The sequence below is a fragment of the Nonomuraea sp. NPDC049129 genome (assembly GCF_040648495.1).
Classification (GTDB): domain Bacteria; phylum Actinomycetota; class Actinomycetes; order Streptosporangiales; family Streptosporangiaceae; genus Nonomuraea.
This window is the reverse complement of record NZ_JBEZDU010000033.1, coordinates 54,604-109,687: the sequence shown is the minus strand read 5'-3', so window position 1 is coordinate 109,687 and position 55,084 is coordinate 54,604. Positions and strand designations below refer to the sequence as shown.

57 protein-coding genes (2 of these 57 running past the window's edge) are annotated in these 55,084 nt (G+C 69.7%); 25 read left to right on the top strand and 32 right to left on the bottom strand.

Features of this window, described 5'->3' with window-relative positions; translation table 11 throughout:
• The 4 genes from AB0B64_RS53330 to AB0B64_RS53315 form a co-directional block, all read left to right on the top strand.
• On the top strand, positions 1-24 hold the 3' end of the coding sequence (locus tag AB0B64_RS53330) for an ABC transporter substrate-binding protein (RefSeq protein ID WP_358200979.1). The gene continues 1,515 nt to the left of window position 1, outside the view; 24 of the gene's 1,539 nt are visible here — the last part of the coding sequence; the start codon falls outside the window, past its left edge; its stop codon occupies positions 22-24.
• A gap of 29 nt (positions 25-53) precedes the next feature.
• Entirely contained in the window at positions 54-1,043 is a 990-nt protein-coding gene (locus AB0B64_RS53325; protein ID WP_358200969.1) for an ABC transporter ATP-binding protein, read from the top strand.
• A complete protein-coding gene (locus AB0B64_RS53320) occupies positions 1,040-1,918 on the top strand; it encodes an ABC transporter ATP-binding protein (RefSeq protein ID WP_358200961.1) in 879 nt (292 codons plus the stop codon). Before AB0B64_RS53325 ends, AB0B64_RS53320 begins: the two co-directional genes overlap by 4 nt.
• A gap of 117 nt (positions 1,919-2,035) precedes the next feature.
• Complete coding sequence (locus AB0B64_RS53315; RefSeq protein WP_358200951.1) at positions 2,036-2,989, top strand: dihydrodipicolinate synthase family protein; 954 nt, start codon at positions 2,036-2,038, stop codon at positions 2,987-2,989.
• 4 nt (positions 2,990-2,993) lie between these two features.
• Here AB0B64_RS53315 and AB0B64_RS53310 read toward each other — a convergent pair whose 3' ends face one another.
• The gene (locus AB0B64_RS53310; RefSeq protein WP_357939304.1) at positions 2,994-3,878 is read right to left on the bottom strand and encodes an AraC family transcriptional regulator; all 885 of its coding nucleotides are present in this window, start codon (positions 3,876-3,878) and stop codon (positions 2,994-2,996) included.
• Between the two features lie 148 nt (positions 3,879-4,026).
• On the opposite strand from AB0B64_RS53310, the gene AB0B64_RS53305 reads away from it, so the two are divergent.
• The 3 genes from AB0B64_RS53305 (at position 4,027) to AB0B64_RS53295 (ending at position 7,258) form a co-directional block, all read left to right on the top strand.
• Entirely contained in the window at positions 4,027-5,346 is a 1,320-nt protein-coding gene (locus AB0B64_RS53305) for a hypothetical protein (RefSeq protein WP_357939302.1), read from the top strand.
• A 75-nt stretch (positions 5,347-5,421) separates the two neighbouring features.
• Positions 5,422-5,985 (top strand): TetR family transcriptional regulator, encoded by a 564-nt coding sequence (locus AB0B64_RS53300; protein ID WP_358200936.1) that lies wholly within the window; start codon positions 5,422-5,424, stop codon positions 5,983-5,985.
• 88 nt (positions 5,986-6,073) lie between these two features.
• Entirely contained in the window at positions 6,074-7,258 is a 1,185-nt protein-coding gene (locus AB0B64_RS53295; RefSeq protein ID WP_357939298.1) for a cytochrome P450, read from the top strand.
• 55 nt (positions 7,259-7,313) lie between these two features.
• Here AB0B64_RS53295 and AB0B64_RS53290 read toward each other — a convergent pair whose 3' ends face one another.
• Complete coding sequence (locus AB0B64_RS53290) at positions 7,314-8,096, bottom strand: DeoR/GlpR family DNA-binding transcription regulator (RefSeq protein WP_357939296.1); 783 nt, start codon at positions 8,094-8,096, stop codon at positions 7,314-7,316.
• 150 nt (positions 8,097-8,246) lie between these two features.
• On the opposite strand from AB0B64_RS53290, the gene AB0B64_RS53285 reads away from it, so the two are divergent.
• The 3 genes from AB0B64_RS53285 to AB0B64_RS53275 all read left to right on the top strand — a co-directional run bounded on the left by AB0B64_RS53285 (position 8,247) and on the right by AB0B64_RS53275 (position 11,284).
• Positions 8,247-9,161 (top strand): patatin-like phospholipase family protein, encoded by a 915-nt coding sequence (locus tag AB0B64_RS53285; protein ID WP_357939294.1) that lies wholly within the window; start codon positions 8,247-8,249, stop codon positions 9,159-9,161.
• A gap of 85 nt (positions 9,162-9,246) precedes the next feature.
• A complete protein-coding gene (locus AB0B64_RS53280; RefSeq protein ID WP_358200919.1) occupies positions 9,247-10,371 on the top strand; it encodes a serine hydrolase domain-containing protein in 1,125 nt (374 codons plus the stop codon).
• Positions 10,372-10,513: 142 nt separating this feature from the next.
• Positions 10,514-11,284 carry a sulfite exporter TauE/SafE family protein gene (locus tag AB0B64_RS53275; RefSeq protein WP_357939290.1) on the top strand — a complete coding sequence of 257 codons (771 nt, stop codon included), beginning with the start codon at positions 10,514-10,516 and terminating at the stop codon, positions 11,282-11,284.
• A 4-nt stretch (positions 11,285-11,288) separates the two neighbouring features.
• On the opposite strand, the gene AB0B64_RS53270 is transcribed toward AB0B64_RS53275, so the two are convergent.
• The 7 genes from AB0B64_RS53270 to AB0B64_RS53240 form a co-directional block, all read right to left on the bottom strand.
• Positions 11,289-12,677 (bottom strand): lanthionine synthetase LanC family protein, encoded by a 1,389-nt coding sequence (locus tag AB0B64_RS53270; RefSeq protein ID WP_358200908.1) that lies wholly within the window; start codon positions 12,675-12,677, stop codon positions 11,289-11,291.
• Positions 12,674-13,666, bottom strand: coding sequence for a T3SS effector HopA1 family protein (locus tag AB0B64_RS53265; RefSeq protein ID WP_357939286.1), 993 nt, complete (start codon positions 13,664-13,666; stop codon positions 12,674-12,676). The genes AB0B64_RS53270 and AB0B64_RS53265 overlap by 4 nt, the downstream gene beginning before the upstream one ends.
• Positions 13,659-14,870, bottom strand: a complete 1,212-nt coding sequence (locus tag AB0B64_RS53260) for a phosphotransferase (protein WP_358200894.1) — start codon at positions 14,868-14,870, stop codon at positions 13,659-13,661. Before AB0B64_RS53260 ends, AB0B64_RS53265 begins: the two co-directional genes overlap by 8 nt.
• Positions 14,871-14,873: 3 nt before the next feature.
• On the bottom strand, positions 14,874-15,140 hold the full coding sequence (locus AB0B64_RS53255; protein ID WP_357939282.1) for a hypothetical protein: 267 nt from the start codon (positions 15,138-15,140) through the stop codon (positions 14,874-14,876).
• Positions 15,141-15,271: 131 nt separating this feature from the next.
• Positions 15,272-16,153, bottom strand: a complete 882-nt coding sequence (locus AB0B64_RS53250) for an alpha/beta hydrolase (RefSeq protein ID WP_358200884.1) — start codon at positions 16,151-16,153, stop codon at positions 15,272-15,274.
• Positions 16,154-16,231: 78 nt separating this feature from the next.
• Entirely contained in the window at positions 16,232-16,861 is a 630-nt protein-coding gene (locus tag AB0B64_RS53245; protein ID WP_357939278.1) for a GNAT family N-acetyltransferase, read from the bottom strand.
• 142 nt (positions 16,862-17,003) lie between these two features.
• Positions 17,004-17,519, bottom strand: a complete 516-nt coding sequence (locus AB0B64_RS53240; RefSeq protein ID WP_357939276.1) for a hypothetical protein — start codon at positions 17,517-17,519, stop codon at positions 17,004-17,006.
• Between the two features lie 281 nt (positions 17,520-17,800).
• Here AB0B64_RS53240 and AB0B64_RS53235 point away from each other — a divergent pair, with 281 nt between their 5' ends.
• The 3 genes from AB0B64_RS53235 (at position 17,801) to AB0B64_RS53225 (ending at position 19,600) form a co-directional block, all read left to right on the top strand.
• The gene (locus AB0B64_RS53235; RefSeq protein ID WP_358200864.1) at positions 17,801-18,142 is read left to right on the top strand and encodes a hypothetical protein; all 342 of its coding nucleotides are present in this window, start codon (positions 17,801-17,803) and stop codon (positions 18,140-18,142) included.
• A 595-nt stretch (positions 18,143-18,737) separates the two neighbouring features.
• A complete protein-coding gene (locus tag AB0B64_RS53230) occupies positions 18,738-19,325 on the top strand; it encodes a hypothetical protein (protein ID WP_358200859.1) in 588 nt (195 codons plus the stop codon).
• Between the two features lie 149 nt (positions 19,326-19,474).
• Entirely contained in the window at positions 19,475-19,600 is a 126-nt protein-coding gene (locus AB0B64_RS53225; protein ID WP_357939266.1) for a hypothetical protein, read from the top strand.
• Between the two features lie 478 nt (positions 19,601-20,078).
• Here AB0B64_RS53225 and AB0B64_RS53220 read toward each other — a convergent pair whose 3' ends face one another.
• A complete protein-coding gene (locus AB0B64_RS53220; protein WP_357939264.1) occupies positions 20,079-20,456 on the bottom strand; it encodes a hypothetical protein in 378 nt (125 codons plus the stop codon).
• 410 nt (positions 20,457-20,866) lie between these two features.
• A complete protein-coding gene (locus tag AB0B64_RS53215; RefSeq protein WP_357939262.1) occupies positions 20,867-21,472 on the bottom strand; it encodes a TetR/AcrR family transcriptional regulator in 606 nt (201 codons plus the stop codon).
• A gap of 157 nt (positions 21,473-21,629) precedes the next feature.
• Here AB0B64_RS53215 and rph point away from each other — a divergent pair, with 157 nt between their 5' ends.
• The gene (gene rph / locus AB0B64_RS53210) at positions 21,630-24,290 is read left to right on the top strand and encodes a rifamycin-inactivating phosphotransferase (RefSeq protein ID WP_358200837.1); all 2,661 of its coding nucleotides are present in this window, start codon (positions 21,630-21,632) and stop codon (positions 24,288-24,290) included.
• Here the strand turns inward: rph and AB0B64_RS53205 are convergent.
• Positions 24,269-25,243, bottom strand: a complete 975-nt coding sequence (locus AB0B64_RS53205) for a YihY/virulence factor BrkB family protein (RefSeq protein ID WP_357939258.1) — start codon at positions 25,241-25,243, stop codon at positions 24,269-24,271. The two genes, rph and AB0B64_RS53205, sit on opposite strands and share 22 nt — an antisense overlap.
• Positions 25,244-25,371: 128 nt before the next feature.
• Between AB0B64_RS53205 and AB0B64_RS53200 the strand changes: the two genes are divergently transcribed.
• Positions 25,372-26,001: a helix-turn-helix domain-containing protein gene (locus tag AB0B64_RS53200; protein ID WP_357939255.1), complete on the top strand. Its 630-nt coding sequence runs from the start codon at positions 25,372-25,374 to the stop codon at positions 25,999-26,001.
• Here the strand turns inward: AB0B64_RS53200 and AB0B64_RS53195 are convergent.
• Complete coding sequence (locus tag AB0B64_RS53195) at positions 25,989-27,305, bottom strand: M28 family peptidase (protein ID WP_357939253.1); 1,317 nt, start codon at positions 27,303-27,305, stop codon at positions 25,989-25,991. The two genes, AB0B64_RS53200 and AB0B64_RS53195, sit on opposite strands and share 13 nt — an antisense overlap.
• Positions 27,306-27,380: 75 nt before the next feature.
• Here AB0B64_RS53195 and AB0B64_RS53190 point away from each other — a divergent pair, with 75 nt between their 5' ends.
• Positions 27,381-28,208 carry an alpha/beta hydrolase gene (locus AB0B64_RS53190; RefSeq protein WP_357939251.1) on the top strand — a complete coding sequence of 276 codons (828 nt, stop codon included), beginning with the start codon at positions 27,381-27,383 and terminating at the stop codon, positions 28,206-28,208.
• On the opposite strand, the gene AB0B64_RS53185 is transcribed toward AB0B64_RS53190, so the two are convergent.
• From AB0B64_RS53185 to AB0B64_RS53140, 10 genes are read right to left on the bottom strand one after another with little or no spacing between them, the layout of a single operon-like run.
• Positions 28,205-29,149, bottom strand: a complete 945-nt coding sequence (locus tag AB0B64_RS53185; protein ID WP_358200814.1) for a hypothetical protein — start codon at positions 29,147-29,149, stop codon at positions 28,205-28,207. The two genes, AB0B64_RS53190 and AB0B64_RS53185, sit on opposite strands and share 4 nt — an antisense overlap.
• Positions 29,146-30,363 carry an FAD-dependent oxidoreductase gene (locus AB0B64_RS53180; protein WP_358200809.1) on the bottom strand — a complete coding sequence of 406 codons (1,218 nt, stop codon included), beginning with the start codon at positions 30,361-30,363 and terminating at the stop codon, positions 29,146-29,148. Before AB0B64_RS53180 ends, AB0B64_RS53185 begins: the two co-directional genes overlap by 4 nt.
• Positions 30,360-31,052 (bottom strand): SDR family oxidoreductase, encoded by a 693-nt coding sequence (locus tag AB0B64_RS53175; RefSeq protein ID WP_358200800.1) that lies wholly within the window; start codon positions 31,050-31,052, stop codon positions 30,360-30,362. Before AB0B64_RS53175 ends, AB0B64_RS53180 begins: the two co-directional genes overlap by 4 nt.
• Positions 31,049-31,813: a sugar isomerase domain-containing protein gene (locus tag AB0B64_RS53170; protein ID WP_358200791.1), complete on the bottom strand. Its 765-nt coding sequence runs from the start codon at positions 31,811-31,813 to the stop codon at positions 31,049-31,051. The genes AB0B64_RS53175 and AB0B64_RS53170 overlap by 4 nt, the downstream gene beginning before the upstream one ends.
• Positions 31,810-32,664, bottom strand: a complete 855-nt coding sequence (locus tag AB0B64_RS53165) for an ROK family protein (protein WP_358200782.1) — start codon at positions 32,662-32,664, stop codon at positions 31,810-31,812. Before AB0B64_RS53165 ends, AB0B64_RS53170 begins: the two co-directional genes overlap by 4 nt.
• Positions 32,661-34,661 (bottom strand): hypothetical protein, encoded by a 2,001-nt coding sequence (locus tag AB0B64_RS53160; protein WP_358200769.1) that lies wholly within the window; start codon positions 34,659-34,661, stop codon positions 32,661-32,663. The genes AB0B64_RS53165 and AB0B64_RS53160 overlap by 4 nt, the downstream gene beginning before the upstream one ends.
• The gene (locus AB0B64_RS53155; RefSeq protein WP_357939237.1) at positions 34,658-35,458 is read right to left on the bottom strand and encodes a carbohydrate ABC transporter permease; all 801 of its coding nucleotides are present in this window, start codon (positions 35,456-35,458) and stop codon (positions 34,658-34,660) included. Before AB0B64_RS53155 ends, AB0B64_RS53160 begins: the two co-directional genes overlap by 4 nt.
• Entirely contained in the window at positions 35,455-36,372 is a 918-nt protein-coding gene (locus AB0B64_RS53150) for a sugar ABC transporter permease (protein ID WP_357939235.1), read from the bottom strand. The genes AB0B64_RS53155 and AB0B64_RS53150 overlap by 4 nt, the downstream gene beginning before the upstream one ends.
• Positions 36,369-37,655 (bottom strand): extracellular solute-binding protein, encoded by a 1,287-nt coding sequence (locus tag AB0B64_RS53145; protein ID WP_357939232.1) that lies wholly within the window; start codon positions 37,653-37,655, stop codon positions 36,369-36,371. The genes AB0B64_RS53150 and AB0B64_RS53145 overlap by 4 nt, the downstream gene beginning before the upstream one ends.
• A gap of 51 nt (positions 37,656-37,706) precedes the next feature.
• Complete coding sequence (locus AB0B64_RS53140; protein WP_357939230.1) at positions 37,707-38,474, bottom strand: GntR family transcriptional regulator; 768 nt, start codon at positions 38,472-38,474, stop codon at positions 37,707-37,709.
• Between the two features lie 108 nt (positions 38,475-38,582).
• Between AB0B64_RS53140 and AB0B64_RS53135 the strand changes: the two genes are divergently transcribed.
• From AB0B64_RS53135 to AB0B64_RS53125, 3 genes are all read left to right on the top strand, one after another.
• Complete coding sequence (locus AB0B64_RS53135) at positions 38,583-40,007, top strand: FG-GAP-like repeat-containing protein (RefSeq protein ID WP_358200739.1); 1,425 nt, start codon at positions 38,583-38,585, stop codon at positions 40,005-40,007.
• Positions 40,008-40,122: 115 nt separating this feature from the next.
• Positions 40,123-41,286 (top strand): histidinol-phosphate transaminase, encoded by a 1,164-nt coding sequence (locus AB0B64_RS53130; RefSeq protein WP_357939226.1) that lies wholly within the window; start codon positions 40,123-40,125, stop codon positions 41,284-41,286.
• Between the two features lie 111 nt (positions 41,287-41,397).
• Positions 41,398-41,991, top strand: coding sequence for a DUF305 domain-containing protein (locus tag AB0B64_RS53125; RefSeq protein ID WP_357939224.1), 594 nt, complete (start codon positions 41,398-41,400; stop codon positions 41,989-41,991).
• Between the two features lie 9 nt (positions 41,992-42,000).
• On the opposite strand, the gene AB0B64_RS53120 is transcribed toward AB0B64_RS53125, so the two are convergent.
• Together AB0B64_RS53120 and AB0B64_RS53115 are read right to left on the bottom strand one after the other, a co-directional pair.
• A complete protein-coding gene (locus AB0B64_RS53120; protein ID WP_358200725.1) occupies positions 42,001-42,444 on the bottom strand; it encodes a protein-tyrosine phosphatase family protein in 444 nt (147 codons plus the stop codon).
• Between the two features lie 19 nt (positions 42,445-42,463).
• Entirely contained in the window at positions 42,464-42,778 is a 315-nt protein-coding gene (locus AB0B64_RS53115; RefSeq protein WP_358200717.1) for a cupin domain-containing protein, read from the bottom strand.
• Positions 42,779-42,849: 71 nt separating this feature from the next.
• Here AB0B64_RS53115 and AB0B64_RS53110 point away from each other — a divergent pair, with 71 nt between their 5' ends.
• Positions 42,850-43,842 (top strand): helix-turn-helix domain-containing protein, encoded by a 993-nt coding sequence (locus tag AB0B64_RS53110; RefSeq protein ID WP_357939218.1) that lies wholly within the window; start codon positions 42,850-42,852, stop codon positions 43,840-43,842.
• On the opposite strand, the gene AB0B64_RS53105 is transcribed toward AB0B64_RS53110, so the two are convergent.
• Positions 43,739-44,581 carry an AfsR/SARP family transcriptional regulator gene (locus AB0B64_RS53105; RefSeq protein ID WP_357939217.1) on the bottom strand — a complete coding sequence of 281 codons (843 nt, stop codon included), beginning with the start codon at positions 44,579-44,581 and terminating at the stop codon, positions 43,739-43,741. The genes AB0B64_RS53110 and AB0B64_RS53105 overlap by 104 nt on opposite strands.
• 117 nt (positions 44,582-44,698) lie before the next feature.
• Here AB0B64_RS53105 and AB0B64_RS53100 point away from each other — a divergent pair, with 117 nt between their 5' ends.
• Positions 44,699-45,604: a hypothetical protein gene (locus AB0B64_RS53100; protein ID WP_358200702.1), complete on the top strand. Its 906-nt coding sequence runs from the start codon at positions 44,699-44,701 to the stop codon at positions 45,602-45,604.
• Between the two features lie 59 nt (positions 45,605-45,663).
• Here AB0B64_RS53100 and AB0B64_RS53095 read toward each other — a convergent pair whose 3' ends face one another.
• Both AB0B64_RS53095 and AB0B64_RS53090 read right to left on the bottom strand, forming a co-directional pair.
• Positions 45,664-45,966 (bottom strand): metalloregulator ArsR/SmtB family transcription factor, encoded by a 303-nt coding sequence (locus AB0B64_RS53095; RefSeq protein WP_357939213.1) that lies wholly within the window; start codon positions 45,964-45,966, stop codon positions 45,664-45,666.
• Between the two features lie 24 nt (positions 45,967-45,990).
• On the bottom strand, positions 45,991-47,475 hold the full coding sequence (locus AB0B64_RS53090) for a long-chain fatty acid--CoA ligase (protein WP_358200689.1): 1,485 nt from the start codon (positions 47,473-47,475) through the stop codon (positions 45,991-45,993).
• Positions 47,476-47,621: 146 nt separating this feature from the next.
• On the opposite strand from AB0B64_RS53090, the gene AB0B64_RS53085 reads away from it, so the two are divergent.
• The gene (locus AB0B64_RS53085) at positions 47,622-48,461 is read left to right on the top strand and encodes a PaaX family transcriptional regulator C-terminal domain-containing protein (protein WP_357939756.1); all 840 of its coding nucleotides are present in this window, start codon (positions 47,622-47,624) and stop codon (positions 48,459-48,461) included.
• A 5-nt stretch (positions 48,462-48,466) separates the two neighbouring features.
• Here AB0B64_RS53085 and mmsB read toward each other — a convergent pair whose 3' ends face one another.
• The 3 genes from mmsB to chvE are packed head-to-tail and all read right to left on the bottom strand — an operon-like array spanning position 48,467 to position 52,405.
• Positions 48,467-49,729, bottom strand: coding sequence for a multiple monosaccharide ABC transporter permease (mmsB, locus tag AB0B64_RS53080; protein WP_357939209.1), 1,263 nt, complete (start codon positions 49,727-49,729; stop codon positions 48,467-48,469).
• The gene (mmsA, locus tag AB0B64_RS53075; protein WP_357939207.1) at positions 49,726-51,264 is read right to left on the bottom strand and encodes a multiple monosaccharide ABC transporter ATP-binding protein; all 1,539 of its coding nucleotides are present in this window, start codon (positions 51,262-51,264) and stop codon (positions 49,726-49,728) included. The genes mmsB and mmsA overlap by 4 nt, the downstream gene beginning before the upstream one ends.
• A gap of 4 nt (positions 51,265-51,268) precedes the next feature.
• On the bottom strand, positions 51,269-52,405 hold the full coding sequence (gene chvE / locus AB0B64_RS53070) for a multiple monosaccharide ABC transporter substrate-binding protein (protein ID WP_357939205.1): 1,137 nt from the start codon (positions 52,403-52,405) through the stop codon (positions 51,269-51,271).
• Positions 52,406-52,743: 338 nt separating this feature from the next.
• Here chvE and AB0B64_RS53065 point away from each other — a divergent pair, with 338 nt between their 5' ends.
• Genes AB0B64_RS53065 through AB0B64_RS53055 form a run of 3 tightly spaced genes read left to right on the top strand, consistent with a single transcriptional unit; the run spans position 52,744 to position 54,652 of the window.
• The gene (locus AB0B64_RS53065; RefSeq protein ID WP_357939203.1) at positions 52,744-53,214 is read left to right on the top strand and encodes a VOC family protein; all 471 of its coding nucleotides are present in this window, start codon (positions 52,744-52,746) and stop codon (positions 53,212-53,214) included.
• A 38-nt stretch (positions 53,215-53,252) separates the two neighbouring features.
• A complete protein-coding gene (locus AB0B64_RS53060; protein ID WP_358200653.1) occupies positions 53,253-53,873 on the top strand; it encodes a YciI family protein in 621 nt (206 codons plus the stop codon).
• Positions 53,870-54,652 (top strand): CPBP family intramembrane glutamic endopeptidase, encoded by a 783-nt coding sequence (locus AB0B64_RS53055; protein WP_357939199.1) that lies wholly within the window; start codon positions 53,870-53,872, stop codon positions 54,650-54,652. The genes AB0B64_RS53060 and AB0B64_RS53055 overlap by 4 nt, the downstream gene beginning before the upstream one ends.
• A 44-nt stretch (positions 54,653-54,696) precedes the next feature.
• Here the strand turns inward: AB0B64_RS53055 and AB0B64_RS53050 are convergent, their stop codons facing one another.
• Positions 54,697-55,084: the 3' portion of a substrate-binding domain-containing protein gene (locus AB0B64_RS53050; RefSeq protein ID WP_357939197.1), read on the bottom strand. Its footprint extends 227 nt past the window's final position; the window shows 388 of its 615 coding nt (coding positions 228-615); its start codon lies off the right edge, out of view — the gene reads right to left on this strand; it ends in the stop codon at positions 54,697-54,699.

The window sequence follows — 55,084 nt, the reverse complement described above, 5'->3', positions numbered from 1 at the left end:
GGCATGCAGGTCAGCGGTTCATGAGCCGAACGCGGACGTCACACCCTCGGCCGGTGTCCGACGCCACGACGGGCGACCCGTTGCTCGAGGTGGACGGGCTGGTCATCGACCTGCCCGTCGCCGGAGGTGCCATCCGCGTCGTCGACCGGGTGACGTTCGACATCCCGCCGGCGACTACGGTCGGGCTCATCGGCGAGTCGGGCAGCGGCAAGACGATGACCGCGAACGCCATGATCGGTCTGCTCCCGAACGGCGCGGCGACCGGCGGGGAGTTGCGCTGGCGGGGCGAGGATCTCCTCCGGGCGAGCCCCGCCCGGCGGCGCCGGCTGCGCGGCCACGAGATCGCGATGATCTTTCAGGACCCGCTGGCCGCACTCAATCCGACGCAGGCGATCGGCCGCCAGGTGGGCGAGATCCTCCGCCGGGCCGGCCGCCCGCGCGCCGAGGTGCGCCGGCGGGTGCTCGAACTGCTCGAACTGGCGGGCGTACCGGAACCGGCCACGAGGATGCGCAGCTATCCGCACGAGTTCTCCGGCGGGATGCGACAGCGGGCCATGATCGCCCTCGCCCTGGCGGGCAGCCCGGCGCTGCTGCTCGCCGACGAGCCCACCACCGCGCTCGACGTCACCGTGCAGGCGCGCATCCTGCGCCTGCTGCGCTCCATCCAGCAGGACCAGGGACTGGCGATGCTCCTGGTCAGCCATGATCTGCGGGTCGTGGCGCACGTCGCGCACCAGGTCGTCGTCATGTACGCCGGCCGGGTCGCCGAGCGCGGCCCCACCACGGCGGTGCTGGCTCGCCCGGCCCACCCGTACACCCGTGCGCTGGTCGAGAGCGTGCCCGCGGTGCGGACCCGTACCGCGCTGGCGCACCCGTTGCCGGGCACGCCGGCCACACCGGCGAACCGGCCGCCGGGGTGCGCGTTCCACCCTCGGTGCCCGTTGGCACGTGATCGGTGCCGTACCGAGGAGCCGGAGCCGAGATCCGTCGCGCCCGGCCGATGGGCCGCGTGCCACTTCGCCGAGGAGCTGCTGTCGCGATGAGTGAAGACGTTGACGCGGGCGGGACCCTGCTGGAGGTGCGCGACCTGCGGGTCACTTTCGGCCGCCGTGGCGCTTGGCTCGGGTCGCGCACTGACCGCCCTGGCTCGTGGTTCAGCTCGCGCGCTGAGCGGCGGTCTGGGCAGTTCGTCGCGGTCGACGGCGTGAGCCTCGCGGTGGCTCCGGACGAGATCGTGGGACTGGTCGGAGAGTCCGGGTCGGGCAAGACCACGGTGGCCCGCGCGGTGGTCGGCCTGGTCCGGCCCGAGTCCGGCTCCGTCATGCTCGACGGCGTGCCCGTGGGACCGGTCGGGCGCCGGACCACGGCGCAGCAACGTGCCGCGCAGATGGTCTTCCAGGACCCGCGGTCCTCGCTCAGCCCGCGCATGACCGTCGCCGCCATCATCGACGAGGCTTGGCGCACCCATCCGAGCTCGGCCCCGCCCGGCGACCGTACCGCCGCGCTGCACCGCCTGCTCGACGACGTCGGGCTCGACGCGAGCGTCGCCCGGCACCGGGCGGACGAGCTGTCCGGCGGACAGTGCCAACGGGTCAGCATCGCCCGCGCGCTCGCCGTCAGGCCGCGGCTGCTGGTGTGCGACGAAGCGGTGTCCGCCCTGGATGTGTCGGTCCAGGCGCAGATCCTGCGGCTGCTGGTCGACCTACGTGAGCGGCACCATCTGGCGATGCTCTTCATCTCCCACGACCTCGGGGTGGTGCACCAGATCGCGGACCGGATCGCCGTCATGCGCCGTGGTGTGGTGGTGGAAGAAGGGATGACGGCGGACGTTCTCGGGTCGCCGCGGCACGAGTACACCCGCGGCCTGCTCGATGCCGCTCTTGAGCTGTCCACCGCAGGCGTTCAGGACAGCACCTGAGGTCAGCACCTCGGGTCAGCACCTGGGGTCAGCACTTGGGGTCGGCGTCGCACGACGACCGACCCCTGTCCGCATGGAGAAAGGCGCTTCGTGACCGACCGTCAAGGGACACTGATCATGAACGACGGCCGAACCCTGCTGCGCGGCGTGACCGCGCCCGTCGTCACGCCGATGGCGGCTCCCGGCCGCCCCGACCACCTTGCCGCCCCCGACCTGCTTCCCCGCCTGGCCGCCGCGGGCGTGCGCGGGCTGCTGCTGCTCGGCAGCAACGGAGAAGGTTCGCTGCTGCCCGCCTCGTCCATCGGCGCGTACGCCACGGCCGCCGCCCGCGCCTGGCGCTCCCTCGTCGCCGACGGCCCCGTGCTGGTCAACGTATCGGCGCAGGGCACGCTCGACGCGCGCGCCAAAGCCGAAGCGGCGCTGGCCGCCGAGCCGGACGCCTTCCTGCTCAGCCCGCCGGGCTACTTCAGGCACCGGGACGACGAGATCGTCGCGCATTTCGCCGCCCTGGCCGAGTACGGCGTGCCCGTCGTCGCCTACAACGCGCCCCGCTACGCCAACCCGCTCACCCCCACCCTGGTGGCGCGGGTCCTGCGGCTCGGCCACGTCATCGGGATCAAGGACAGCTCCGGGGACGCGGAGCTGTTCGCGAGCATCGTCGCCATCGCCCGCGAAGTGGGCGGCGTGGGCGTCACCCAAGGGGCGGAGGGCCGACTTGCCAGCGGGCTGCGTGCCGGAGCGGACGGGATCGCGCCGGGTCTGGCCAACTTCGCGCCGGGGCCGATGGCCGGGCTCGTCACGGCGTACGAGACGGGCAACGACGCCGCGCTCGACCATCTGCAGACGGTCGCCGACGGGCTCGCCGCTCTGCACGCCATCCGGCCGGGCGTACCGTCGGTGAAGGAGCTGCTGCGCCAGCGCGGGCTGTGCACCGAGCACGTGGCCCCGCCGCTGCTGCCATGCGACGCGGCCGAACGGGCCGCCATCCAGGTTTTCGCCGCCGACCAGGCCGAACATCTCATAGAAGCGGGGAGCGGCCGCGTACCTCCCGGGCACGGGCCGGAATACTAGGTCTTCAGGTGCGGAACCGGTTGCGGTAGGTGGTCGCGCTGAGTCCGAAGTACGCCTTGAAGCGGCGCGCGAAGTGGCTCTGGTCCGGCCAGCCCACCGCCCGGGCGATCGACGTCACCGGCTCCTCGGTGCGCAGCAGCATGTCGGCCGCGGTCTCGACGCGCAGCCGGCCCAGGTAGGCCATCGGCGGCAATCCGGTGACCGACTTGAACAGCCGCACGAGGTAGGCGGGGCTGAGCGCGACGGCCCCGGCCAGCTCGTTCAGCGTCCAGTCGTGGGCGAGATCCCCCTCCACCATGCCCACCACGCGCATGACGGTCGGATGGGTCGCCGCGCCGTCGGCCGCCGCCTCGTCCTGGCCGGTGTCGACGGTGCGGGACAGGTGCCCGAGGAACAGTGAGAGCCAGCCGATGACGTCGGCCCGGTGCCGCTGGATGCTGCGGTCGCGCAGCCCGTCGAGCGCCTCCAGGTAGCCGAGGCACGTACGCAGATCAAGATCCGCCAAATGGGTGGTCAGCAGGCCGCGCCGCTGTAACGAGTGCGGACCGGTCCAGAGCAGGTAGCCCAGCCGGGGGTCTTCGCGCGTCCACGACAGCTCGTTGCGGAGCAGGTCGGTGCCGATGCAGCAGTTGTACAGGACGAGCCGCGCGCAGTCCTCGTACCCGTGCCACACGCCTGGACGCAACAGGACGACGTCCCCGGCCTGCAGTTCCTGCCGCCCAGAGGAGGAAAGGTGTACGGCCGTGCCGGCGACCACGACGGCGATCTCCACGAAGCTGTGCGCGTGCACGGGCTCCTCACCGTCGTGCGTGTAGCGCCGCGCGTAGGCGGGAGAGCCGTCGGCGATGAAGAGCAGACCTCGGGACAACTTCAGGGGGGTGGCCGTCACAGCCGCCACCCTAGTCGTCGCATTGATGTCAATTTCATCCGACTAAGACGTGTTTAGTGCTATCTGAGGGCCTGCTCCGGATTCCATGATTTCTGCTGTCCCCTTCTCGAAATATGGGGGACATGTGCCGGTAAGAGAGGACACCCCCTTGTCCAGACTCGTGGCCATCCTTCTGCTACTCATCATCCCCCTCGCCGTCGCCACTCCGGCGCACGCCGACCCCGTCGACGACTCCGCCTACGGAACCCCGCTCGTCGCCGTCTCCGGAGCCGGTGTCATCTGGCACCCGACGACCGGCCTGAGCACGCTCAAGGCGCAGCCGGGCCTCACCGAGGTCGACTTCGCCGACGTCATGACCAGCGCCAACCACCCCATGCGTACCTGCGACAGCACCGAGGCCGCAGGACTGCCGATCAAGCCGGCCGCCACGGTCAGCTGGTGCTGGGACGGCGGTGACGCGAGCACCGAGACGTGGATCCCGCAGAGCCTCACCACCTCCGGCGACGCCGACGACGACGGCACCTGGGGGGCGTACAAGGCCATCCTCAGCGGCTGGAACTACTGCAACTCCAGCGAATGCGGCGCGAACCTCCGCAACAACGACGCCAGGGTCGCCTTCATCGACTACACCAACCCGTCGGCGCCGAAGTACCGCTGGGTCTACCTGGTCGCGCCGACGGACGGCACCACCGACCCGAACGTCACCAGCTACGCCAACAACACCTTCGGCCCCGCCAAGACGCACATGGGCGGCATGGCCTGGTACGGCGACAAGCTGTACGTCAGCGCGACGGGCGCCAACTCCACCGGCATCAGGGTGTTCAGCATGTCGGAGATCCTTCAGGTCAACGACGCGAGCTCGGCGATCGGCAAGACGAGCAGCGGGTACGCCGCGTACGGCTACCAGTACGTCATGCCGGAGGTCGGCTTCTACAGCTACGCCAGCGGCACGTGCACCATGAGCAGCGACACGGGCGTGCCGTGCTTCGCCTCCATCTCCCTGGACCGCAGCACCACCCCCGACTCCCTGACCGCCGTCGAGTACTTCAGCAACCCCGCCCTGCACGGCAGGGTCTACCGATACAACCTCGGCGGCGCGAACTTCCTGCTCAGCGCCAACGCCAGCGGCTACACCCCGGCGGCCCAGGCGTACCGCACCCAGGTCGGCAACATGCAGGGGGTGCTGTCCTGGAACGGCACCTGGTATGTGGCGCACAGCTGGCCGGACGAGGCAGGCGAGCTATGGGCCCTGAACACCTCCACCGGCAGATCCCACACCTGCGCCAACCCCTACAGCTCGGCCTATGAGTGCTGGGGGATGCATCCCGAGTCCCTCACCTACGACTACGCCACCGGCCTGGTCTGGTCGATGACCGAATGGACGAAGAACCAGTGCGCCACTGAGACAGCCACTCCGCTGAGCTGCGGCCGAGCCATCTTCGCCGTCCCCCGCACCGCCCTCCCCTAGCCCGCGGCCGGGAGCAGGGTGGGCCTCCATCCTGCCTCCCGGTGGGATGGACCAAGCCACCACTAGACTCGGCCCGTGTCGAGACGACAGGAGATCGCCGACGCGGCGATCAGGCTCCTCGCCGCGGAAGGCATGCGTGGTCTGACCCACCGCGCCGTCGACCGGGCGGCCGACCTGCCGGAAGGCTCGACCTCCTACTACTTCAGGACTCGGCAGGCGCTGCTCCAGGCGACGGTCGAGCGGCTCGCCGACCACACCGCCGCCGACCTGGCCGCGATGCAGGAGCGGGCGGAGTCAGCCGGCACCGGTCGAGACGGCCTGGTCGAGGCCGCAGCCTGGCTCATCGGGCAGTGGCTCAGCACGAGCCGCGACCGCCAGCTCGCCAGGTACGAGCTGTCCCTGGAGGCCACGCGGCGGCCCGAACTGCGCGCGGTGCTCGTGGCCGGCGGCACCCGCGTGCGGGCCCTGATCACCCGCCTGCTGGCCGACTCCGGCGTGCCCGACGCGGACCTGTGGGCCCGTGACCTCATCGCGTACGGCGACGGCCTGCTCCTCGACCACCTGCTCAGCGACCCAGGCGAGTTGCCCGACTTGCGGCCCAAGATCCGCGCGCTGCTCGCCACCGTCGGCGAGGGCTGACTGTACGACCACACCGCCTCAGAGACCGACGCACGCCGTCGATACTCTACAAATGTAGAGGATTCTCCAGTTGTTGAGGAGCGAGAGCGTGACCATTACCTTCCCCACGAGACGCCCATCCCCGTTCGACCCTCCGGAGAAGCTGCGCCGCTGGCGCGAGGAGGCGCCCATCCAGCCCATGCGCTACCCCGGTGGCCACGACGGCTGGCTGGTGACCGGCTACGCGGCCGCCCGGGCGGTGCTGGCCGATGCCCGGTTCAGCAGCCGCCTGGAGAAGCTGCGCTGGCCCGTCGCCTGGGAGGGGTTCGATCCGGCGAGCTTCGTCCAACCTCCCGGCTTCTTCATGCAACTGGACCCGCCCGACCACACCCGCTTCCGCCGTCAGCTCACCGCCCAGTTCACGGTGCGCAGGCTGAAGGCCCTGGAGCCGCGGATCAACCAGATCACCACCGAGGTGCTCGACGCTATGGAACGTGTCGGCGCGCCCGCCGATCTGGTACGCGAGTTCGCCCTGCCCGTCCCCTCCCTGGTGATCTGCGAGCTGCTGGGTGTGCCATACGCCGATCGCGAACGGTTCCAGCACGACTCCGCCACTGCCCTGCGCGACGGATCGACAAAGGAGGAGGTCGTCGGCGCGACGGCCTCCCTGTTCGGCTACCTGTACGAGCTCGCGGGGACGAAACAGGCGCACCCGGCGAACGACCTACTCACCAGCCTCGTCACCGACGGCGAACTGACGCAGGAGGAGATCGCCGGGGTCGGCCTGCTGCTCCTGGTGGCCGGCCACGAGACCACGGCAGCCATGCTTGGCCTGGGCGCGTACGTCCTCCTGGAGAACCCGGACCAGCTCGCCGCGCTGCGCGCGACCCCAGCCCGGACGGAGGGTGCGGTCGAGGAGTTGCTGCGGTACCTGTCGGTCGCCCACCTCGGGCCGATGCGGGCCGCGCTGGAGGACGTCGAGATCGCCGGCCGGACCATCAGGAAGGGCCAGGTGGTGACGTTGTCGATCCCAGCCGCCAACCGCGACCCCGAACGGTTCCCGGTTCCCGAGACCCTTGACGTCACCAGGCCCTCGTCGACCGGGCACCTGGCCTTCGGACACGGTATCCACCAGTGCCTGGGCCAACAGCTTGCCAGGCTCGAGATGCGGATCGCGTACTGGGCGCTGTTCGAGCGCTTCCCCGCTCTGCGGCTGGCGGCGCCGCGGGAGGAGGTGCCCATGCGTACGGACATGACCATCTACGGCGTGCACCGGCTCCCTGTCACCTGGTAGGGGCCTCTGTATCCGAACGGTGAGGTCGATCCGGTGGACGTCCGTGGACAGCGCACTAGCCGACCTGGGCGATGTCGACCCGGTGATGCCGGTCGCGGAGCCGTTGTACGGCCTCGGGCGGCGCGTGCGAATCGACCACGATGACGTCGAAGGCGTCGAGAGGAGCGACCCGGTGCAAGGCCACGCGGTCGAGCTTCGTGTGGTCGACCGCCAGGACGCACCGCGTGCCCGCGGCCAGCATGGCCCGCTTCACCAGCACGATCTCCTGCTCCTGGTGGAAGGCGTGCCGGTCGGAGATGGCCGAGGTGGAGACGACCACCGTGTCGGTGTTCATCGCCTCGACCGCGTCGACGCAGGCCACGCCCAGGAAGGAGTCGTGCGTCGGGTAGTACTCGCCGCCGAGCGCCATGAGCCGGATGCCCGGCATGGGGGCGAGGAGCCTGATCGCCTCCAGGAAGTTGGTCACGACGGTCAGGGGAGCCACCTCGTCGAGATGGCGCGCGACGGCCAGCGCGGTCGTGGAGTCGTCGATGATGACCGAGCTCCCCGGCTCGATCAGCCCTACCACATGCCGGGCGATCGCCTCCTTCTCCGCGGTCTGGGCGGTCTTGCGGTAGGCGATGTTGCTCTCGAAGATGCTGGAGGCCTGGGCACTCGCGCCACCGCGATACTTGCGCACCATGCCCTGGCTCTCCAGCTGGTCCAGGTCACGGTGGACGGTCATCACGCTCACGCCGAACGTCTCGGCGAGCTCCGTCATCGAGGCCGAGCCATGCCGCAGGACATGCTCCGCCATGGCCTGGCGCCTGCTGGCCCCACCGGCCGCGCGTGACTTCACCTACGGCACTCCCCATGCATCGGTGAGACCTCCACGAATCCTTCTAATCTCTCACACCACCGGCACCGCGAGGAGCGACGAGCCGGCTTGACTTCAACCTTGGTTGAGGTCCGAGGCTGTTCCCGTACCGATCCATTGGGGAGGGAAGTCATGAGCAGAACTTCGCGGGCTTTGGTCCTCGGCCCCGGAGGCGTCCCCGGGACGGCCTGGATGGCGGGCCTGGCCGCCGGGCTGCGGCACCGCGGAGTGGACCTCGCGGACGCGGACCTGATCGTCGGCACCTCAGCCGGGGCGATCGTCGGCGCCATGCTGGCGACCGGTCAGGACCTCGACCGGCTCGCCACCCGCACAGGTCCCGACCGCGACCCTCGGCAGGACCGGGACGGGCGCACCACCGCCTCGCCGACAGACCCGCAGACGCACCCGCGAACGGACCCGGCGCGGATGGCCGAGGTCTTCACCGTGCTCGGCGACCCCACCCTGGAACCGCAGGAGGCCCGGCGCCGGGTCGGCCGCATCGCCCTCGAGGCTCCCACCATGCTTGAGGCGGAACGCATCGCCCTGATGGAGTCCCTGATCACCGCGCGCCAATGGCCCGACCGGCGGCTGCTCATCACCGCCGTCGACGCTGAGAGCGGCGAGCCGAAGGTCTGGGACCGCGACAGCGGCGCGCCGCTGGTGGCCGCGGTGGCGGCCAGCTCCGCCGTACCGGGCGCCTACCCGCCCATCACGATCAACGGCCACCGGTACATGGACGGCGCCTTGGCAGGCGGCGCGAACGTCGCCCTGGCCGCCGGCGCCCGCGTTGTGCTGCTCGTCGAGCCGCTGGCGCACCTGTTCCCCCGCGAGCCACTCGACGGGCTCGGCGCGGACACGGCCGTGGCGGTCAGTCCCGATGCCCCCTCGCTGGAGGCGTTCGGTTCAGACCTGTCAGACGTGGCGTCCTGGCAACCAGCCTTCCACGCCGGAGTCTCGCAAGCCGAACACGAGGCCGAACGGCTGCGCGTAGCCTGGCCCGCCACCACACTGCCTGCGGAAACGGTGAGGAAACAGCCGTCGGCCTAGAAAGTCCTCGAACGTCAGCACGCTGGGAGCGTCTTGGCCCTGCCGAATGCTCCCCGCGCGCTCCCGCGAGGAGAGGACCATTGTTGTGAATAGTACGACCGCAGCTCGTACTGCCGGTCTGGCCTGCGTGATGCTGGCACTGAGCATCGCCGCACCCGCCACCGCCGCCGACCGACCGCGGACCGGGAACGTACAGGAGGCGTTGAACGCTCTCGCGAAGACCACCGGAGTGGTCGGCGCCATCGGCGAGGTGTACGTCGACGGCAAGCGCGTCGGCCAGGGCTCGGCCGGCTCCCGCCTCCTCGATGGCAAGGGCGGCAAGATCCCCGCCGGCTCCCGCTACCGTGTCGGTTCCCAGACCAAGCAGATGACGGCCACTGTGCTGCTGCAACTGGTCAGGGAGGGCAAGCTCGGCCTGGATGACAAACTCAGCGATGTCCTGCCGCAAGTGGCTCAGCAGGACCTGGTTGAGCGGGCCGATGAGATCACCGTACGACAGCTGATCCGGCACACCTCCGGCATCCCCGACTTCTTCGCATCCGAGCTGTTCGACGACTTCGACTTCACGACCTACCACCCTCCGGTCGAGCTGGTGAAGGCCACCCGCGGCCTGCCCCGGACGGGGGCGCCGGGGGAGAAGTTCTCCTACTCCAACACTAACTACATGCTCCTCGGCATGATCATCGAGAAGGTGACCGGCCACCCCCTGTCCGCCGAGCTCGCCCGGCGCGTCTTCGCCCCTGTCGGGATGAACCACACCTACCTGCCCACCAAGCCGCCCGCGGCCATCAAGGGCCCGCACGGGCATGGCTACTACCCCGGCCCCGATGGCAAGCTGCGCGACATGGACCGGCTCAACGCGAGTTACGGGTACGCGGCCGGCGGAGTGATCTCTACCGCACGTGACGTCAGCGCCTTCCAGCGCGCGTTCGTCCAGGGCAAGCTGCTGCCGGCGTCGTTGCAACGGGTGATCACCGACCCGCCGGAGGACGCGCCGCCCCAGCCTTCCCCCGGTGCCCGCCTGTGCGGGAGCGAGCCCGCACTGCAGGCGATCGGGGGCAGCGGGTCCGGCTTCGTGGCCACGACCTTCACCTCACCCGATGGCCGCCTGCAGCTCGCCGTGTCCGCCACGTTGAGCGTGAGCAACAGGGACTTCTCCCCAGCCGCCATCGACCAGGTGGCCAAGGCGGTCTTCTGCCCTGGGAAGTAGGCGCCTACCTGCCTCAGAGAGCGCCGATAGAGGCGGTGCGCGCCTGCATGCTTTGGTGAGCGGCGAAGCATTCGCCGCATAAGGTCATCCACATGGAAATCTTGACTGGCACCGGCGGCGATGCGGCGGCGGGACGCACGGCGTGACGCCGGGAGAGATGCTCGCGGTGTTCGTGGCCGGGGTCTGCGCCGGCACCATCAACACCGTGGTCGGCTCCGGGACACTGATCACCTTTCCCGTTCTGCTGGCCACGGGCCTACCGCCGGTCACCGCCACGGTCTCCAACGCGCTCGGCATGATCGCCGGCTCCATCAGCGGAGCCATCGGCTACCGGGCCGAACTCAGCGGTCAGAGCCGTCGCATCCTGAAGCTCAGCGTGGGTGCCATGCTGGGCGGGCTCGCGGGCGCCACGCTCCTGCTGACGCTGCCCGCCACGGCGTTCGAGACGATCGTGCCGGCTCTGGTCGGCCTCGCCCTCGTCCTGGTCGCGTTCCAGCCCTTGATCAGCAGGTACGTACGAAGCCGCCGCGAATCGCGCGGTAACCCCGGCAGCCGGGACGGCGGTCCGCTGCTGTACATCGGCCTCACGGTGGCCAGCGTCTACGGCGGCTACTTCGCCGCCGCCCAGGGCATCATCTACGTGTCCCTGATGGGCATGCTCCTCGACGAGACCCTGCATCGCCTCAATGCCATCAAGACCGTTCTGGTCGCCGTCGTGAACGCCGTCGCCGTGCTCTTCTTCCTGTTCGTCGCGGACTTCGACTGGACGGCCGTCATACTCATCGCGCTCGGGTCCGCTCTCGGCGGCCAGATCGGCGCCCGCGTGGGCCGCCGCTTCAGCCCCGCGGTGCTACGAACCCTGATCGTGGCGATCGGCACCGTCACCGTCGCCCGCCTGCTGCTGTGGCCGTGATCGGTCACCGGTCCCACCGAACCGGCAACAGCGCGGACGGGACCTGCGGCACGGCCAGCCGCAGGTAGAAGTAGCCGATCCCGGCAAGACCGAGCATCAGGTTCGGGGTCTCCGCGGTATGAGTCCCGCACGGCCAGCTCACACCGGTGCGCGCGTACCGCTCCAGACCGTGGTCGGCGACAAGCCGCGGGATGTCCATGCCGACGGCGTCGGCGCCGAGCCGTGGGATGACCGTGCCGACGGCGCCGAGGACCTCGCGGGCCTCCTCGAAGGGTTCCGCGTTGCCGGCGAGCCCGTGGCAGAGCGAGAAGTCGGCCCCGCCGCCGTTCGTCAGCGGGCGTGTCACCCGCTCCGTGGTGGCGAGTGCCGTCATCGCGTCATGCCGCCACCGCGCCTCGCCGAGCAGCTTGTACGCGTACAGCCGGGACAGCGCGATGCCCGGCGCGCCATGGCACCACAGGGTCACGAAGGTGCGGGCGCGGCGGTCGGCGGTGTTCTCCCGGAAGTCCGGCCAGTTGCCCTCCCCAACGTCCAGCCAGCGGTCCTCGTAACGCATCGCGTTGCGGGCCCCCGTCGCGAACATCTCCTCGCCGGTCAGCCGGTACGCCTCCAGAAAGGCCACGGCGACCCCCGCCGCCCCGTGCGAGAGGCCGGTGAGGTCGTGCTGGTTGCGCAGGCCGGGCGAGCGCCAGGACCAGCCGGTACGGGACTTCCTGGCGGATCTCCCCAACCAGAGGGCCGCCGTGACCGCCGCCTCGGCCATCCGCTCGTCGCCGGTGCACCGGTATGCAAGGGCGAATGCCGGAACGGACCCGGCCACTCCGGACATGAGGTCGTACTCCTGCTCCCCGCCGTCCGCCACCCCGGACATGAGGTCGCGCTCCTGTCCCCCGCCCTCTGCCGCGTCGGACATGAGGTCGCGCTCCTGCTCTCCGCACTCCGCCACCTCACTGAGCTGCTGGGCGAGGTCGTGGAGCAGGCCGCTCCCAGCGTCGACGAGCTCCGAGGAGTCGAGCAGTCGGCCGATGCGCAGCGCGGTCGCCGCCATTCCGGCCCAGCCGCTGTAGAAGCCCAGACGGGCGGCCGAGCTGACGTCGTCGCGCCTGGAGATCGCGTGCCGCATCGCCGCCAGCGCCGTCGGACGGAGCTCGTCCTGGCCGGTGGTCGCGGCCAGCTGGGCGAGGAACAACGCGACGCCACTGCTGCCCACGTACAGATTGGGGCCCAGCGCCCGATACGTCAGCGCACCGACTCGGTCCCGCAGGTCCACCGGCTCGGCACCGACCCAGTTGCAGCGCTCCCCCGACCAGACAGCCTCCTTCACGAGCCGCTCGCCGATCGCCACCGCGACCGTCAACTGCTCGGCCGCGGGCCCGCCAAGCGGCGCGGTCATGGGGCGAGAGCCAGGTCTGCGGGCGGGTCAGGGCTCAGGTGCGGGGCGTCCAGGTCGATCCCGGCGCGGGCGAAGCGTTCTTCGACGGCCGCCAGTCTGGCCGCGTCGTCCGTCCACCCCGATTCGTGCGACCGCACCAGTGCCTCCGCGAGCAGCCGGCAGCGGTGCTCCCCGAAGCTCTCCCCCGTTCCCGGATCTTCGGCGAACCCCAGGCCGGGCGCCAGCTCGGCGGTGAACACCGGTGTCCGAGGCGACAGGAACCCACCGATCTCGGCATGCAGCGCCAGCATCAGGTCGGCCAGCTCCGGGTAGTCGTCACGGGCCAGGTAGACCACCCCCGCGTCGCACCGGCTGAAGGCGCCGGGGTCGTTCAACACCTTGAGCTGGAAGGCCGCGCCCGCCGAGTTGAGCAGCCGCGTCGCGGCCCCGACGAACGGGACGGCACCGTCCGCGCGGAGGTTCCAGTACAACCGCACCACCCGGCCGCTCGGCCCGGTGTCCATCGGGCGGTCGGCGCGGGCCAGGTAGAAGCCCGGGGAGATCTCGAAGAGCTCCTTGGGCAGCCGCATCGCGGCCCGTTCACCGACGACCGGTACGCCCGACAGCTCGGTGGCGTGGACGGTCAGCTCCAGCCCGTTCTTGGCGACCATCACCCCGCGCTCGTCGATTCCGCGCACGTGCCAGCCGTCGTCCAGATATCCCTGCCCGCGGTTCGCCGCCGACAGCGCGGCCGCGAAGCCGCTACGGCTCGCGGACGACCCCTGGACATTCCAGCGCGGCGGCTCGGCCCGGCCGCGCCGGTAGAAGTCGCCGTACAACTGACCGGCCAGCCGGTGCACCAGATAGTCCCGGCTGGCACGCGGGCTGAGCACCCGGGCGGCGCGTGCGGTCAGCCGGGGCGACATTCGCCCGAACCAGGTGTAGCGCGTCGGCGGGTGAATACGCGTCGCGGCGACGGCCTCGGCCACCAACGCGCGGCTGTCACTCATCAGCCCCTCCTTGCAGGCTCACGCCGACCAGATCAGCTTCTCGCCGCAGGGGTACACCCAGTCGGCCAGGTTCGCCTCGCAAAGGCACACCGAGCAGATGCTCGACCGCTTCCTCCGGCCGTACCAGCACGTTCTCCGCCAGCTGGGCCAGGCACACCACGGTCGTGGAGACGCGGGCAGCACCCTGGGCCCGTTCGTACGCCGACTGCAGCAGGCGCGCCCCGGCGTAGCGGGCGCTGCGGATCAGCGCCGCGTCCGCCGTCGCGGCGTCCCACCCGCGCGCGCCGGCGTACGCCGCCCAGAACGCGCCCATCGCCGGCCGCATGCGCGTCAGCGGGTACTCGGCCAGCTCCAGATAGCGGTCGGGCAGCTCGCTGCCGGTCACCGGGATCGAGGCCAGCCAGCAGCCGAGGTAGGAGCCGAACACCGAACCGGCGTCCCAGCACGCGTCTCCCAGGTCTGCGAACTCCCAGTCGACGAGCGCCATCCGGGTACGCCGCCCCGACGCCCCGCCCGCGAGGACCAGGCAGTTGTCCCATTTGACGTCGTGGTGGACGAAGGCATCCTGACGCCAGCCGGTACGCAGTGCCGCGAGCGCCGCCCGGAGCTCCGGGGACGACTGCAGGATGCGGACGAGTTCGAGGCCCGCGTTGCTCATCTCGCGGTAGAACGCCGTTCCCGGACGGTCGATCCCGAGCACCCAGGGCAGCCGCCCGGGAAAGTCCGCCGGATTTCGCCGCGCCGCGTGAAAGGCGCGCTCGTGCAGGTCGGCGAGCGCGGTCCCGAGCCGGGTTCCGACGGTGGCCGGAAAACGGCGCGTACGAGAGTGGTACGAGGTGAGATCCGACGCGTCCGGCAGCGATTCCAGGATGAGCAGATCGCGGTCGGCGTCGAATCCACGGCAGCGCGGCAGTGCTCCCGTTATCCCCCCGCCGCTGGAAGGGCGCGGTAGTGAGTCGAGCAGAGAGTAGACCGCCGCCTCGTGCGCCAGCGATCCGCTCCCGGTCCAGCCGGTAGCCGACTGGACCGGATCGGAACGACCCTGCTTGACGAACAGCCCGACCGCCGGCTCAGCACTCACCAGGACGTTGTGATTGCGGCGGGACGCGTCGACGATGGTGAGACCACCGTCGACCACCGCCTCCGGGTGAACGTGCCGCCGATCCAGCAGGTACGTGGTGAGTTCCGGCAGAGCGAGAACCATCGGCTAGCACACGAACTCGCGGGTCGGGCAGAAGGAACCGGTCGGCGTGTCAGGGCAGCGGTTGGTGCAATCGGTCGTCGGGAATCGGCAGGTCGGGATGTGCTGGTTGATCGAACAGTCGATGCCCTGCGTCCCCGAGGCGCGGACGTAGGGGTCCCGGCGCACCGCGAACGGAGCGACGTCGGCCGAAGGCAGGTACCGGGCCGCGATGCCGCCCTGGAGAAAGGACGCTTGCGCCGTGACCGCGGTGACGCCGTACTGAATGCTCATGGTTGTTCTCCCCAAGGATGTGCGGCGAATGATGTCGTCGCATCCGTTTGTGAGGCGGCCCCCTGGAGATATGGCGTTCCACTACGTTCCAACCCGTTCCATGCCGCATGGCCGGGAACCCCGGGGTGAGATCAGCGGCCGGCGAGCTCGGCGAAGATGTCCACCAGCTCAGGCCGGTCGAACGGCCCGAAATGGGGCGCCGCGATGCTTCGCACGTCAGTCGGGTTGTCCGGAGTGAGGCGGTCGGCCTCGTTGATGAACCGGTCCTGCAGCGCCGGCGGAACCAGCCGGTCGAGGGTGAAGCGCACATAGGTACGGGGAATCCGGCCCCAGGTCTCCGCCTGGCCCCGGGCTTCGGCCATGGGAATGGTGGCGGTCTCGTCTGGTTCGAGCAGGTTGAGCAGCCGGCTCACACCTTCGTCGGTGAAGTCACCGGCAAGGGCCGCTTTGACGCCTTGGAACACCGCCGGGTCGGCCGAACGCCAGTTGAGCCGGCTCACCCCCAGGGCCGCCGGGTCGGCGACCATCGCCGCGGTCAATTGGGGGAACAGGCTCTCGCTGTTCTCCGGCGTTTCGAGATAGGCGGCCATGTTCGGCAGGTCGACGCAGCAGTACGCCGCGACATAGACCACCCGGTCGAGCAGATCGGGGATGGCGTTGCCGACCCTGCTCACGGTGACACCGCCCTGGTCGACGCCGGCGAGAATCACCGGCCCGTGGCGGCGGGCGCGGCGCACCACATCAGCGACCCGCTCGACATAGTCGTCAATGGTGATCTTGGCGAGCGGCGACGGCTCGGTCGCCAGCGCCTCAAGATCCTGCGGCGCCTGGTACCCACGGGGGAAGAACGCCTCGCCGCCGTGTCCCGGAAGGTCGACGGCCACGCTCCGGTGCCCGCGCAGGTTGAGTTCGGTGATCAGCCCGGATGCCAGGGCGGACGAGGAGTTGGTGCCGTGGACGAACACCAGGGTCGGCGGGCGCCGATCAACGTTGGCCGCTGCTTCGTCGTTCATCTGTTCTTCCCTCGTGGTTATTGGGTACCGCTGTGTTTGCTGGATGCCGCGAGTCGGCGGCGTTGTCGTACGTCGCCGTCAACGGCTGGGTGGGCGCCACATCGGCCACAGGAGCGGGCTGTCGGCCACGCGAAGCGGTTCGCCGAGATTCTCGAATCCGTACCGCAGATAGAGGGCACGGCTCCGGGGCGAACTCGCCTCCAGATAAGTGCCGAGCCCGTCGGCGTCCGCTCGTGCCAGCCGGTGCCGCAGCATCGCCGAGCCCAGCCCGGCCCCCCGCCGCTCGCCGACCACCCCTATGCACGGCAGGTAGAGGTGCGGTTCGTGAGCGGGGTGCCGCTCAGCCAGCGCCTCATCCAGAGCCCGCGCCCGCGCACTGCTCTCACTGAAGAGCATGTCCGGGCCCGTCTCTGGTGCATCCGGACGCCCCTCAGAGACCGGATGCTCCGCAGAGAGCGTCTGGCCCGCCGCCAACGTCAGCCACACCGACGCCCCCTCGCGACGGCCGATCAGGTATGCCTCCCCGGCGGGATGGCTGAGCAAGGAGCGGTAGAAGCGCGGCTGCAGCCGACCTCTCTCGCCCGCCTCAGGGAAGGCCCAGCAGGCGACGGGATCGTTCATGAACGCCACGGCGAGGACGTCCAACACCGCCTGATGGTCTTCGACATCCGCCCGCCGCACGGATGCGTACGCCGTATCAAGTGCCATGCGCACACGGTATCGATGCCGTCGGCTATACGCGCCCTATCCGGACATTTACCGAAAACAAGTGCACTAGTCCTACCAGGAATTGAACTAGTACACCTCCGACCTCACCACCAAGAGATCGGGAGCTCCAACCCGAACACAGTCAGGAGGATCCGCCTCCCAGCCCCTGAGGCCGCTCCCACACCTCACGGCCATTGCGCCAAAGCTCGGAAGCGTGCTGCGCGAGCCGGTCGAACAGGCCGTCGTCCTGATGGCGCCGCAGGTGCAGCATCGGTGAGTCGTGCCCCACCAGCTTGGACAGATGCGGGGTGACGAGCATCTCGGAGTCGAATCGGAAGACACTCATGGCGAGATGCTCATCGCCGTACCGGGCCTCCACCCCCGCGACGTCCCGCAGCCGCTCGATCTCGGACAGAGTGATCCGGATGCGGGTCGAAACGGTCAACGGGGCGCCCTCCGCCTCCTCACGGCGACGGGTCACGTCGCTGTCCGGGTCTCCGACCACGAACCAGATCTTGCATCCCTGCTGGGCTTTCCGCTCAAGGAGCGTTGCGAGGTTGGGGTGTTCGAGCCACAAGAAGTAGTTGGTGTAGTCGGCGAAGACGATCTCGTCGCCCGCGGAGTTGATCAGATTGCACCAGATCGACTTTGGACACACGGAGCGATACGGATAGACGGTCAGGACTTCGCGATCCGGCCCAGTCTTGAGGGTGTTGCGAAGGGCGTCTGGCCATAGCACGGATGTCTCAGCTCCTAGTGCCTCTCCGACGGACCACTGGCGTCGAAGGCGTGGAAGGCGAGTTCGTCCTGCAACCAGCGTCGGCCACGGTGCACCTCGGGGGACTGAGGACGTCGGGGACGTTTTGACGGTAACGCCGCAAGGTCCTGGACGTCTCGATAACGCGATGTGCATGACATGCCGCCTCTACCGTCCAGGACATGGACAGCCACGGGTCCGTACCCCCTACGCGACCGCCCGCCAGACCGGGCGTTGACGCCCCGAGCAGGTCTGCCGACGGCGAGGTTACTCGGCGTCGGCAGACCGACCACGGTCTCTCCTCGGCCCATCCAGACCTCCTGGAGTCTGAGCACCAGAACGCCCTGAACGACCACACCACACAGTGCGTCGCATACGGCGAGATCGTCAGCGGGATGCGCACCGCCAACGGCAAGGTGTACCTGTCCGAGCAGGCCGATCCCCGCGTGGATCGCGTCGCCTGCCCGCGAGCCGAACCACCACGGCGTCGCCACCTGCCCCAGGTCGAGCAGGCGGCACTCTGATGCTGGCGATCGAGCTTAAGAACTCCCCGGCCTGCCGCGTCGCCCCCGTCACGGTGCGCCGGGTGGGTGGCCCCGCGACTCATTGGCCCGCAGCCCAGATGGCGGCGGCCGGAGGGACGGCGCGGGGCGACCATCAAGACTTCTGGCACGCCGCCTGGTCCTCATGGCTCGTTGCCGGATGCGTCCCTGCCCGTTCCGGACCGGCAGGGGCTGGCCGAGTCCCGTATCCACCGCACGGGACCCCGGCCCTCGACCATAAGGAGAACGGTGCGAGCAGAAGATCCGCCGAAGCTGCCGCCAGAGCCACAGGAGTTCGGCTGTCCGCAGTGACCCACGTCCAGGCGGGAGTTGCGGTACCGGACGGGGGAGCTGACGTGACTCCCGCAGAGGCTGGCGCTTACTTCGATGGCCCGGCTCATGCGCAGTGGGCGTGCGGCCTGCTGTTGCGCGCCCGCCCCGGCTGGGAGGTATCGCGTGGAGCCGACCGGATCTGGCGGGCTCGACGCGGTGACTGGCCACCGGAACGTCCGCCGCTCGCCGATACGAACGTCGGACTGGTGAACGAGGCCATGTACATGGACGCGTTGGAGGCGGCATGACCACGACCGCCCTCCGGGTGCCGTATGTCATCGCCTACAGCGAGGAGACCGTCTCGCTCAACCTTGCTGTCATCCACGACGTCTGGGCGCTGAGCGGGCGTCGGCTGTCATATGCCGATCCGGCGGCGAGCGACTGGGTTATGGGCGTGCTGTGGGCCCGGCAGAAGTGCGCTCGGCGCGGGGAGGTCAACTACAAGGAGATGCACACGATCCGGCAGCGGGAATGCATGCTGCACCGGCTCTGCCAGGTGTGCGAGGACCCTGCGATGGATCCGGGCACCGGGCGCCTGTCCTGGGTGTTCCACGAGGAGCTACCCGCCACGTCCGGTCGCCTCAGCAAGCCTCCAACATGCCTGCGGTGCATCCCAGAGGCACGGACCGCCTGCCCTTATCTCCAGCGCGAAGCCCATGTCTATACCTCGCCCGACTACGAGCCGTGGGGCGTGAAGGGGCTCGTCTTCTCCGCCTCCGGCAGGCCGGCCTTCCAGGACGTCCCGCTGATCGATCTCTCCACGCTGGAGTTCACGTTTGCCAGGGCCCTGATCGTGCACGTATCGAACCTGCTGCCTGAGCGGACCTCATAGACAGCCCGGCCCTTGCCCCTCTGTCGACTCGACGGCAAGGGCCGGGCGACGACCCCGGCGGTCCGTCAAACCGCCGGGCGGGCGGCCCGCTCTCCGCCGGAGGGCCTCGACCGGGCCGCCCCACACCCCTCGCTCATGGAGAGATTTGAATGGATCTACAAGTGATGCTGACCGCGTTCGGTCTATCCGCCGGCGTCGTCATCATCGTGAGTGGCATGCTCGGCTGGAACTGGCTGAGCTGGGTGTGGGGGCATATCACGAGCCGAACGCGGTGACTCGTCATGAGTCTGGCGGAGGATCCGGCTCTGGGGTTGACCGCTCACGGCCGGCCGTGCCGCTTCGGGAGGTCACCGCAAGGGTCACGGCCCGTCATCAGGGCGGAAGAAAGAGCGGGTCACCGGCGGTCAACAATTCTGTTAATGCGGAAATGCGTAAGGGCTCGAATAATTGGGTTTCGCTGCCGACCAACTCCGGCGCCCCCCGGACGACAATGCGCTGCTCGCTTTCGACTGCCGAAGAACTGGACGTGGTCGAATCGGCCGAATGCCGGGGAGCGCGAGGGGCTGGCAAGCCCCTCGCCCGGGGGGCGAAGCCCCCGATAAGGGCGCCCGAGCGAAGCGAGGACCATGCTTTTGTGGGGGAGTGGGGGGCGCCGAGCCCCCCATTAAACACAGCCCGACCTCCCATAGCGCGAAGCGCCCAAAGGGGAGGTCCTTGCTTGTCAGGCCGGTTGACCATCGGGGTGGGGCAGCGCTATGTGCAATTGCTGACTGCTCTTTGCACCTGCTTCTCCTTTGCGCCGAAAGCCTTGAAATCGTTGCTGACGTCCAGCTTGCCGTCGACGATGCCCTGCAGCGTGGGCTGGTCGCCATACTTCATCATCGCGCCAACCATGCAGTCGAGGGTCGAAGCTGGGAGATCCTTAGTCTCCGGCGCCTTTTTCGTCATGGCGGCAATCAGTGCCGCCTTGTCGACGGACTTAGCGTCGGCGCTACCTGCGGTGTCGGCGCTACCTGCAGTCTCAGCGCTACCTGCGGTGTCGGCGCTACCCCCGCAGGCAGAAGCTGTCGAGACCAGGGCAGCGGTCGCAAGGACCATCATGGCGGAACGAGCGATATTCGAAATATCCATAAGGAACCTTCGGATCAGAGGGAGAACATCGATTAACCACTTTGGGCGCCCGACGCTCCGAACATATGGCAATGCTCGACCGGTCCTCGAACGCGCATTAGGCGCGGGAACGGTCACACCGAAGCCTTGCTCGGCGAAAAGGAGCTGCGGATGATCTTAATGCCTTGCGTTTATGGCAGCAACTTGCGCAGCCCGTTTCCTACCGCCGAAGTACTGGACGGGGTCGAATCGGCTAAATGCCGGGGAGCGCGAGGGGCTGGCAAGCCTCTCGCCCAGGGGCGAAGCCCCCAATAAGGGTGCCCGAGCGAAGCGAGGACCATGCTTTTGTGGGGGCATGGGGGGCGCTGAGCCCCCATAAAACACAGCCTGACTTCTATAGCGCGAAGCGCCCAAAGGGAAGGCCTTGCCTGTCAGGGGTGGTAGCCGATCTGCTGGAGTACGGCCGTGAGGTATGTCTTGACGTCGTCCGCGCTCGTCGAGTCCGGGTACGCGCCGAGGTGGTGCAATATCGCGCCGGTGAGCAGCTGCTGGATGATGTTCAGGTCCCTGTCCGGCGGCAGCTGGCCGTTGTCGCGGGCCCGGCTCAGTGTCGTGACCTCGGCCGAGGCGCGGCCGCCGCCGTAGGACTTGCGGTACGTCTGGAGCAGCTCGGGATAGTCGTCCACGGCGCCATAAAGCCTGCGGAGCATGCAGCGGTTTCGCGGCATGCTCAGATAGGTGGCCCAGTCGGTCAGCATCCGGTCGATGTCCGGCCAGTCGAGGACCTCCGACTCGGGGGCTTGGTGGACCGACTCGATGGCCTGGATCAGCAGTGAGGTCTTGTCGGGGAATCTCCGGTAGACGGTGGCCCGGGTCACGCCGGCCCGCTGGGCGACCTGCTCGATGCTGGTGAGCACGGCGCCCCGTTCGATCAGCAGGTCCAGTGCGGCGGCGAGGATGGCCGCGTCCACCTCCTGGCTGCGCGGCCGACCGGCCGGCCGCTGCGAGGTTCCGGTCATGTCGAAGGGGCGAGACACGACCGCATTCTAGCCGCGCGGCGCCGGACCGGCCCGAGCGGCGAGCCTGGGTGATCGAAGGGCATGGGGCCTCCTGCGGTTTGATTTCAATACAGTACTGTACTGTATTGGTAGTGGCTCGAAGCCCTTCACACGAGAGGGCAGATGGGATTCAGCGATGAGCGCCTACGTACTCGGCTTCCACGAGATCGACAAGACCCTGCTCCCCCAGGTCGGTGGGAAGGGCGCCAACCTCGGCGAGCTGTCCGGCATCGACGGCGTTCGCGTGCCGGACGGGTTCTGCGTGACCACTGCGGCGTATCGGGCAATCGTGGAGGGGGATCCCACGGTCAGCATGCTGATCGATGGGCTGGCCGGTCTGCGGGCCGACGACCGCCCGGCTATCGCCGCCGCCTGCGCCCGCCTTCGTGCGACGATCGAGGCGCTGGCCGTGCCCGATGAGATCGAGCGGGACATCATCACCCATCTGGCGGACCTCGGCGACGTCCCCTGTGCCGTACGGTCGAGCGCCACCGCCGAGGACCTGCCGTCGAGCTCCTTCGCCGGCCAGCAGGACACCTATCTGAACGTCCGCGGCCCCGAGTCGGTGGTCCACAACGTCAGGCGGTGCTGGGCGTCGCTGTTCACCGACCGGGCGGTGGCGTACCGCATCAGGAGCGGCTTCGACCACCGCGCGGTCCAGGTCTCGGTGGTCGTGCAGCGGATGGTCTTTCCCGAGGCGGCGGGCATCATGTTCACCGCCGACCCCGTCACGTCCAACCGGACGGTGGTCTCGATCGACGCGGGTTTCGGCCTGGGCGAGGCGCTGGTCTCCGGCCTGGTCAACGCCGACACCTACCGGGTCAAGGCGGGGCAGATCATCGACAAGGTGGTCTCCGTCCAGACGATGGAGCTGCGCGCCTCGGCGGACGGCGGCACGGAGGAGCGGCCGGTGGAGGCCGGGCGGCAGAACGCGCAGACCCTGGCCGACGAGCAGATCCTTCAGCTGGAGACCCTCGGGCGGCGGATCGAGGCCCACTTCGGCCGGCCGCAGGACGTCGAGTGGGGCCTGTCCGACGGTGTGTTCCACGTGCTGCAGAGCCGTCCCATCACCACGCTGTACCCGGTTCCGGCCTCGGACGACGGCAAGAACCACGTCTACATCTCGTACGGGCACCGCCAGATGATGACCGACGCGTTCACCCCGCTCGGCCTGTCGTTCTTCCTCCTGCTGGACGAGTGGCTCGGCCGCCCGAAGATGGCGGTGGCCGGGAACCGGTTCTACAAGGACATGTCCAACGAGCTCTCGTCGACGTGGGCCCGGCCGGTCACGATCAAGAGCCTCGGCCAGGTCGACGTGCTGATGGCCAACGCCCTGCGCACCGTGCTGAGCCGGAAGGACTTCGTCAAGTCGCTGGCCCACGGGAAGACGTCGGTGATGAACTTCGGCAAGGGCGGGCCCCTGCCGATGGCCCGCCAATACCTCAAGCTGTCCCGCGAGGACGACCCCAGCGTGGTCCCCGAGCTCATCGCTCAGAACGAGGAGTCGGTGGCCAGGCTCCGGGAGGCGATCGCCGGGAAGTCCGGTGACGACGTGTTCGCGTTCATCATCGAGGACCATCGCGAGCTGACCGACATCATGTTCGAGCCGCGGAGCGTGGCGGCGGCCTTCCTCGGCATCCAGTCGGTGAACTGGGTCAACAAGCACATGAACGCCTGGCTGGGCGTGAAGAACGCCGCCGACGCCGTCGGCCAGTCGGCCGACCACAACGTCGTGGCGGCGATGGGGCTCGACCTGCTCGACGTCTCCGACGTGGTACGGAGGTACCCGGCCGTCGTCGACTATTTCGCGGAAGGCGCGGGCGTGGGCGCGGGCAAGGGCGGACCCGAGCGCGACACGTTCTTCACCGGGCTCTCCGACCTCGACGGCGGCGACGTCGTGCGCCAGGCCATCGAGGAGTACCTGCACAAGTACGGCATGCACTGCCAGGGCGACATCGACATCACCAGGACGCGCTGGAGCGAGGACCCGACGCTGCTCGTCCCCCTCATCCTCGGCAACATCAAGAACTTCCCGCCCGGCGAGCGCGAGCGCCGCGTCGAGCAGGGGCGCGCGGACGCCGAGCGCTCGATGAACGACCTCCTGGACCAGCTGAGAAGCAAGGTGGGCGGCCGGAAGGCGAAGAAGGCGGCGCGGCAGATGAGCCTGGTGCGCCACTTCATCGGGTACCGGGAGTACTCCAAGCACGCGTGCCTGCAGCGCTACGGCCTGTACAAGCAGGCGCTGATGGGCGAGGCCAGGAAGCTGGTGGCGCAGGGCGTGATCAAGGAGCCGGAGGACGTCTACTTCCTGTCGCTGGAGGAGTTCAGGCAGGTGGTCAACAGCGGGCGGCTGGACTACGCGGTGATCACCGAGCGGCGGGAGGCGCACGAGACGTACCAGAAGCTGACCCCGCCGCGAGTGATCACCTCGGAGGGCGAGGTGATCAACGGCGAGTACGACGCGGGCGACCGGCCCGAGGGGGCGCTGGCGGGCATCCCGGTGTCGTCCGGCGTCGTGGAGGGCCGCGCGCGGGTCGTCCTGAGCATGGAGGACGCCGAGGTGGAGGAGGGCGACATCCTGGTCACGGTCTTCACCGACCCGAGCTGGTCGGCGCTGTTCGTCTCGGTGAAGGGCGTCGTCATGGAGGTCGGCGGGGTGATGACGCACGGCGCGGTGGTCGCGCGGGAGTACGGCCTGCCGTCGGTCGTCGGCGTGGAGGGCGCCACCCAGCGCATCAAGGACGGGCAGCTCATCCGGGTGAACGGCAGCGAGGGCTACGTGGAGCTGCTGTCCTGATCACGAGTACGGTCAATGTCCGCATCATCGATCTTCGTGGTGTCGCGTGGCTCGACGTACGGCTCCCGTCCAGGAGACTGACCGGCCTCGATGGCGCGTTCGCGGGCGAGCTCGGCGTCGAACTCCACGCCGAGCAGCACGGCGATGTTGGTGATCCACAGCCAGATCAGGAAGACGACGACACCGGCCAGCGCGGCGTAGGTCTTGCTGTAGGTGGCGAAGTTGGCCACGTAGAAGCCGAACGCGGCGGACGCGACGATCCACACCGTGACGGCCAGCAGGCTGCCGGGGGTGATCCACCGGAAGCCGGGGTGTACGACGTTGGGCGCCGCCCAGTACAGCAGAGCCAGCACGAACGTCACGACAAGGACCAGGATCGGCCACTTGGCGATGCCCCACACGGTCAGAGCGGTCTGACCGATGCCGAGGAGCCGGCCGGCCTGATCGGCGAGCCCGCCGGTGAACACGACGGCGACCGCGCCGGCCGCCATCAGGACCACCAGCACGGTGGTGATGGCCAGGCGCAGCGGCAGTGTCTTCCAGACGGGGCGGCCTTCCGGCATCTCGTACATGACGTTCGAGGCCCGCATGAAGGCCCCCACGTAGCCGGAGGCCGACCACAGGGCGATGGCGAGGCCGACCACGGTGGCGAGGCTCGCGGCGCGCGGGCTCTCCTGCAACGCCTGGAGCGCGGTGTCGATGATCTGCCGCGCGGGCCCCGGCGCCATCGCGCTCAGGTTGTCCACCAGCGGCTGCGTGGCCGACTGGCCGAACACGCCGAGCAGCGAGACGACCGCCAGCAGCGCCGGGAAGATCGACAGGACCGCGTAGTAAGTGAGCGCCGCCGCCCAGTCGGTGACCTTGTCGTCCCTGAACTCCTTGACGGTCCGCTTGAGCACTCCCCACCAGGAGCGCTTGGACAACTCCGCCGGCCCTTCGACTACCTGCGTCACGATCTTCCCGCCCTCAGCTGGTCGTGGCCTGGCGGCTACCCTCGCCCTCCATCCCTATGCCTGCGACCGCTATACGCACGCATAGTAGGCTTTCTCAGCAGGCAGCGAGCTATACAAAAGGTGGCAGCGTGACGATCGCACCCGACCCCGAAGACCTCACCGCCCGCGCCCGGATCCGCGACGCGGCGCTGCGGCACTTCGGCGAGCACGGGTTCGAGCGGGCCACGATCCGGGGCATCGCCGAGACCGCCGGTGTGTCCTCCGGGCTGGTACGCCACCACTTCGGCTCCAAAGAGGCGCTGCGCGACGCCTGCGACGAGCATCTGGCCAAGTTGATCCGCCGGATCAACGACCAGGTCCGGAGCGACCCCATGCCGAGTGACGTGAACTATATCGCCGTCGCCCGGACCCTCCTGGGGCCCTACCAAGCGTATGTGGGGCGGGCTCTGGCCGAGGGACGGGCCGAGGCGGTCTTCGACGAGCTCGTACGGCTGGGCGAGGAGTGGATCGAGGAGTACGACAGGACCCGGCCCGATCCCTCTCCGGTGCCCCGCAAGGCCCGGGCGGCGGCGGTCACCGCGATGGCGCTGTCGGTCACCGTCCTGCGCCACCACATGTCCCGGGCCATGGGTGTCGAGGTGCTGAGCCCGGAGGGGGACAAACTGCTCGCCAAGACCCTGATCGACATCTACTCGCATCCCATGCTCAGCCTGGAGGACGCCGCCAAGGCCCAGGCCGCCCTCGATCAGTCCCGCTGAGGCGCCGGGTAATCGCCGGGTGACCACCCGGCGGTCCCGGCCACGATGCGCACGGCCGCGCGGGCCAGCGGCTCCAGCCCCGCCACATCGATCTTGTCGAGAGTGTCGGCCGAGTCGAACAGGTACATCGGCGCCGACAGGAAGTGCACGAGCGGCACCCCTTCCGGATGGAAGAACGCCCCGTCGGTCGGCGGCATGGGCGAGAACACGTCGGGCGGCAGTACGAAGGACCGCCGCAGCCCCTCCTCCGCCAGCGTCTCGGCGACCAGCTTCTCCAGCCGCGGCACCCGGCTGGTGAACCACCACCTGACCTCGGGGTCCGCGGTGGGGACGAGCTCGCCGTCCACGGCCTCGCAGCGCAGCGCCGCGTGTTCGAGATGAACCTGAAGCACCACGTCGGCCAGCGCCGGGCGATGGCGCTCGATGAACGCCCTGGTGCCCGCCGCATGCGCCATGTGCCCGGATGTGAGCAGGAACATCAGGTTGTGCGGCCGCGCCGAGACGGGCACAGCGGCCCAGTGACGCGCGGCGGCCAGGACGAGCGCGATGCCCGAGGCGTCCTCGACGGCCGAGGCCCACGGCCCGTCGTGGTGGGAGCCGATGATGACCGTGTGGGGCGAGTTGCCAGGCAGCGTGGCGACCACGTTGTGCGTGGTCACCGTGTCGGTGACCGACTGGGCGACCAGCTCGCCCGTGCAGGGCAGCCGGTCCAGGAGCCGCCGGGCGTCGGCCCCGGACAGCCACAGACCGGGAATCGGCCGCTCGATCGCGTCATAGGGCACGTAGTAGTCGCGTGTCTCCCACGGCAGCCCGGTCAGCGCCCCGATGAAGCCCGCCGCGCCCGCCTCCAGCGCGGGCTCGACGACCTCCATCATCCGCGGTCCGAACGGGAGGGTCTGGACGAGCGTGTCGAAGACGCCCTCCGGGTCGTAGGACGACGTGGCCAGCGTGCTGACGTACGACTGCGGCAGCTCGGTGAAGGCCAATTCGTCCACCGCGATGTCGCCGGGCCGCGCGTCGGCGAGCGGCGCGATCCTGGCGCGCAGGCCGTCCGTCGGCAGGGTATGTGGGAGCGGGAACCCGGTCAGCTCCGTGCCGTCGTCGAGCCGCAGCACCCCGGTGCCGGGCTGCCATCGGGGCACCTCCACCGGCTCCAGCGAGACCTCCAGCCCGAACTCCGTCAGCCGCTCGGCCAGCCACCGCTCGGTCCACGCGTCCGCCGGATAGCCCGGCCGCCGGATGCCCCGGGACACGACGGTCTCGATCCAGCCGAGCATCTCGGCGGCGGAAGGCACGTGATCCATGGGCTGATCCAACCATTGACAGCGGTCCTTTGTGAAGCGACAGTTTCGGTCATCCGTACAACTTGTGGAGGCTGTATGAAGCTCGTCGTGGCCGTCATCATGGTCCTGCTGGGGATCATGGCCAGACCGGCCCAGGCCGCGGACACCATCGAAGCGCACTACAAGGTCGCGGGCCCCTGGGCGGTCACGACCGCCGACGCCCCGGGTTACAAGCTCTACTACCCGGCCGACCTCGGCGCCGGAGGCGTCAAGCATCCGATCATCACCTGGGGCAACGGCACGGGCGCCGTGCCCACGCAGTATTCCGGGTTACTCAACCAGCTCGCCTCCTGGGGCTTCGCCGTGGTCGCCTCGACCGACACCACGACCGGCACCGGGTCGGAGATGATCGCCGCCGCCCAATACCTGATCGCCAGGAACACCGACAGCTCCAGCGTCTTCTACGGCAAGCTCGACGTGACGAAGGTCGGCGCGGTCGGCCACTCCCAGGGCGCCGGCGGCTCGGTGAACACCGCGACCAAGTCCGGCGGCCTGATCGACACCGTCGTCCCCATCGCGCTGCCCGCGCCCATCTGGGTGGGTTCGGGAGACAAGTTCTATGTCGACCAGCTGGCCTGCCCGGTGCTGTTCGTCAGCGGCGCCAACGACACCCTCATCTCGCCCAACTCGGCCCTCCAGACGTACTACGGCCAGGTCCCGGGAGCGGCGGCGAAGGCGCAGCTCAAGGGCGCCGACCACAACACGATCCAGGGCACGGGCGGCGGCTTCCTCGGTTATGTGACGGCCTGGCTGATGTACCAGCTCCAGGGCGACACCTACGCCAGGGGCGCCTTCGCCGGCACCACCCCGGAGCTCAACACCAACGCCAACTGGCAGAACCAGGTGGAGAAGAACCTGCCCTAACGGCGCAGCGCGAAGGCGGCGCGCGGGTTGCCGATCAGCGCCGCCTTCGCCACCTCGCCCAGTCCCGCGGCCTCCAGCCGCGGCACGAATCGCTCCAGAAGGTACGTCAGGCCGGGCCCGCCGCCCAGGCTCGGCCAGTACGACCTGCGCGCCAGGTCCATCCCGAACAGCACCCGATCTCCCAGCCCGCGCTCGGCGAGCTCGGCGACGAGTGTGACGATCTCGCTGTCCGGGCCGTACTTGACGCGGCCCGGCCGGTCGAAGGCCAGATAGGCCCCTCTCTCCGCCAACGAGGCGAGATATCCGGCGTCGGGATTGTGGTCGATGTGCCCGAGCACCACCCGATCGGCCGCCACCCCTTCAGAGGCCAGCGCGTCGAGCAGCTCGTGTCCCATCGTGCCCTTGTCGCAATGGGTGACGACCGGCACCCCGGTCCGCCGGGCGGCGGCGGCCACCGCGCCGACCAGCCGCGCCACCCCGCGCCCGAACGAGTGGTACGCCGTGGCGATCTTGATGGCGCCCGCGCGGGCCGACGACCGCCGCACCAGCGGCCCCACCAGCCCGTATTCGTCCATGCCCTGGTCGATCTCGGCCACGAGGAGCTCCGTGATCTCGTCGACCGAGTAGCGGTGCATCCAGTGCATGTCGCTGTAGTAACCGCTCTTGTGGAACCCGGTCACCGCGATCACGTGCAGCCCGGTCCGCTCCGCCAGCTCCTTCATCAGGGACGGACTGCGGCCGAAGCCGAGCGGCGTCATCTCGACCACCGCGGAAAGGCCCAGCCGCTGCGCCTCTGTCACCTCCACCACGGCCGCGTCGAAGGAGTCGAGCCGGTAGTCCGGCTCGTTGCGCACCGGCCAGCCACCGGTCATGAACAGGTGCTCGTGCGCATAGGTGATGCCAAGCTCCTCGACATCTCCCAGCACGGTACGGACGGTCACAGAAGCGCTCCTTCTTCTCGCAGCCGCGTGCGCAGCAGCTCCACGTCCACCGCCGCGGGCTCCACCCCGGCCTGTACGGCCAGCGCCGCGGCCGTCCCCGCCGCCTGCCCCATCGCCATGCACTGCCCCATGGACCGGGCGGAGGCGTGAGCGTCGTGCGTGGCCGACAGGCAGCGCCCCGCCACGATCAGCCCGTCTACCTCGACGGGGAGCAGGCACCGGTAAGGGATGCCATAGGTGCCGAAGTCGTGGACGTACTCCCAGCGGGTGGCGGCCCCTGAGTCGTGGTCCTCGATGGGCGCGCCGCACCGCGCGATCGTGTCGGGAAAATCCCTCCCGGCCAACACATCATCAGAAGTCAGGACATATCGTCCGACCAGGCGGCGTGACTCCCGTACCCCGATACGTACGGACGTGCTGAGCAGCACGGCCGAGCCGTACCCCGGGACCTTCGCCCGCAGGAAGGCGACATAGTCGCGGACCTGCCGCCGCCCCACCCGCTCGGCCTCCGCCAGCTCGACCGGGTCGGTCGGATCGAGGCCGGTCACCCGCGTGAGGTTGGTGTGCACGATCCCGTCGTTCACGGTCCGGTGCACGGACCCCTCGCGCCTCGGCAGGTCGGCGTCGGCCATCAGCGCGTGCAGCTCCGCCGTGCTGGTGGCGGACAGATCGACCCCGCCGAGCCGGAACGTGGCCGTCATCGGCTGGAGCCGCATCCCGGGCCGTTCGAGGGTGGCCCCGGCCCGCCAGGCCACCTCGGCGTCCCCGGTGGCGTCGATCACCACCCAGGCCTTGACCAGGAACCGGCCGGCCACGGTCTCCACGACGACGCCGGTGCCCGGCACGAAGTCGCAGACCCTGGCGTGCAGGAGCGCGTCCGGGACCAGCTCGTCCCAGACCAGCTTGAGCTCCTCGGGCTCGTAGGTCACCCCGGTGCCCGCGCCGTAGGTGTTGGGCCGCTCGAAGGCGGCCCCGGCCTCGAAGAGCCGCTCGCACACCTCCCAGCCGACGCCGCCGACGACCCGCCGCGAGACGGGGCCGGGGGCGTAGAAGCCGTAGAAGGTGTCGAGCACCGCGGCACCCGTACCGCCGAGGAAGCCCGCCGACTCCACCAGCAGGCACGACGCCCCGGCACGCGCCGCCGCGACGGCGGCCGCGCACCCCGCGCTGCCTCCGCCCGCGACCACGACATCGCCTTCCCACAGGACGTTCATCGCAGGTGCCACCCTCCGTCGACGGGAATGACCGCGCCCGTGGTCCGTCCGGACGACGGGGACAGCAGCCACAGCACGGCCTGGGCGACCTCCTCCGGCTGGCACAGCTCGGCGCCGAGCGGCATCAGTGACGGCAGCTTGGCCTTGATCGCCTCGGAGGTCTGGGCGCGGCGGCTCATCGGCGTGGCCACCAGCCCGGCCGAGATCAGGTTGACCCGCACACCGTGCGGCGCCGCCTCGCGGGCCGCGGTCCTGATCAGCGGGATCAGCGCGCCCTTGGCCGAGGCGTAGGCCACGGTGCGGAAGTCGTCGTCGAGCGACGAGGCCAGCGCCGAGCCGATCACCACGATCGACCCGCCCTCCCGCATCGCGGGGATCGCCGCGCGCAGCAGCCGGAACACCGACTCGTGGTTGACCCGGTGCACCTCGTGCCACGCCGTGTCGGTGCACTCGACCACGCCGCCGTCGCCGAGCGAGCGGCCCGACATGCCGACCGCGTGCACGACGCCGGAGATCTGCCCGTGTGCGGCCGTCGCCTGGGCCAGGGCCTTCTCCGCGTGCCCCGGCGTGGTGATGTCGATCCCGCCGGCCAGGTCCACGCCGAAGGCGGCCCCGCCGGTGGCCTCGACCGCCGCCACGCAGGCCCGGCCGATGCCGCCGTCCGAGCCGGCCACCAGTACGGCGCTCATGGTTTCCTGAGCACGGCGGCGGCGCGGCGGGCGTGTTCGAGGTAGGCGGCCTCGAACAGCTCCTCCGAGCGAGGGCCGCCGACGAGCTTGGCGCTGGAGATGACCGGCGGGACCCAGCCGCCCGCGACGAGCAGTTCGGCGGTACGGACCTTGATCTCGTTGACCACGGAGACCGCGGCCAGCGTGCTGCCCGGACCGACCGGCTCGGCCAGCCCGTCGACGGAGCACAGCGCGTCGCCGACCGGGGTGCACAGGTCGATCACCACGTCGGCGTGGTCGGCGAGCCGGGTCCCGCTGGGGTGACCGGGTTCGACGGCCGTGGTCTCCCGCATCGACGTGACGGCCACCACGGGCAGTCCCGCCTTGCGCAGCCCCATCGCCATCTCGATCGGCACGGCGTTCAGGCCGCTGACGCTGAACACGATGGCCGCGTCGGTCGGCCGCAGCTCGAAGTTGGCCAGGATGGCGTCGGCGAGCCCTTCGACCCGCTCGATGAACATCGCCTGCCGCATCCCGTTCGACCCGGCCACCTGCGTGTAGAACGTCGTCGACAGGTCCACGATGGGGTGGAAGCCGGGATAGGAGCCGTAGCGGGGGAACATCTCCTCCACACCCATCCGCGAATGTCCGGTCCCGAACGTGTGCACCACGCCCCCGCCGCCGATGGCCGCGGCGGCCGTCCGAGCGGCCGCGGCGAGCGCGTCCTCCTGTGTCCGCTCGATCTCGCCGAGCAGGTCCATTGCGCGCCGTATCCATTTCATCCAGATCTCCTCCCGTAGAGCGCGGCACCGATCGCCCCGGCCATCGGGCCGAGTACGGCGGGTAGCACCGCGATTTCCCCGATGAGCGGACGTCGCCGCTCAAGTTCCTTGTCCAGGGCGGATCGCATGAGATCGAGCGCGCCGGAGATCCCGCCGCCCACGACCACCGTGCCGACGCCGAAGAACGCCGCCGCGTCGCCCAGCGCGATACCGAGCGCCCAGCCCGCCCTGGACAGCACGCCCAGCGCCCGCCCGTCGCCCGTCCTGGCGGCCTCGGCGACCTCCTTGGGCGAGCCGGAGCCGAAGGCCCGCACGATGCCCGGCCCGCCGGCGAACGTCTCCACGCAGCCCCGGTTGCCGCAGCAGCACACCGGCCCCCAGGGGGAGACCGTGACGTGCCCGATCTCGCCGAGATTGTCGCGCGGGCCGACGAGTATCCCGCCGCGCAGCGCCACCGCCCCGCCCACTCCGGTCCCGAGCACCGCGAACAGCACGTCGGGCAGCCCGCGAGCCGCCCCGAGGAGCAGTTCGGCGAGCCCGAACGCGCGGGCGTCGTTGACCACGGTCACCGGCGCCCCGGTCAGGGCGCCCAGCCGCGAGCCGACCGGATAGCCGTCCCAGTCGCCGGGCGGGTTCGGCACGAACAGCGCGGTCCCGGTGTCGCGGTCCACGTGGCCGGGCAGCCCGATCCCGATGCTCTCCACCCGGTGGGCGGCCAGCGAGGCCACGAACGTCATCGTCTCGTCGGGGTCCGGCGGCGTGGGGACGGTGCCCTCGCCGACCACCCTCTCGCCCTCCAAAACCACCCATTTGGTGTACGTGCCGCCGACGTCGATCCCGAGCCGCGTCACAGCCCGACCCTCAGGACTCGCGAGGCGAACCCGGCGTCCTCGGGCGCCGCGACCGGGCGGAACGGCTCGACGCCGAGCAGCCGCAGGTAGGCCAGCAGCGGCTGGGAGTGGCTGTGCAGGTTGGCGACGGGGTACGCCTGCATGGCCACGCCGAGGTCGGCCAGGTCCCAGGTGCGCCCCGGCCGCTCGGTCTCGGGCGCCAGGTAGGCGTCGGGGCCGGACAGCGTGCCTTCCCATACGTCCGGATAGGCAGCCGTATGGGCGGCCAGGGACATCCGGCGCCACCACTGCCAGCCCAGCTCGGGGGCGTGCTCGGCGGCGGCCCAGATCAGTGTCATGTTGATCGCGTACCAGATCGTGCCGACCCCGCCGGGGCCGTAAGCGCCCTTGTCGGGCCAGCGCAGCCGGGCGCCCAGCGGCGAATCGGCGGCGGAGGTCCGCTCGATCGTGTGCAACAGCTCCACAGCCCGCTCAGGAGGAGCGGCGCCGCACAGAATCGCCCAAGGCTGCACCTCCAGCCACAGGTCGGACTCCCCGACGATGGCTCCCGGGCCGTACGCGCGCCGATACCATCGGCCGTTCCACTCCCCCGCCACCAGCTCGCGCAGTTCCTCGCCGAGCTTGCGGGCCTCGGCGGCGGTCGCGTGGTCGCCGAGCCGCTCGGCCAGGACCGCGTAGCGGGGCAGGACCCAGGCGGCCATGGCGGAGTTCAGAACCGACTCGCCGTGGGAGATCATCAACTCGCGGTCCACCCCGCTCTCGGTGATGGCCATGTCGTTCCAGTCGGCGTTCAGTATCCGCAGGTGGCCGTGCTCTCCCCGGCCCACCACGTCGGTGAGGAACCTGAACTGCCGGCGCAGGTTCGCGCCGAGCGACACCGGCGCCGCCCCATGGACCGGGTGGTACGACACGGGGTCGCCGAAGGCCGCCAGGTCGCCCGTCGCGCTCAGGTATTCGGCCGCCAGCCACAGGGCCCACAGGTTCTGGTCCGAGGGCCGGAACAGGTCGGTCCATGGCTGCTTGTCCGGTCCGAGCGCATAGGGCAGGTCACCGTCGGGTCCGCCCCAGGCGCAGGTGTTGCGCAGCACGGACAGGGCCAGGTCCGGCTCGATGTAGACCAGCGGCAGGGCGTGCTGGAGCGGGTCGCGCGCGGCGCCGTTGAAGCCGTGCCGGAAGGAGTAGCACGAGCCCTGGTCGAGGGTGTGCCCGCCGAGCACGCCGTCGGCGCAGGCCGCGCCGGTCAGCAGCGCCGCGTGCCACGGGACCTCCCGCTCGGCCTCGGGCGCCCGCGCCGCGACCGCCCTCGGCAGCCGCTCGCGCAGCGCGGCGAGGCTGCTCGCGAACGCCCCCGTCACCTCGCCAACTCGGCCGTCCGTCTCGTCGTCCAGCAGCCCATATCGCAGCTCCAGCAGGCGCTCTCCGCCCGCCGCCAGCTCCAGGGGTACGGCCAGGCGGCCGGACCTGGTCCTGGGGCCGCCGACGAGCTCCAGCTCCAGCCCGGGATCCTCGGTCGGCTTCGCGCCGCTGATGAGCTCGACCCGGGCCGCCCCGGCCGTCCACTCCTCGGTCAGCTCCAGACGTACCGGCTCGTCCAGCAGGTTGCGCACGTGCAGCCGGATCAGCACCCACGGGTGCTCGCCCTCGGGGCACAGCACCGTGCGGTCCAGCGCCACTCGGTCGTCGGCGACCCGGACGATCGCGAACGTCGGCCCGAAGATCCGCTCCGATGTCGAAATATCGGTGGAAAGGGTGCCGACGCGCGTCACGCCGGTGCCACGGGTGAGCCACAGCAGGCCGGTGTGCTCGTCGAACAGGTCGCTGAGCCCGTAGTTGTCCGCGACCAGCGTGATCCGCCGGTTCCCGACATGGACGAAGTGCCGCCGGGTGAGCGGATCCAGGACGGGATCCCACTCCGCGCGCGGGTCGCTCTCCTGGTCCGTCGTGTAGGCGAAGGCGGGCAGCCCGTACGCGGTGGTCCATGCGCCGAACGCGCTCATTTCCGTACCCCTCCCAAGGTCAGCCCCGCCACGTAGTAGCGCTGCAGCAGGAACATCAGCACCAGCGGCGGCACCGCCGTGATCAGGGCCGCGGTGCTGACCAGGCCGATGCTGAAGTCGTACTCCGTCTGGAGCTGCGAGAGCCCCACGGGCAGCGGCCAGAGGCCGGGATCGTTGGCCACGATGAGCGGCCACAGCAGGTTGTCCCACTGCGCGAGGAACTGCAGCAGGAAGAGCGTGAGCAGGGCGGGCCGCAGCAGCGGCACTCCTATGCGGAGGAAGATCCGCAACTCGCTCGCGCCGTCCACCCGCGCCGACAGCAGCAGCTCATGCGGCAGGGCCAGGGCGAACTGGCGGACCAGGAACACCCCGAACGCGCTCATCATGAACGGCACGATCATCCCCTGGTAGGAGTTGATCCAGCCCAGCTGCTTGACGATGAGGTACATCGGCACGAGCACCACGATCGGCGACAGCGACAGCGTCCCCACGATGACCGCGAACAGCACCCGGCTGCCGGGGAACCTGAGCTGCGCGAGCGCGTATCCGGCGGCCGAGGAGAAGATCACTTCGAGGACGCCGATGCCGAGCGCGAGGATCAGGCTGTTGCGCAGGTAGACGGGGAAGCCGCCCTGGTCGAACAGCTGCGAGACGTGCGCGCCCAGCTGGGAGACGTCGAAGCCGAACCCGCCGAGATCGGTCGCGTCCGACGCGGACGAGACCGCGAACATCGCGTACACCGGCAGCAGCAGGACGGCCACGACCAGGGTCAGGATCGTGTTGCGGACCACCTTCACCCGTCATCGCCTCCCCTGAGCACCCTGAACTGCACGAGCGAGAGCGCCAGCATGGCCACCAGCAGGACCATCGCGATGGCCGAGGCGTAGCCCATGCGCTCGAACCCGAAACCGGTCGCCCACAGGTAGAGCGGCAGCACCTCGGTGGCGCCCGCCGGGCCGCCCTTGGTGAGCAGGAAGGCGGGCACGAACGACTGCATCGCCCCGACCACCGCGATGACCAGCACGAACAGCAGCGTGCGGCGCAGCAGCGGGAGCGTGATGCGGTAGAAGACCCGTATCGGACCGGCACCGTCGAGCGCGGCCGCCTCGAACACGCTCAGCGGCAACCCCTGCAACCCGGCGGTCAGGATGATCACGAACAGCCCGAGGTGCTTCCACGTCGTCATGATCACCAGGGCCCATAGCGCGAGCCCCTCGTCGGTCAGCCACGGCTTCGGCTCCGCTCCGACGAGCCCGATCAGCGCGTTCGCCAGGCCCTTGTCGGCGAAGATCACCGACCACACCATCGAGGTGGCCACCAGCGGCATCGCCGCCGGGATCATGACCAGCCCGCGGAGGAAGGCGTTGTAGCGGCCCGGCTTGCTCAGCGGTACGGCTATCGCCAGGCCGAGCACAATCGACGGGACCACGGACCCGATCGTGTAGAGGGCGGTGACCCGGGCCGAGTTCCAGAAGCCGGGGTCGCCGAGCATTCTGCGGTAGTTGTCCAGGCCGGTCCATTCGGGCGTCCCGGCGAAGTCGTAGCTGGTGAAGCTGAGATACACGGCCGCGACGAACGGCACGAGCCAGAAGACCAGGAAGTAGACCGCCGCGGGGAGGGCCAGCAGGCCGCCGGTACGCGCCTCCGCCCACCGCTGGCCCTTGCCCGAGACCTGCGTGACGGGCGGCACCAGTCGTAAGGAGACCGTCACAGCGTCATCCGCATGGCCTGGTCGAAGTCCGCCGCCGCCTGCTCGGGCGTCTTCTTGCCGAAGGCCACCGCGTCGGCCGCGTCGGTCAGCGCCTTGGCCATCTCGTTCCACACCGGCGTCTGCGGGCCGAAGTCGGCGTACGGGGCCGCGTCCGCCATGATGTCCAGCGCCTTCTGGTCGGCGCCCGACAACTTCTCCCAGCCCTTGACCGGGGTGAGGATGCTGGCGTCCTTGAGCTGCTTGGCCGCGACGTCCTGGCGCTGGAGGTAGTCGACGAAGTGCCAGGCGGTGTACGGCAGCTTCGACTGCTTGGCCACCGCCCAGCCCCAGGTGTAGGCCGGGGCGACCGGCTTGCCCGCGTCCCAGCGCGGCATCGGCGCGATGTCGAAGACGTTTCCGAAGGTCAGCTTGGGGTTCAGCGTCGGGAACAGGTCCATCGCGAACAGCCCGGAGACCAGCATGGCCGCCTCACCAGTGGCGAACAGCCCGAAGCCGGACAGCGGGCTCGACAGCTTCGGGTTGCCCAGGCTCCCGTAGTAACGCAGCGCCGCGACCCCCGCGTCAGTGGCCAGCGTCGCCTTGGCGGCGTCGGGGCTGAGTATCGTGCCACCCTTCCCCTTGACCAGGGCGAGCAGCTGCATCAGCGTCCACTGCGGATTGCCCAGGATCCACTGCAGGCCCACCTTCTTGCCGTCGGCCGAGGTCAGCCGCTTGCTGTATTCGGCGACCTCCTCCCAGGTCGTGGGCGGCTTGTCCGGATCCAGGCCGGCTGCCGCGAACCTGTCCTTGCGGTAGTAGAGGTAGCAGATCGTGTAGTCGGTGGGGACGCCGTAGAGCCTGCCCTCGTACGACAGCGAGCTGATCGCGTGCTCGTCGTAGTCCTGGACCAGCGCCTTCTCGTCGGCTACGCCCATGGCCTTGGGGATGATCGGGGCCAGCCGTCCCTTGCGCGCGTGACCCGGGATGGTCCAGCCGCCGATCCTGAACAGGTCCGGCGGCACGTCACCGGCGAAGGCGGTCAGCAGCTTGGCGTCGAGCTTGTCCACGGGCACGTAGAGCGGGGTGATGTCGACGCCGCCGAACTCCTGCATGTAGCCGCGCAGCAGCGGGGTGAACACCGCGTCGTACGCCTTGGTCTGGTGCAGCCAGACGGAGATCTTCCCGCGCGGCACGCCGTCGGCGGGCACCGTGGCCACCGGATCGGAGCCGCAGGCGGCCAGCAGGCCGGACGCCGTGGTCAGTGCGGCGGTCTTGAGCAAGTTGCGCCGGGTCATCATGGACATGCTCAACCTCCGGAACGGCGATGCCGTCCAGGTAGATGACTGTTTGGGGGGTTACTGGCCCATCAGGGCGTTCTTGGCGTCGTTGAGCTCCACGGAGAACACGGCGAAGTCGCCGCGCGCGTGGCGGATGGTGTATTCGAGCGCGACACCGCTCTCGGTGCACGTGTTGCGGGCGGTCGCGAGCAGGGCCGCGGCCATGGGGACGCGCAGCAACTCGGCGAGCCGGTAGTCGGCGTTGACCGCGCCGATCGTCTCCCTGCCGCTCGCGGGGGACAGTCCGTACTTCACCCGCAGCAGGTCGTAGAGCGAGCCGGTCAGGTCCTCGTCGAGGATGCCGGGCACCAGTTCGGCGGGCAGGTGAGCGCTCTCCAGCATGCAGGGCGCGCCTTCGAGCAGCCGCAGCCGCTCGACGAAGACGATCTGCTCCGTCTCCCTGACACCGAGCGCCACGGCGACCTCGGCGCCCGCCGGTTGCAGATGGGCCTTGAGCACCTGCGTCGTCGGCCTGCGGCCGAGCCGCGCCATCGTCTCGGTGAAGCCGACCGGGCCCGCACCCAGCTCGGGGGCCACGGCCAGCGGCGCGGTGTAGGTGCCGCTGCCCTGCCTGGCCACCAGCAGGCCCTCCTGCACCAGGTCGCCGATCGCCCGGCGGGCCGTCGCCCGGCTCACGCCCGCGTACGCCATGAGGTCCTTCTCGGCGGGGATGGGCGTGTCGGGCTCGCAGTCGCGGATGGCCGCCCTCAGGCGCTCGCGCAGTTGGTAGTAGAGCGGCACCACGGCTGACGGGTCGAGGGCCAGCCGGCGTTCCCAGTCGGTCATACGCTCACGTCCTAAGTTGTACGGACGACCGTATCTTTTCCGCTCGACCCGGATGGTGTCAACCACTCGTTGTGTATCGTGCTGAGGTCGAGCGCCGGTGGAGGGTCTGTGCGGGGCGTCATGTGTACGGTGATCTGCGCGTCTCTCGTGCTGGGCGGCGCCGAATCCCGGCCCCACGAGGACAACTCCCGCTCCGCTGCGACCTTGCCAAGCACCACCGCCATGGTCGACTTCAACCGTGACGGTTTCGAGGACTACGCGGTCTCGGCCCCGGCGGGCACGGTCGGCCACATCCTCAAAGCCGGATATATCGCCATCTTGTATGGCGCGGCCGGTGGCGTAGATCCCGCTCGGCGCCGGATCCTGCACCTCGACAGCTCCAATGTGGCGGGCGATCCCGTGGCCGGGGACGCGTTCGGGGCCCGCACCGCCGCCGGTGACTTCGACGCCGACGGCTACACCGACCTGGCGGTCGGCTCGTACAACCCCTTCGAGCTGGACCGGCGGTTCGTCACCCTGCTGTGGGGCGGCAAGGACGGCCTGGCGCTGGGCACCCCGCTGGTCGACCCCCCGCGCACCGACGTCCCGCCGGACCTGGTCGACCGTACCGAGGGCCGGGAGCTTGCCGTCGGCGACTTCGACGGCGACGGCAAGGACGACCTGGCCGCCACCAGCGAGCGGGGGCTGGTGAACGTCTTCCACGGCCCGTTCCCGCGTGACGGCCGCCCGGCCCGCAAGGTCGTCCTGGACCGGACCTACGAGCAGCCGACCAGGCTGGTCGCCGGCGACCTGACCGGCGACGGCAAGGACGACCTGGTCACCACGCACGCCTGGGAGGAGACGGCCGAGCCGTCCCTGTTCTGGAAGGGCGGCCCGCAGGGGCTCGCCGGGCGGCCGAGGCGGCTGGACGCGGCCGCCACCGGCACCGTGGGCGACCTCGACGGCGACCACTACGGCGACCTGGTGCTGCGCGTCATCCCCAGCGGCTTCGTCGACACCCTGAAGGCCGACAAGGGCACCATCAAGGTCCTGTACGGCTCGCCGGACGGTCCCGGCCGCCGTACCCGCACTCTCACCCAGGACAGCCCCGGCGTGCCGGGGAGCGGCGCGCGAGGTGACCAGTTCGGCTTCGACCTGGCCGCCGGGGACGTGGACGGCGACGGGTACGCCGACATCGCCGCGGGTGTACCCGGCAAGGCCGGCGGCGGCGCCGTGCTGCTGCTCAGAGGCGGCAGGAGCGGCCCGACCGGGGCACGCCTGTTCACCCAGGCCAGTCCGGGCGTCCCGGGGACCGCCGAAGACGGGGACCGGTTCGGCGCCTCCGTCAGCCTGCGCGACCTTGACGGCGACGGCCGCGCCGACCTCGGCGTGGGCGCCCCCGGAGAAGACGGCAAAGCTGTGAAGACCGGCGCGGCGTGGGTGCTGCCCGGTTCACCCGGCGGCTTGACCACCGATGGCGCCCTCTCGTTCGACCCGGCCGCCATCCAGGCGTCCGACACGGGCTCCCACCTGGGAATGTGGTCCGCCAAATAGGGCCGACAGCGAGCTGCCCCGGCGTAGGCGCGGTCCGAAAGATCAGTTTCGGCTGAACCGACTCCCAAAGCCCCGCGTACCTACTCACGTCCGGACACGTGCCCCAGGAGGTGTCGTGGAGCTCAGCCTTTTGCGAGCGCAGGCGCACAGCCCTTCGTACTTCTCACTGCTGCGCGGATCATCGGGACAGCTTGCCCCGGTGGACTTCTGCATCCCGTGTAACCCTTACTTCCCGACCCCGGAAATATTCGAGCATCTCGGGAGAAACCTGGAGACGATCCTTAAGTTCTATCCGAGCGACGCGGACACGATCACCGCGGAGCTCTGCTCCACCCTCGGGCTCCACCCCAAGACGGTCGCGATGGGAAACGGATCCACCGAGCTGATCACCTGGATCGACCACCTGCTGGTGAAGGAGAGCCTGGCGGTGCCGATCCCCACCTTCGGCCGCTGGACCGACCAGCCGATGGAGACCGGGAAGCGGGTCGACATGTACCCGCTGATGGAGGGCCACAATTTCGGCCTCGACGTCAATGACTTCGTGCGCTTCGTCCGCATGCGCGGCTCCCGCGTGGCGGTGATCTGCAATCCCAACAACCCCGACGGCGGGTACCTGCCCAAGCACGAGGTCCTGCGCCTGCTCGACCTGCTCATCGACCTGGACCTGGTGATCGTCGACGAGTCGTTCGGCGAGTTCGTGGACGCCGAGCCGTATCCGGGCGTGGCCGCGGAGGCCGCGGTCCGGCCCAACGTGATCGTGCTCCGCAGCCTGGGCAAGAACTTCGGGCTGCACGGCATCCGGTTCGGCTACATGGTCGCCAACCCGGCGCTGGCCGGGAAGGTACGCGACGCGCTGCCCAAGTGGAACCTCAACTCGTTCGCCGAGGTCGTGGTGTTCATGATGAAGCAGTGCCGACCCGAGTACCAGGAGAGCCTCAGGCGGCTCGCCCAGGACAGGCGGGCGATGTTCCACCAGCTCAGCGCGATGCCGGAGCTGACCGTCTACGCCTCGCAGGGCAACTTTCTGCTGGTGAAGCTGCCCCCGGGACATGACGGGGTGCCGCTGCGCGACCACCTGCTGTCCGAGCACGGTGTGTACGTCCGCGAGTGCGGCAACAAGCTGGGCACGACCAGCCAGTTCCTTCGCCTGGTGGTCCGGCCGCAGGAGGACGTACGCCGCTTACTGGTCGGCATGACCCAGTATCTGTACTCCGGCAGCCTGCACGAGATCCCCGTCACCGGCCTGCACCATCGAGCCGTGAACCCGTTGTCCGCCTGACTCACCGGCGGAAACCCCACATTCGTGGTGCCGCGCCCGTCCACCCGGGCGCGGCACCCGGCCCTACCCAGTAAGCCGACTGGACCGAGAAGGGACCGCGTCGCGGTGCGCATGAAACGCAAGATCTCCTACACCGCCGCCACGGGCACACTCGCCCTGCTCACGGCGTGCGGCGGCAACGACATGACCGGCCAGGACGGCAGGTCGGGTGGCGCGCTCGGCGCCGCCACGTCGGCCGCGTCACCGTCGGTCGTGTTCAACGACGCCGACGTCATGTTCACGCAGATGATGATCCCGCACCACGAGCAGGCGGTGGAGATGGCCGGCCTGGCGCCGTCCCGCGCGAGCGACATCGAGGTCACGGAGCTCGCCGAGAAGATCAAGGCCTCCCAGGAGCCGGAGATCCAGACCATGAAGGGCTGGCTGACGGCGTGGAACAAGCCCGAAATGTCCAGCCATGTGGGTCATGAGATGCCGGGTCTCATCTCCGAGGAGGCCATGGAGCAGCTCAGGAAGGCCAAGGGCAAGAAGTTCGACAAGCTGTTCGCCCGGCACATGATCGTGCACCACAACGGCGCGATCGAGATGGTCCGTACCCAGGAGGCCGAGGGGGCCGACCCCAAGGTCAAGAAGGTGGCCACGCACATGGCGACCCACCAGCGGGACGAGGTCGCCCAGCTCCAGACGATCGTCGACCGCCTCTGAGCCGGACGCTCATCCCACCGGGAAGCGTGTCACCCACCTGCGTTGCCACGGGGTCTCGACCGCCCGCCGGTTGTGGTGCTCCCGTGTCCAGGTGATCGCCTCAGCCGGGGACAGCCCGGACAGTACGGCCAGGCAGGCGATGACAGTGCCGGTACGGCCGACGCCATGTCCACAGGCCACCTCCACCTGGCGACCGGCCTTGGCCTGCTCGTGCAACGAGCGGATCAGGCCGACCGCGCCGTCGCGGTCGCGCGGCAGCAGGAAGTCCGGCCAGTCGATCCAGTCGTGCGGCCACGACAGCCCGGCCCCGCCACGCCGCCGCAACTTCGAGGTTCCCAGGTAGAGGCCGTAGTCGGGGGCGGGCCCGGTAGGCGGCTCGTTTAACAGGCCACGGCCGCGAACATAAATTCCATCGGGGAGGCGGATCGCTCCCACAAGCTGCGAGTCGGTCATGTCCCCATTTTTGCCCCTCTCAGCCGACCAGGAGGTTGATACCGAGCATGCGCGCCCCCGTCTCGGTCCGCGGCTGGTGACGGCTGCCCGCGGCGAACACCACGTAGCTTCCCTCCCTGTACCGCGTCTCGCCCTCGATCACCTCGCCGCTGAGCACGTAGTAACGCTCCTCCCCCTCGTGTACGTCCACCTCGGGCCACTGCGTGCCGGGGGCAAAGTCGATGAGCCAGCCCCGCGCCAGCCCGGTCGCGGTGAGCCGCCGCCTGATGATGCCGGGCGCCACCTCCACCGGCTCCACGTCGTCGATGTGCACTGCCTGCCGGTCCGTTTCCATGCCGCCATCCTGGCGAGCGCGACGGGCATCCACCCAGTGCCAGAAAAGACGTCATGGAGTACTTTTCTGCCATGTCATCAGAGCATCGCGTCGTCGCGCTGGCCAGCCCGCCCCAGGCGACGTTCGAGCTGAGCTGCGCCGCAGAGGTGTTCGCCACCGTACGGCCCGGCCTGGCCCGCCCCTACGACTTCCGCGTCTGCGCCGAGACGCCGGGACCGGTGCCCACCCTGGCCGGTTACTCGATCACGGTCACCGAGGGCCTGGCCGCGCTGGAGAGCGCCGACACGGTCGTCATCCCCGGCTGGCAGACCCGCACGGCCTCGGGGGCCGTACTCTCCGCGCTCCGCCGGGCGCACCGGCGCGGCGCGCGGATCGCCGCCATCTGCTCGGGCGCGTTCGTCCTGGCGCAGGCCGGGCTGCTCGACGGACGGCGGGCCACGACACACTGGCGGCTGGCGGCCGAGCTCGCGGAACGCTTCCCCGCCGTCCCGGTCGATCCCGACGTGCTGTACGTGGACCACGGCGACGTCGCCACCAGCGCCGGCACCAGCGCAGGGATCGACCTGTGCCTGCACCTCGTACGGACCGACCACGGCGCCGCGTACGCCGCGAAAGTGGCCCGCCACATGGTCATGCCGCCGCATCGGGAGGGCGGGCAGCTCCAGTACGCCATCGCGCCATCGCGCGGCCGGGCGCCCGACTCGCTCGCGCCCCTGCTGGAGTGGGCGGCGGAGCGGCTCGGCGAGCCACTGACCGTCGACGACCTGGCGGCCCGCGGCGGTGTGTCGACCCGGACGCTGGCCCGGATGTTCACCGCCCAGCTCGGCACCAGCCCCGGGCAGTGGGTGCTCGCCCAGCGGATCGCCGGGGCGCGGGCGCTCCTGGAGGAGACGGACCTGTCCGTGGACGCGATCGCCGCCCGGGTGGGCCTCTCTTCGGCCACGAACCTCCGCCGGCGCTTCAACGACGCCCTGCGCACCACCCCCGCCGCCTACCGGCGCGCCTTCCACCTGCGCACGCGGACCGAGCCACCGGCCTCAAGTACGCGGGTGCGGCCGGAATAGGCCGGTCCAGGACCGGATCCTGCCTCAGCACGGCCACCTCCAGCTCCCGCAGCGGCTGGCTGGGATGAATGCCCAGCTCGTCGACCAGGGTGCGGCGCAGCCGTTGGTAGACGGCCAGCGCCTCACCCTGCCGACCGGCCCGATACAGCGCGAGCATCAGCTGCGCGTGCACCTGTTCGTGGAGCGGATGCTGCCTGCTCAGGTCCGTCAGCTCGGGGACGAGCTGCCGATCATGCCCGAGGGCCAGCCGCGCGTCGATGAGGGCGTGGCGCGCCTCCAGCAGCAACTGCTCCAGCCGCTGGGCCTGCTCGTCGAACCAGGCCAGCCCGGCCAGTTCGGCCAGCGGCGCGCCCCGCCACAACGCCACCGCGGCCCGCAGGCGGTCGGCCCGCACGTCCGGCGCCCCGGTCTCCATTCCCTGCCGGATGAGACGCTCGGCGGTCTGGACATCGGTGGCCTCCCGCTCGCCGAGGTCCAGCAGGTAACCGGGCCGACGGGCCGTGATCGCCTCCCGGCGGCCGAGCACGCCGCGCAGGTAGGAGACGTGGGACTGCACGGTCGTGGCGGCCGAGGCCGGCGCCGTCGTACCCCAGACCGCCTCGACCAGGAGATCGACGCTGACCACGGCACCGGGCCGCAGCGCCAGCGCGGCGAGCACGGCCGTGCGGCGAAGCCCCCTCACCCTTCGCGGGACGTCGTCCACCAGCACGTCCACCGGCCCCAGCAGTCTCACCCGCATGCCTGTCCCCCTTCCGCACCACCAGCCCCCGTCGTCATACCCCGTTCCAGCCTGGTTGGAGCTCCATTACAGCCCGTGATGGCACCCTGACGGAGTTTCCACCCAGGAGGGATCAACATGAGGGTGACCGTCAAACCCGGCCTGTCGGCCAGGACACGCATAATCAGGACAATCGGCGGGCTCTTCGCCCTGGTCATGGCCATGGTGGGCCTGGTGGCGACACCGGCCTCCGCCGCCGTCGCCCACACCATCTGCGCGCTCTCCCCGGGGAGCGCGGGCGTGTGGCGCTACGACGACGATGGCACCAGCTGGACGCAGATCGGCGGGCCCGCAGGGAAGCTGTACGGCGGCGGCTTCGGCCTGTTCGCCACGTCGCCCGACGGCAGCGGCATCTGGCGCTACCTGAACTCGCCCAACCTCTGGCAGAACGTGGGCGGCCCCGGCCTTACCTGGTCTGTCACCAAAAACGCCCTCTACGGCCTCGCCCCTGACCGCAGCGGCGTGTACAAGTGGAACGGCGCCGGCACCAGCTGGACCCAGATCGGCGGCCCGGCCAACTGGCTGTACGGCGGCGGCTTCGGCCTGTTCGCCACCTCCCCGGACCGCAGCGGCATCTGGCGCTACCTGAACTCGCCCAACCTCTGGCAGAACGTGGGCGGCCCCGGCCTTACCTGGTCCGTCACCAAAAACGCCCTCTACGGCCTCGCCCCTGACCGCAGCGGCGTGTACAAGTGGAACGGCGCCGGCACCGACTGGACCCAGATCGGCGGCCCGGCCAACTGGCTGTACGGCGGCGGCTTCGGCCTGTTCGCCACCACCCCGGACCGCGGCAGCATCTGGCGCTACCTCAACACGCCCTACGCCTGGCAGCTCGTCGGCGGCCCCGGTTGGGACTGGGCGGTCACCAACGGTGACATCTACGGCCTGAGCCCTGACCGCAGAGCCGTCTACAAGTGGACCGGCTCGGGCACCAACTGGGTCCAGGTCGGCGGCCGGGCCGAGCAGATCGTCCCCTGCCCGTAACGGGTACCGTGCACACGAACCATGGGCTCGTGTGCACGGCACCACAGTCCGCGTGGGAATCACCAATCGCCGCCCAGCGCCTCCTTGGCGGCCGCGATGCGATCCTCGTTACGCCGGTAGAACACCCACTGCTTGATCTTCTTCCCGCGCACCAGCCCCGCCCCGCTGAGCACCTTCAGATGCCCGCCGCAGGTCGGCTGGCTCACCCCGAGCTTCTCCGCGATGAACAGCGAGCAGACCCCGTCCTCGACCAGGTCGCCGTCACGCTGCGGCCGGAAGTGCCGTTCGGGCTCGCGCAGCCACTCGAGGATCAGCAGCCGCTTGTCGTTGGCCAGCGCCTTGACCAGGTCCACATCCAGCACCAGGGCATTGTGGCAATTAGCTAACTAGCTGTCCAGCGGCCGGTCTCGCAGCCGGGCCTTCTGGATCTTGCCCGACCCGGTCCGGGGCAGCTCGTCCACCAGGTCGAAGTAGCGCGGGATCTTGTACCTGGCCAGCCGCCCGTCGAGGAACTCCCGCAGTTCGTCGGCGGTCACCGCCGCCCCGCCGACCACGAACGCCCGACCGACCTCGCCCCATGTCTCGTCCGGCACCCCGACCACGGCGACCTCGGCCACCGCCGGGTGCTCGAAGAGGACGCCTTCCACCTCCGCCGGATAGACGTTCTCCCCGCCCGAGATGAACATGTCCTTGACCCGGTCCACGATGTACAGGTGCCCCTCGGCGTCGAACGTCCCGACATCGCCCGAGCGCAGCCAGTCGCCCTCCGCGAACGCCGCCGCGGTCGCGGAGGGGTTCTGCCAGTAGCCGGGGGTCACGTTGGGCCCCTGGACGAGCACCTCGCCCCGCTCGCCGACGGCGGCGTCGGTGAGATCGGGCCGGACCACGCGTACGTCGGCGAAGAACACCGGCACCCCGGCCGAGCCCACCTTGCGCACGCTCTGCCCGGCCTCCAGGAAGGTCGCGCCCGGCGCCGTCTCGGTCAGCCCGTAACCCTGGCAGAACACCAGGCCCCGCTCCTGGTAGACGCGGATGAGCGCGGGTGGGATGGGGGCGCCGCCCGACATCAGGTTGCGCAGCGAGGAGAGGTCGGCCGTGGCCCAGCGCGGCGACCGGGCGAACGCGGCGAACATCGCGGTGACGCCGAACATCCAGGTGATGCCGTGCTTCTCGATGAGGTCGTAGCACCCGTCCACGTCCCAGGACGGCATGATCACCGAGCAGCCGCCCTTGGCGAAGGTGGGCAGCAACGTCTGGTTCAGCGCCGCGACGTGGAAGAGCGGTGCGCTGATCAGCGTCATCTCCTCGCTCGTGACATCGACGCCGATCAGCATGTTGTAGGTGTTCCACACCAGGTTGGCGTGGCTGAGCATGGCGCCTTTGGGCCGGCCCGTGGTGCCGGAGGTGTAGAGGATGAGCGCGATGTCGTCGAGCCCGACGCGTACGTCGATCGGCGCGGGATCACCCTCGGCGAGAAAGGTCTCGTAGTCCGACACCAGCAAGGGCGGAACCTCGGGAAGCGCCCCGACCACCTCGGCGCACTCAGGCGCGTGGATCAGCACAGCCGGCTCACAGTCGCCCAGCATGTAGGCGATCTCGGGCGCCGCCAGCCGGAAGTTCAGCGGCACGAAGATCCCGCCGAGCAGGTGCGTGGCGAACATGGTCTCCGCCAAAGCCGGGTGGTTGGTGCCCAGGTAGGCGACCCGATCCCCCGGCCGCACCCCGGCCTCGCGCAGGCGCGCGGCCAGCTTCGTCGTACGCGTGTGCACCTCGGCGTAGGTGACCGCCCGCCCCTCGAAGACGAACGCCGTACGGTCCGGCGTCATCTGGGCCCGGCGAGCCGGCCACCCTCCCACTCCCGCGTTGTTCATGGGCGTACGGCCTCCCGCGTCGGTAAGTCGCCGTGATCGCGAGGCTAGGCAGCACGATCACGCCCGTCAACAGCGTCGGTCGGCAATTTCCCAACCTGAGTCAGAGTTTTGCCGACTGTGACGGATCCGTCTACCCTCTTGCTGTGATGCTCGGCGAAGGAGACGTGCTGACGGCCCGTCCGCAGTCCCTGATGTTCAGCTTTCTCGGCGTCTACGTGCTGGGGCGCGACACCGCCGTCTATTCGGGCAGCGTCATCGACGTCTTCGCCCGGCTCGGCGTCACCGAGGAGGCGGTGCGCTCGACGCTCACCCGCATGGTCAAGCGCAACCTGCTGGCCCGGCACCGTCAGGGGCGCAGGATGTACTTCGGGCTCACCGAGCACGCGGCGGAGGTGCTCGACGACGGGCGCCGCCGAGTCTGGGAGACCGGCGCGGTCAACCGCGACTGGGACGGCGCCTGGACCCTGGTGGGCTTCTCGATCCCCGACAGCCGGCGCAGCACCCGGCACGACCTCCGCTCCCAGCTCATCTGGGCCGGGTTCGGGCTGCTGCAGAGCGGGCTGTGGATCGCGCCGGGCGCCAAGGACGTCGCGGGCATCCTCGCCCCGCTCGAACTCGGCGATCACATCACCGTTCTGACGGCGCGGGCCTTCGAGCCGACCGAGACGGCCGACCTCGTACGCAAGGCGTTCAGCACCGAGCGGATCGCCGCCCGCTACCGGGCCTTCCTCGACCGCTGGGACACCCCGCGCCCGCTCCCTTCGGCGGCCGACGACCTGGCCCGGCAGCTCCTCCTGCACACCGACTGGCTGCAGCTGGTCCGCCAGGACCCGCACCTGCCGGCCGAACACCTGCCGGCGGACTGGCCGGCGATCCGGGCCGAGCAGGTGTTCCGCGCCCTGGCCCGCGACTACGCGCCGAGCGCCAGGGCGCTGGCCGACACCGTGCTGGACGAACTGGCGCTCACCCCGGCCGAGGTGAGCTGAAGCGATCAGCGGGTGCCGGCAGCCGCCCGGCGCTTGGTCCACACGTCGAAGGCGACCGCGGCCAGCAGGACGGCGCCCTTGACGAGCATGACCCGCTCACTCGGCGCGCCGACCAGCGACATGCCGTTGTTGATGACGCCCATGATCAGACCGCCGGTCACCGCGCCGACCACCTTGCCGACGCCGCCCTGTACGGCCGCGCCGCCGATGAACGCCGCCGCGATGGCGTCCAGCTCGAAGGAGTTGCCCGCCGTGGGCCCCGCCTGGTTCAGCCGGCCGGCGAAGATGATCCCGGCGAGCGCGGACAGGACGCCCATGTTCACGAAGATCCAGAAGACGACGGACTTGACCTTGATGCCGGACAGCAGCGCCGCCTGCAGGTTGCCGCCGATGGCGTAGATCCGCCGGCCGAACACGGCGCGGTTGGTCACCAGCGAGTAACCTAGCACCAGCGCCGCGAGCAGGATCAGCACCCAGGGCAGGTTCTTGAACCTGGCCAGCTGCACCACCACGGCGAGGATGACGGCGGCGGCCGCGGCGATGCGGAGCAGGAAGATCGGCAGCGGGTCCACGCTCTGGCGGTAACCCAGCCGGGCCACCCGGCTGCGCCACTGGCTGACGGCCATGCCGGCCACCGCCACCAGGCCGAGCAGCAGGCTGAACAGGTCGGCGCCGCCCAGCGGGCCGAGCCCGATGTTACCGAGGTAGCTGTCGGTGAAGCCGTTCGACAGCGTACGGACGGCGTCAGGGAACGGCCCGATGCCCTGGTTGCCCAGCACGGTCAGCGTGAGCGCGCGGAACAGCAGCATGCCGGCCAGCGTCACGATGAACGCCGGGATGCCGTAGTAGGCGATCCAGAACCCCTGCCATGCGCCGATGAGCCCGCCCGCGACCAGCGTGATGATCAGCGCCAGCGGCCACGGCACGCCGTAGTTGACCATCAGCACGGCGGCGATGGCGCCGGTGACGGCCACGACGGAGCCCACCGACAGGTCGATGTGCCCGGCGATGATGATCAGGATCATCCCGATGGCCAGGATCAGGATGTAGGAGTTCTGGACGATGATGTTGGAGATGTTCTGCGGCTGGAGCAGCGCCCCCTTGGTGAGGAAGGCGAACAGCACGACGATCAGCGCGAACGCGACATAGATCCCGCTCTGCCGTACGTTGAACGACAGCCACGATGATTTGCCCGCTTCCCGCGGCGGAGGCGGCTCTTGCCCGGTGGGCGCCGGCCCCGCGGCGGTGGATGAGGTACTGCTGCTCATCGGATCTCGTCCTGTCCTTTCGTCATGTACTGCATGAGGCCCTCCTGCGTGGCCTCCTCGCGCGGGACCTCACCGGTGATCCGGCCGGCCGACAGCGCGTAGATCCGGTCGCACAGGCCCAGGAGTTCCGGCAGCTCCGATGAGATGACCAGAATGGCCTTACCGTCGTCGGCGAGCTGGTTGATGATCGAGTAGATCTCGTACTTGGCCCCGACGTCGATGCCCCGGGTCGGTTCGTCCAGGATGAGCACGTCAGCGTCCGTGAAGATCCACTTCGACAGGACGACCTTCTGCTGGTTGCCGCCGCTGAGCTTGCCGGTGACGCTCAGCACGCTGGGCGCCTTGATGTTCATGCTCTTGCGGAACCCCTCGGCGACCTGGTGCTCCTCATTGTCGTTGACCCAGCCACGGCGGGCCAGCTTCCCGAGCGCGGCGGCGGAGACGTTCCGCTTGATGTCCTCGATCAGGTTGAGGCCGTACCTCTTGCGGTCCTCGGTGGCGTACGCGATGCCGTGGCGGATCGCGTCCTGCACCGACTTGATCTCTATCTGCCGGCCGTTCTTGTAGATGCGGCCGGAGATGTCGGTGCCGTAGGAGCGGCCGAAGACGCTCATGGCCAGCTCCGTACGACCGGCCCCCATGAGCCCCGCCAGGCCGACGATCTCGCCCTTGCGCAGGGTGAGGCTGGCGTTGGAGACCACCACCCGGCCCCGCTGGGCCGGGCTGTGCACCGTCCAGTCCTCGATGCGCAGCGCCTCCTCACCGACGTTCGGCTCGTGCGGCGGGAAGCGGTGCTCCAGGGCGCGGCCGACCATGCCGGAGATGATGCGGTCCTCCGTGACGTGGTCGGTGACCATGTCGAGCCGCTCGATCGTCCGGCCGTCGCGCAGGATGGTGATCGAGTCGGCGATGTCGATGACCTCGTTGAGCTTGTGCGAGATGATCACGCAGGTGATGCCCTCGTCACGCAGGCCGCGCAGCAGGTCGAGCAGGTGCGCCGAGTCCTCGTCGTTGAGCGCCGCGGTCGGCTCGTCGAGGATGAGCAGGCGCACCCGCTTGGACAGCGCCTTGGCGATCTCCACGAGTTGCTGCTTGCCGACCCCGATGTCGGAGATGAGCGACACGGGGTTCTCCCGCAGCCCGACCCGGTTCAGCAGCTCACCCGCCTCGTGGTTCGTCCGGTTCCAGTCGATCAGGCCGCGAGTGGCCTGCTCGTTGCCGAGGAAGATGTTCTCGGCGATGGACAGTTGCGGGCACAGGGCCAGCTCCTGGTGGATGATGACGATCCCGCGGTGCTCGCTGTCACGGATGTCGGCGAACCGGCACGGATCTCCCTCGAAGAAGATCTCGCCCTCATAGGAACCGTGCGGGTAGACGCCCGACAGCACCTTCATGAGCGTGGACTTGCCCGCGCCGTTCTCGCCGCAGATCGCGTGGATCTCGCCCTGTCGTACGGACAGGTTGACGTCTTGCAGCGCCTTTACTCCGGGGAAGGTCTTGGTGATCCCGCGCATCCGCAGGATGTCATCAGTCATGACGTCAGCCCAGCTGAGACTTGGTGTAGTAGCCGGTGTCGACGAGTTCCTTCTCGTAGTTGGTCTTGTCGACGATCAGCGGCTGGAGCAGGTACGACGGCACGACCTTGTTGCCGTTGTCGTAGTCCTTGGTGTTGTTGACCTCGGGCTTGCCGCCCTTGAGCACGGTGTCGGCGATCTTCACGGTCACGTCGGCCAGCTGCCGGGTGTCCTTGTAGATGGTGGAGTACTGCTCACCCGCGATGATCGACTTCACCGACGCGAGCTCGGCGTCCTGACCGGTCACGATCGGGTACGGCTGGCCGGAGGTGCCGTAGCCGTTGCTCTTGAGCGCCGACAGGATGCCGATCGACAGGCCGTCGTAGGGCGACAGGACACCGTCGACCTTGGTGCCGCCGCTGTAGGTCTTGGTCAGCAGGTCCTCCATGCGCTTCTGCGCGGTGGCCGGGTCCCAGCGCAGGATGGCGACCGTCTTGAAGTCGGTCTGGCCGCTCTTGACGGAGAGCGTCTTCTTGTCGATGTACGGCTTGAGCACCGACATGGCGCCGTTGAAGAAGAACGTCGCGTTGTTGTCGTCGGGCGAACCGGCGAACAGCTCGACGTTGAACGGGCCCTTGGCGCTGCCCGCGGAGCCGTCGGCGTTGAGCAGCTTCAGCCCGACCAGCAGCGACGTGGCCTGCTGCACGCCGACCTTGAAGTTGTCGAAGGTGGCGTAGTAGTCGACGTTCGGGCTGTTACGGATCAGCCGGTCGTAGGCGACGACCGGGATCTTCTTGTCGGCCGCCTCCTGGAGCTGCGTGGTGATGGCCGTGCCGTCGATCGAGGCGATGATCAGGAGCTTGGCGCCCTTGGTGATCTGGTTCTCGATCTGGTTGACCTGGGTCGGGATGTCGTTCTCGGCGTACTGCAGGTCGACCTTGTAGCCGAGCTTCTCCAGGCTGGTCTTGACGTTGTCGCCGTCGTGGATCCAACGCTCGGACGACTTGGTCGGCATCGTCACGCCGACCAGGGCGCCGGCCGAACCGGCCGAGGCGCTGGCGGCGGCGTCCTTGTCGACCGTCTTCTCGGCCGAGCCGCACGCGGTCGCGACCGTGGCTAGCGCCAGGACGGAGACCACGGTCGCGAATCGTGGAAATCTCATGTTTCTCCTTGCGGAAATGGGGAGGTGCCCGTGCGTCACGGGAGACAGCCGATCCCGCGAGTGTTATCGCTAACATTTCCGGTGTCAAGCGCAGCCGATAACGTAGACGTAACACAACCTTCACGGTTGAAGTGGCCCTGGGCCTGCGGCGCGGGCCGATCGCGGGCGGATGCCCGGTGGGCTCGGCGGGTTCGTGGACCCAGAAGTCACAGGCCAGCAGCGTCAGCCGGAAGGCCGGCCACCCCCCGAGCGTCGGCGCGGCAGCGCGGCGTTCATGTGGGACAGAAACTGACCTCTATGCCCTCTAGCGTCGGGCTACCCGCTTCAAAGGAGAGATCATGGCCGTTCCCGAGGGCTACACCACTGTGACGCCGTTCGTCGCCTGCCGTGACAGCGCCCGGTTCATCGACTACGTCAAGGAGGCGTTCGGCGCCGAGGAACTCGGCCGGGTGACCGATGAGAAGGGCCGCATCGGTCACGCGGAGGTCCGGATCGGCGACGCGGTGGTGATGATGTTCGACGCCGTGCCGGACTGGCCGCCGACGCCCGCGTTCCTGCGCCTGTACGTGGACGACGCCGACGCGGTGCACCGGCGGGCCGTCGCGGCCGGTGGCACCTCGGTGACCGAGGTCACCCACCTGTACTGGGGCGACAAGGTGGGACGGGTGCGCGACCCGCTCGGCAACCTGTGGTGGATCCAGACCCGCGTCGAAGAGGTCGGGCCGGAGGAGCTCGAGGCGCGCCTCAGCGACCCGGTGTTCGTCAAGGCGATGGAGTATGTCCAGAGCGCCGACTTCTTCGCACGCTGACGGCTATTGCCGGGATCCAGGTGGTACACACTGTGGGGATGGAGTTCTTCTGCTACCACCGCGATCGGCCCGGCTCGGTGGCGCTGCGCGACGAGCTGCTGGAGGAGCACTGGTCCTACATGGACGGGTACGCGAAGGAGATGATCGCCCGCGGCCCGACCTTCGCCGCCGACGACGACGAGACGCCCACCGGCAGCGTGCACATCCTCGACCTGCCGGATTCCGCCGCCGCCCGCGCGTTCGCCTTCGACGAGCCCAACTACCAGGCCGGCGTCTACCGTGACGTGCTGGTGCGCCGGTGGCGCAACCTGCTGGGACGCACCATGTGGGACTTCCCCGGTGGCCGGACCGGTGGCAGCAAATACCTGGTGCTCGGCCTCGGCTCGGGGCAGGCCGCCGATCTCACCGTGCCGCCCGGCCGGGACGAGCTGATCGCGTACGGGCCGCTGCTGGCCGACGACGGCACCACCTGGCTGGGCACGGCGGCGCTGCTGCGGGCGCCGGACCAGGACGCCGCACGCGCCATCCTGACGCCGGACCGGTACGCCGACATCGAGGTCCACGACTATGACTTCGGCGGGCGGCCGGACAGCTGGCCGACGGTTCCTCAACCGCCTGCCCCTCCGGCGGCTCCTCGACCGTCTGCCCCGCGGTCATGACCGCGCAGTCCCCCGCCGCACCGCTCTCGACCCTCGGACCGAGGCTGATCAAGGCCGAGATCCTCGTGGTGTTCTCCGTCTCGCTGGGGGCCAGCGGCCTTCTGGCGCTCGTCCGGCTGATCGGCGCGCTCACGGCGCCCGAGCAGCTGAAGGGTCAGCAGGCCGTGCTCGTCCGGTCGCTGGCTCCGGGGCGGCCCTGGCTGGACCTGACGTTGCAGCTCGTCGACATCGCGATCAGCGTGGCCCCGGTCGCGCTCGTCGCCTACCTGCTGGTCCGCTCCGGCGAGTCGATGCGGACCATCGGCGTCGACCTCCGCGAGCCGCGCCGCGACCTGGTGCGCGGCACCCTGCTCGCGGCCGCGATCGGCGGATCCGGGCTGGCCTTCTACCTGGTCGTGTACGCCATCGGGATCAACCTCTCGGTGGTCGCCGGGCAACTGCCCGACGTGTGGTGGCGGATCCCGGTCCTGCTGCTGGCCGCCGCGCAGAACGGCGTGCTCGAAGAGGTGCTCGTCAGCGGCTACCTGCTGCACCGGCTGGAGCAGGCGGGATGGGCGCCCTGGCGCTCCGTCGTGGTGGCGGCGCTGCTGCGCGGGTCGTACCACCTCTATCAGGGGTTCGGGGGTTTCGTCGGGAACGTGGTGATGGGGTTGGTGTTCGGGCGCCTGTACCAGCGCTGGGGGCGGGCCATGCCGCTCGTCGTCGCGCACACGCTCATCGACGCCGTCGCCTTCGCCGGCTACGCCGCCCTGCACGGCAAGGTGAGCTGGCTCCCCTGAGCCCGCTCACCCGAGCGAGAGCAAGCCGGCTCCCCTGAGCCCGCTCACCCGGGCGAGAATCCGACGATCTCGCCGGAGTCCACCTGCTGGAGGGCCCGCTGGCCGAGGGCGTACCCGGACTCGTAGAGTCCCTGGCCGATGTAGGCCAGCCGCGCGCTGCCCTTGTCGTCGCGGGCGCCGTCGGCGTTGTACGACACCACGGGGATCCCCGCGTCCAGCGCCTTGGCGACCGGCTCGCGGAAGGCGGCCTTGTCCACCACGGCCACCGCGAGCCCGTCGGCCTTGGCCGAGATGGCGGTGTTGCAGGCGTTGACCATCTCGGCCACGATCGAGTCCTTCGAGCCGGTCCACTGGAAGTCGGTGCCGAGCAGGGCGCACGCGTCCTGCGCCCCGTACTGGGTGGGGGTGAAGAACGGGTTCGTGGTGACGTGG

What these genes read in the sequence shown, in the direction of transcription:
- AB0B64_RS53190 (WP_357939251.1), top strand. Translation starts at nt 27,381, where the DNA reads ATGAAGCTCGTCGTGGCCGTCATCATGGTCCTGCTGGGGATCATGGCC.
- AB0B64_RS53255 (WP_357939282.1), bottom strand. Translation starts at nt 15,140, where the DNA reads ATGAGCATTCAGTACGGCGTCACCGCGGTCACGGCGCAAGCGTCCTTT.
- AB0B64_RS53055 (WP_357939199.1), top strand. Translation starts at nt 53,870, where the DNA reads ATGACCGCGCAGTCCCCCGCCGCACCGCTCTCGACCCTCGGACCGAGG.
- mmsA (WP_357939207.1), bottom strand. Translation starts at nt 51,264, where the DNA reads ATGACTGATGACATCCTGCGGATGCGCGGGATCACCAAGACCTTCCCC.
- AB0B64_RS53265 (WP_357939286.1), bottom strand. Translation starts at nt 13,666, where the DNA reads ATGAGTGACAGCCGCGCGTTGGTGGCCGAGGCCGTCGCCGCGACGCGT.
- rph (WP_358200837.1), top strand. Translation starts at nt 21,630, where the DNA reads ATGAGCGCCTACGTACTCGGCTTCCACGAGATCGACAAGACCCTGCTC.
- AB0B64_RS53175 (WP_358200800.1), bottom strand. Translation starts at nt 31,052, where the DNA reads ATGAGCGCCGTACTGGTGGCCGGCTCGGACGGCGGCATCGGCCGGGCC.
- AB0B64_RS53270 (WP_358200908.1), bottom strand. Translation starts at nt 12,677, where the DNA reads ATGACCGCGCCGCTTGGCGGGCCCGCGGCCGAGCAGTTGACGGTCGCG.
- AB0B64_RS53120 (WP_358200725.1), bottom strand. Translation starts at nt 42,444, where the DNA reads ATGACCGACTCGCAGCTTGTGGGAGCGATCCGCCTCCCCGATGGAATT.
- mmsB (WP_357939209.1), bottom strand. Translation starts at nt 49,729, where the DNA reads ATGAGCAGCAGTACCTCATCCACCGCCGCGGGGCCGGCGCCCACCGGG.
- AB0B64_RS53225 (WP_357939266.1), top strand. Translation starts at nt 19,475, where the DNA reads ATGGATCTACAAGTGATGCTGACCGCGTTCGGTCTATCCGCCGGCGTC.
- AB0B64_RS53105 (WP_357939217.1), bottom strand. Translation starts at nt 44,581, where the DNA reads ATGCGGGTGAGACTGCTGGGGCCGGTGGACGTGCTGGTGGACGACGTC.
- AB0B64_RS53320 (WP_358200961.1), top strand. Translation starts at nt 1,040, where the DNA reads ATGAGTGAAGACGTTGACGCGGGCGGGACCCTGCTGGAGGTGCGCGAC.
- AB0B64_RS53220 (WP_357939264.1), bottom strand. Translation starts at nt 20,456, where the DNA reads ATGGATATTTCGAATATCGCTCGTTCCGCCATGATGGTCCTTGCGACC.
- AB0B64_RS53235 (WP_358200864.1), top strand. Translation starts at nt 17,801, where the DNA reads ATGGACAGCCACGGGTCCGTACCCCCTACGCGACCGCCCGCCAGACCG.
- AB0B64_RS53250 (WP_358200884.1), bottom strand. Translation starts at nt 16,153, where the DNA reads ATGAACGACGAAGCAGCGGCCAACGTTGATCGGCGCCCGCCGACCCTG.
- chvE (WP_357939205.1), bottom strand. Translation starts at nt 52,405, where the DNA reads ATGAGATTTCCACGATTCGCGACCGTGGTCTCCGTCCTGGCGCTAGCC.
- AB0B64_RS53100 (WP_358200702.1), top strand. Translation starts at nt 44,699, where the DNA reads ATGAGGGTGACCGTCAAACCCGGCCTGTCGGCCAGGACACGCATAATC.
- AB0B64_RS53060 (WP_358200653.1), top strand. Translation starts at nt 53,253, where the DNA reads ATGGAGTTCTTCTGCTACCACCGCGATCGGCCCGGCTCGGTGGCGCTG.
- AB0B64_RS53090 (WP_358200689.1), bottom strand. Translation starts at nt 47,475, where the DNA reads ATGAACAACGCGGGAGTGGGAGGGTGGCCGGCTCGCCGGGCCCAGATG.
- AB0B64_RS53260 (WP_358200894.1), bottom strand. Translation starts at nt 14,870, where the DNA reads ATGGTTCTCGCTCTGCCGGAACTCACCACGTACCTGCTGGATCGGCGG.
- AB0B64_RS53180 (WP_358200809.1), bottom strand. Translation starts at nt 30,363, where the DNA reads ATGAACGTCCTGTGGGAAGGCGATGTCGTGGTCGCGGGCGGAGGCAGC.
- AB0B64_RS53115 (WP_358200717.1), bottom strand. Translation starts at nt 42,778, where the DNA reads ATGGAAACGGACCGGCAGGCAGTGCACATCGACGACGTGGAGCCGGTG.
- AB0B64_RS53140 (WP_357939230.1), bottom strand. Translation starts at nt 38,474, where the DNA reads ATGACCGACTGGGAACGCCGGCTGGCCCTCGACCCGTCAGCCGTGGTG.
- AB0B64_RS53110 (WP_357939218.1), top strand. Translation starts at nt 42,850, where the DNA reads ATGTCATCAGAGCATCGCGTCGTCGCGCTGGCCAGCCCGCCCCAGGCG.
- AB0B64_RS53245 (WP_357939278.1), bottom strand. Translation starts at nt 16,861, where the DNA reads ATGGCACTTGATACGGCGTACGCATCCGTGCGGCGGGCGGATGTCGAA.
- AB0B64_RS53230 (WP_358200859.1), top strand. Translation starts at nt 18,738, where the DNA reads ATGACCACGACCGCCCTCCGGGTGCCGTATGTCATCGCCTACAGCGAG.
- AB0B64_RS53085 (WP_357939756.1), top strand. Translation starts at nt 47,622, where the DNA reads ATGCTCGGCGAAGGAGACGTGCTGACGGCCCGTCCGCAGTCCCTGATG.
- AB0B64_RS53285 (WP_357939294.1), top strand. Translation starts at nt 8,247, where the DNA reads ATGAGCAGAACTTCGCGGGCTTTGGTCCTCGGCCCCGGAGGCGTCCCC.
- AB0B64_RS53145 (WP_357939232.1), bottom strand. Translation starts at nt 37,655, where the DNA reads ATGTCCATGATGACCCGGCGCAACTTGCTCAAGACCGCCGCACTGACC.
- AB0B64_RS53170 (WP_358200791.1), bottom strand. Translation starts at nt 31,813, where the DNA reads ATGAAATGGATACGGCGCGCAATGGACCTGCTCGGCGAGATCGAGCGG.
- AB0B64_RS53065 (WP_357939203.1), top strand. Translation starts at nt 52,744, where the DNA reads ATGGCCGTTCCCGAGGGCTACACCACTGTGACGCCGTTCGTCGCCTGC.
- AB0B64_RS53160 (WP_358200769.1), bottom strand. Translation starts at nt 34,661, where the DNA reads ATGAGCGCGTTCGGCGCATGGACCACCGCGTACGGGCTGCCCGCCTTC.
- AB0B64_RS53315 (WP_358200951.1), top strand. Translation starts at nt 2,036, where the DNA reads ATGAACGACGGCCGAACCCTGCTGCGCGGCGTGACCGCGCCCGTCGTC.
- AB0B64_RS53125 (WP_357939224.1), top strand. Translation starts at nt 41,398, where the DNA reads ATGAAACGCAAGATCTCCTACACCGCCGCCACGGGCACACTCGCCCTG.
- AB0B64_RS53195 (WP_357939253.1), bottom strand. Translation starts at nt 27,305, where the DNA reads ATGGATCACGTGCCTTCCGCCGCCGAGATGCTCGGCTGGATCGAGACC.